This window comes from Micromonospora saelicesensis (assembly GCF_900091575.1).
Lineage (GTDB): Bacteria > Actinomycetota > Actinomycetes > Mycobacteriales > Micromonosporaceae > Micromonospora > Micromonospora saelicesensis.
Genome location: NZ_FMCR01000003.1, coordinates 398,629 through 453,389 on the forward strand (window position 1 = coordinate 398,629; position 54,761 = coordinate 453,389).

60 protein-coding genes, 1 tRNA gene and 3 pseudogenes (2 of these 64 only partly in view) are annotated in these 54,761 nt (G+C 69.1%); 32 read left to right on the top strand and 32 right to left on the bottom strand.

The annotated features are described in order from the left end of the window. On the bottom strand, positions 1-2,175 hold the 5' portion of the coding sequence (locus tag GA0070561_RS14870) for a HelD family protein (protein ID WP_091400843.1). Its footprint begins 126 nt before the window's first position; only the first 2,175 of its 2,301 coding nucleotides appear in the window; it begins with the start codon at positions 2,173-2,175; its stop codon lies off the left edge, out of view. A gap of 146 nt (positions 2,176-2,321) precedes the next feature. Between GA0070561_RS14870 and GA0070561_RS14875 the strand changes: the two genes are divergently transcribed. Next, positions 2,322-2,948, top strand: a complete 627-nt coding sequence (locus tag GA0070561_RS14875; RefSeq protein WP_091400846.1) for an SGNH/GDSL hydrolase family protein — start codon at positions 2,322-2,324, stop codon at positions 2,946-2,948. A gap of 68 nt (positions 2,949-3,016) precedes the next feature. Here GA0070561_RS14875 and GA0070561_RS14880 read toward each other — a convergent pair whose 3' ends face one another. Then, on the bottom strand, positions 3,017-4,144 hold the full coding sequence (locus tag GA0070561_RS14880; RefSeq protein WP_091400848.1) for a LolA family protein: 1,128 nt from the start codon (positions 4,142-4,144) through the stop codon (positions 3,017-3,019). 95 nt (positions 4,145-4,239) lie between these two features. On the opposite strand from GA0070561_RS14880, the gene GA0070561_RS14885 reads away from it, so the two are divergent. Together GA0070561_RS14885 and GA0070561_RS14890 are read left to right on the top strand one after the other, a co-directional pair. Next, on the top strand, positions 4,240-4,896 hold the full coding sequence (locus GA0070561_RS14885) for a response regulator transcription factor (protein ID WP_091400850.1): 657 nt from the start codon (positions 4,240-4,242) through the stop codon (positions 4,894-4,896). A gap of 71 nt (positions 4,897-4,967) precedes the next feature. Further along, a complete protein-coding gene (locus GA0070561_RS14890; RefSeq protein ID WP_091402118.1) occupies positions 4,968-6,329 on the top strand; it encodes a sensor histidine kinase in 1,362 nt (453 codons plus the stop codon). Between the two features lie 28 nt (positions 6,330-6,357). On the opposite strand, the gene GA0070561_RS14895 is transcribed toward GA0070561_RS14890, so the two are convergent. Together GA0070561_RS14895 and GA0070561_RS14900 are read right to left on the bottom strand one after the other, a co-directional pair. Continuing rightward, a complete protein-coding gene (locus GA0070561_RS14895) occupies positions 6,358-8,085 on the bottom strand; it encodes a tetratricopeptide repeat protein (protein ID WP_091400852.1) in 1,728 nt (575 codons plus the stop codon). Positions 8,086-8,142: 57 nt separating this feature from the next. Then, positions 8,143-8,604, bottom strand: coding sequence for a MarR family winged helix-turn-helix transcriptional regulator (locus tag GA0070561_RS14900; RefSeq protein ID WP_091402120.1), 462 nt, complete (start codon positions 8,602-8,604; stop codon positions 8,143-8,145). A gap of 49 nt (positions 8,605-8,653) precedes the next feature. Between GA0070561_RS14900 and GA0070561_RS14905 the strand changes: the two genes are divergently transcribed. Together GA0070561_RS14905 and GA0070561_RS14910 are read left to right on the top strand one after the other, a co-directional pair. Then, entirely contained in the window at positions 8,654-9,175 is a 522-nt protein-coding gene (locus tag GA0070561_RS14905; RefSeq protein WP_091400855.1) for a VOC family protein, read from the top strand. A gap of 24 nt (positions 9,176-9,199) precedes the next feature. Next, positions 9,200-10,084: a hypothetical protein gene (locus GA0070561_RS14910; protein WP_091400857.1), complete on the top strand. Its 885-nt coding sequence runs from the start codon at positions 9,200-9,202 to the stop codon at positions 10,082-10,084. A 69-nt stretch (positions 10,085-10,153) separates the two neighbouring features. On the opposite strand, the gene GA0070561_RS14915 is transcribed toward GA0070561_RS14910, so the two are convergent. Continuing rightward, the gene (locus tag GA0070561_RS14915; RefSeq protein WP_030333600.1) at positions 10,154-10,333 is read right to left on the bottom strand and encodes a DUF4236 domain-containing protein; all 180 of its coding nucleotides are present in this window, start codon (positions 10,331-10,333) and stop codon (positions 10,154-10,156) included. A gap of 247 nt (positions 10,334-10,580) precedes the next feature. Here GA0070561_RS14915 and GA0070561_RS34720 point away from each other — a divergent pair, with 247 nt between their 5' ends. From GA0070561_RS34720 to GA0070561_RS14945, 7 genes are all read left to right on the top strand, one after another. Continuing rightward, complete coding sequence (locus tag GA0070561_RS34720) at positions 10,581-10,658, top strand: putative leader peptide (protein WP_349881247.1); 78 nt, start codon at positions 10,581-10,583, stop codon at positions 10,656-10,658. Positions 10,659-10,789: 131 nt separating this feature from the next. Then, positions 10,790-11,821, top strand: a complete 1,032-nt coding sequence (locus tag GA0070561_RS14920) for an ABC transporter substrate-binding protein (RefSeq protein WP_091400859.1) — start codon at positions 10,790-10,792, stop codon at positions 11,819-11,821. Further along, entirely contained in the window at positions 11,818-12,663 is an 846-nt protein-coding gene (locus tag GA0070561_RS14925; RefSeq protein WP_091400862.1) for an ABC transporter ATP-binding protein, read from the top strand. Before GA0070561_RS14920 ends, GA0070561_RS14925 begins: the two co-directional genes overlap by 4 nt. Next, positions 12,656-13,525 carry an ABC transporter permease gene (locus tag GA0070561_RS14930; protein WP_091400864.1) on the top strand — a complete coding sequence of 290 codons (870 nt, stop codon included), beginning with the start codon at positions 12,656-12,658 and terminating at the stop codon, positions 13,523-13,525. The genes GA0070561_RS14925 and GA0070561_RS14930 overlap by 8 nt, the downstream gene beginning before the upstream one ends. 11 nt (positions 13,526-13,536) lie before the next feature. Further along, positions 13,537-14,871: an LLM class flavin-dependent oxidoreductase gene (locus GA0070561_RS14935; protein WP_091400867.1), complete on the top strand. Its 1,335-nt coding sequence runs from the start codon at positions 13,537-13,539 to the stop codon at positions 14,869-14,871. After that, on the top strand, positions 14,868-15,428 hold the full coding sequence (locus tag GA0070561_RS14940; protein WP_091400869.1) for a flavin reductase family protein: 561 nt from the start codon (positions 14,868-14,870) through the stop codon (positions 15,426-15,428). Before GA0070561_RS14935 ends, GA0070561_RS14940 begins: the two co-directional genes overlap by 4 nt. Beyond that, positions 15,425-16,036, top strand: coding sequence for a malonic semialdehyde reductase (locus GA0070561_RS14945; protein WP_091400871.1), 612 nt, complete (start codon positions 15,425-15,427; stop codon positions 16,034-16,036). The genes GA0070561_RS14940 and GA0070561_RS14945 overlap by 4 nt, the downstream gene beginning before the upstream one ends. A gap of 12 nt (positions 16,037-16,048) precedes the next feature. On the opposite strand, the gene GA0070561_RS14950 is transcribed toward GA0070561_RS14945, so the two are convergent. Further along, entirely contained in the window at positions 16,049-16,504 is a 456-nt protein-coding gene (locus tag GA0070561_RS14950) for an RrF2 family transcriptional regulator (RefSeq protein WP_030333674.1), read from the bottom strand. A gap of 7 nt (positions 16,505-16,511) precedes the next feature. Further along, positions 16,512-17,504: a helix-turn-helix transcriptional regulator gene (locus tag GA0070561_RS14955; protein ID WP_091400873.1), complete on the bottom strand. Its 993-nt coding sequence runs from the start codon at positions 17,502-17,504 to the stop codon at positions 16,512-16,514. Between the two features lie 202 nt (positions 17,505-17,706). On the opposite strand from GA0070561_RS14955, the gene GA0070561_RS14960 reads away from it, so the two are divergent. Continuing rightward, positions 17,707-18,483: a glucose 1-dehydrogenase gene (locus GA0070561_RS14960; RefSeq protein WP_091402122.1), complete on the top strand. Its 777-nt coding sequence runs from the start codon at positions 17,707-17,709 to the stop codon at positions 18,481-18,483. A gap of 114 nt (positions 18,484-18,597) precedes the next feature. On the opposite strand, the gene GA0070561_RS14965 is transcribed toward GA0070561_RS14960, so the two are convergent. Further along, on the bottom strand, positions 18,598-19,029 hold the full coding sequence (locus GA0070561_RS14965) for an SsgA family sporulation/cell division regulator (RefSeq protein WP_007457244.1): 432 nt from the start codon (positions 19,027-19,029) through the stop codon (positions 18,598-18,600). 294 nt (positions 19,030-19,323) lie between these two features. On the opposite strand from GA0070561_RS14965, the gene GA0070561_RS33945 reads away from it, so the two are divergent. The 4 genes and pseudogenes from GA0070561_RS33945 to GA0070561_RS34730 form a co-directional block, all read left to right on the top strand. Beyond that, on the top strand, positions 19,324-19,974 hold the full coding sequence (locus tag GA0070561_RS33945) for a PGPGW domain-containing protein (protein ID WP_373861560.1): 651 nt from the start codon (positions 19,324-19,326) through the stop codon (positions 19,972-19,974). A gap of 50 nt (positions 19,975-20,024) precedes the next feature. After that, positions 20,025-20,096, top strand: a tRNA-Val gene (locus tag GA0070561_RS14975). Then, positions 20,081-20,497, top strand: coding sequence for an integrase core domain-containing protein (locus tag GA0070561_RS34725; RefSeq protein ID WP_091402127.1), 417 nt, complete (start codon positions 20,081-20,083; stop codon positions 20,495-20,497). Before GA0070561_RS14975 ends, GA0070561_RS34725 begins: the two co-directional genes overlap by 16 nt. A gap of 59 nt (positions 20,498-20,556) precedes the next feature. Beyond that, positions 20,557-20,634, top strand: a pseudogene (locus tag GA0070561_RS34730) (type II toxin-antitoxin system RelE/ParE family toxin); the annotation flags it as partial. A 25-nt stretch (positions 20,635-20,659) separates the two neighbouring features. On the opposite strand, the gene GA0070561_RS33075 reads toward GA0070561_RS34730, so the two are convergent. The 6 genes from GA0070561_RS33075 to GA0070561_RS15015 all read right to left on the bottom strand — a co-directional run bounded on the left by GA0070561_RS33075 (position 20,660) and on the right by GA0070561_RS15015 (position 23,824). Continuing rightward, positions 20,660-20,917 (bottom strand): hypothetical protein, encoded by a 258-nt coding sequence (locus tag GA0070561_RS33075; protein WP_112625574.1) that lies wholly within the window; start codon positions 20,915-20,917, stop codon positions 20,660-20,662. Between the two features lie 22 nt (positions 20,918-20,939). Further along, a complete protein-coding gene (locus GA0070561_RS14990) occupies positions 20,940-21,566 on the bottom strand; it encodes an EndoU domain-containing protein (protein ID WP_091400875.1) in 627 nt (208 codons plus the stop codon). A 10-nt stretch (positions 21,567-21,576) separates the two neighbouring features. Further along, a complete protein-coding gene (locus GA0070561_RS14995; RefSeq protein ID WP_030488528.1) occupies positions 21,577-22,302 on the bottom strand; it encodes a WXG100 family type VII secretion target in 726 nt (241 codons plus the stop codon). A 19-nt stretch (positions 22,303-22,321) separates the two neighbouring features. Beyond that, on the bottom strand, positions 22,322-22,636 hold the full coding sequence (locus tag GA0070561_RS15000) for a type VII secretion target (protein WP_091400878.1): 315 nt from the start codon (positions 22,634-22,636) through the stop codon (positions 22,322-22,324). Next, on the bottom strand, positions 22,636-23,028 hold the full coding sequence (locus GA0070561_RS15005; protein WP_091400881.1) for a YbaB/EbfC family nucleoid-associated protein: 393 nt from the start codon (positions 23,026-23,028) through the stop codon (positions 22,636-22,638). The genes GA0070561_RS15000 and GA0070561_RS15005 overlap by 1 nt, the downstream gene beginning before the upstream one ends. A gap of 448 nt (positions 23,029-23,476) precedes the next feature. Next, positions 23,477-23,824, bottom strand: a complete 348-nt coding sequence (locus tag GA0070561_RS15015) for a pentapeptide repeat-containing protein (protein WP_091400883.1) — start codon at positions 23,822-23,824, stop codon at positions 23,477-23,479. A 323-nt stretch (positions 23,825-24,147) separates the two neighbouring features. Here GA0070561_RS15015 and GA0070561_RS15020 point away from each other — a divergent pair, with 323 nt between their 5' ends. The 3 genes from GA0070561_RS15020 to GA0070561_RS15025 are packed head-to-tail and all read left to right on the top strand — an operon-like array spanning position 24,148 to position 25,740. Beyond that, on the top strand, positions 24,148-24,840 hold the full coding sequence (locus tag GA0070561_RS15020) for an HAD family hydrolase (protein WP_244166237.1): 693 nt from the start codon (positions 24,148-24,150) through the stop codon (positions 24,838-24,840). Between the two features lie 7 nt (positions 24,841-24,847). Next, positions 24,848-25,090, top strand: coding sequence for a hypothetical protein (locus GA0070561_RS33080; protein WP_141710376.1), 243 nt, complete (start codon positions 24,848-24,850; stop codon positions 25,088-25,090). A 38-nt stretch (positions 25,091-25,128) separates the two neighbouring features. Next, positions 25,129-25,740 carry a hypothetical protein gene (locus tag GA0070561_RS15025; protein ID WP_141710377.1) on the top strand — a complete coding sequence of 204 codons (612 nt, stop codon included), beginning with the start codon at positions 25,129-25,131 and terminating at the stop codon, positions 25,738-25,740. 26 nt (positions 25,741-25,766) lie between these two features. Here the strand turns inward: GA0070561_RS15025 and GA0070561_RS15030 are convergent. Both GA0070561_RS15030 and GA0070561_RS15035 read right to left on the bottom strand, forming a co-directional pair. After that, positions 25,767-25,998: pseudogene (locus tag GA0070561_RS15030) on the bottom strand (tyrosine-type recombinase/integrase); the annotation flags it as partial. A gap of 562 nt (positions 25,999-26,560) precedes the next feature. Continuing rightward, positions 26,561-26,869, bottom strand: a complete 309-nt coding sequence (locus GA0070561_RS15035; protein WP_091400890.1) for a hypothetical protein — start codon at positions 26,867-26,869, stop codon at positions 26,561-26,563. Positions 26,870-28,025: 1,156 nt separating this feature from the next. On the opposite strand from GA0070561_RS15035, the gene GA0070561_RS15045 reads away from it, so the two are divergent. Next, positions 28,026-28,565: a DinB family protein gene (locus GA0070561_RS15045; RefSeq protein WP_091400894.1), complete on the top strand. Its 540-nt coding sequence runs from the start codon at positions 28,026-28,028 to the stop codon at positions 28,563-28,565. A gap of 183 nt (positions 28,566-28,748) precedes the next feature. Here GA0070561_RS15045 and GA0070561_RS15050 read toward each other — a convergent pair whose 3' ends face one another. Further along, positions 28,749-29,435 carry a Type 1 glutamine amidotransferase-like domain-containing protein gene (locus tag GA0070561_RS15050; RefSeq protein ID WP_091400896.1) on the bottom strand — a complete coding sequence of 229 codons (687 nt, stop codon included), beginning with the start codon at positions 29,433-29,435 and terminating at the stop codon, positions 28,749-28,751. A 400-nt stretch (positions 29,436-29,835) separates the two neighbouring features. On the opposite strand from GA0070561_RS15050, the gene GA0070561_RS15055 reads away from it, so the two are divergent. Continuing rightward, positions 29,836-30,324, top strand: a complete 489-nt coding sequence (locus GA0070561_RS15055; protein ID WP_091400898.1) for a hypothetical protein — start codon at positions 29,836-29,838, stop codon at positions 30,322-30,324. An 887-nt stretch (positions 30,325-31,211) separates the two neighbouring features. After that, positions 31,212-33,236, top strand: coding sequence for an NACHT domain-containing protein (locus tag GA0070561_RS15060; RefSeq protein WP_091400900.1), 2,025 nt, complete (start codon positions 31,212-31,214; stop codon positions 33,234-33,236). Between the two features lie 163 nt (positions 33,237-33,399). Here GA0070561_RS15060 and GA0070561_RS15065 read toward each other — a convergent pair whose 3' ends face one another. The 6 genes and pseudogenes from GA0070561_RS15065 to GA0070561_RS15095 all read right to left on the bottom strand — a co-directional run bounded on the left by GA0070561_RS15065 (position 33,400) and on the right by GA0070561_RS15095 (position 38,204). Then, positions 33,400-33,849 (bottom strand): hypothetical protein, encoded by a 450-nt coding sequence (locus GA0070561_RS15065; RefSeq protein WP_091400902.1) that lies wholly within the window; start codon positions 33,847-33,849, stop codon positions 33,400-33,402. Positions 33,850-34,217: 368 nt separating this feature from the next. Beyond that, a complete protein-coding gene (locus GA0070561_RS15075; protein ID WP_208603769.1) occupies positions 34,218-34,655 on the bottom strand; it encodes a hypothetical protein in 438 nt (145 codons plus the stop codon). Positions 34,656-34,871: 216 nt separating this feature from the next. Beyond that, complete coding sequence (locus GA0070561_RS15080) at positions 34,872-35,366, bottom strand: SMI1/KNR4 family protein (RefSeq protein ID WP_091400906.1); 495 nt, start codon at positions 35,364-35,366, stop codon at positions 34,872-34,874. Positions 35,367-35,601: 235 nt separating this feature from the next. Continuing rightward, positions 35,602-35,820, bottom strand: a pseudogene (locus tag GA0070561_RS15085) (helix-turn-helix domain-containing protein); the annotation flags it as partial. Between the two features lie 192 nt (positions 35,821-36,012). After that, positions 36,013-36,900, bottom strand: a complete 888-nt coding sequence (locus tag GA0070561_RS15090; RefSeq protein WP_091400909.1) for a hypothetical protein — start codon at positions 36,898-36,900, stop codon at positions 36,013-36,015. A 680-nt stretch (positions 36,901-37,580) separates the two neighbouring features. After that, entirely contained in the window at positions 37,581-38,204 is a 624-nt protein-coding gene (locus GA0070561_RS15095; RefSeq protein ID WP_208603770.1) for a hypothetical protein, read from the bottom strand. A 115-nt stretch (positions 38,205-38,319) separates the two neighbouring features. Between GA0070561_RS15095 and GA0070561_RS15100 the strand changes: the two genes are divergently transcribed. Beyond that, positions 38,320-38,727, top strand: a complete 408-nt coding sequence (locus GA0070561_RS15100; RefSeq protein WP_091400911.1) for a nitroreductase family deazaflavin-dependent oxidoreductase — start codon at positions 38,320-38,322, stop codon at positions 38,725-38,727. 89 nt (positions 38,728-38,816) lie between these two features. Here the strand turns inward: GA0070561_RS15100 and GA0070561_RS15105 are convergent, their stop codons facing one another. Beyond that, entirely contained in the window at positions 38,817-39,644 is an 828-nt protein-coding gene (locus GA0070561_RS15105) for an SAM-dependent methyltransferase (protein ID WP_091400914.1), read from the bottom strand. Between the two features lie 201 nt (positions 39,645-39,845). Beyond that, positions 39,846-41,606: a DUF1996 domain-containing protein gene (locus tag GA0070561_RS15110; protein WP_091400916.1), complete on the bottom strand. Its 1,761-nt coding sequence runs from the start codon at positions 41,604-41,606 to the stop codon at positions 39,846-39,848. 194 nt (positions 41,607-41,800) lie between these two features. Here GA0070561_RS15110 and GA0070561_RS15115 point away from each other — a divergent pair, with 194 nt between their 5' ends. The 5 genes from GA0070561_RS15115 to GA0070561_RS15140 all read left to right on the top strand — a co-directional run bounded on the left by GA0070561_RS15115 (position 41,801) and on the right by GA0070561_RS15140 (position 47,079). Beyond that, on the top strand, positions 41,801-43,018 hold the full coding sequence (locus GA0070561_RS15115) for a cellulose binding domain-containing protein (RefSeq protein ID WP_091400919.1): 1,218 nt from the start codon (positions 41,801-41,803) through the stop codon (positions 43,016-43,018). A 57-nt stretch (positions 43,019-43,075) separates the two neighbouring features. Continuing rightward, entirely contained in the window at positions 43,076-44,170 is a 1,095-nt protein-coding gene (locus GA0070561_RS15120; RefSeq protein WP_167362431.1) for a glycoside hydrolase family 53 protein, read from the top strand. A 71-nt stretch (positions 44,171-44,241) separates the two neighbouring features. Then, entirely contained in the window at positions 44,242-44,637 is a 396-nt protein-coding gene (locus GA0070561_RS33600) for a type I phosphoribosyltransferase (protein WP_091400924.1), read from the top strand. A 524-nt stretch (positions 44,638-45,161) separates the two neighbouring features. Continuing rightward, complete coding sequence (locus tag GA0070561_RS15135; RefSeq protein ID WP_208603771.1) at positions 45,162-46,163, top strand: aldo/keto reductase; 1,002 nt, start codon at positions 45,162-45,164, stop codon at positions 46,161-46,163. A gap of 73 nt (positions 46,164-46,236) precedes the next feature. Continuing rightward, positions 46,237-47,079 (top strand): helix-turn-helix transcriptional regulator, encoded by an 843-nt coding sequence (locus GA0070561_RS15140; protein ID WP_208603772.1) that lies wholly within the window; start codon positions 46,237-46,239, stop codon positions 47,077-47,079. 18 nt (positions 47,080-47,097) lie between these two features. Here GA0070561_RS15140 and GA0070561_RS15145 read toward each other — a convergent pair whose 3' ends face one another. Next, a complete protein-coding gene (locus tag GA0070561_RS15145) occupies positions 47,098-48,042 on the bottom strand; it encodes a helix-turn-helix transcriptional regulator (protein WP_091400929.1) in 945 nt (314 codons plus the stop codon). A 214-nt stretch (positions 48,043-48,256) separates the two neighbouring features. Between GA0070561_RS15145 and GA0070561_RS15150 the strand changes: the two genes are divergently transcribed. Together GA0070561_RS15150 and GA0070561_RS15155 are read left to right on the top strand one after the other, a co-directional pair. Further along, complete coding sequence (locus tag GA0070561_RS15150; protein ID WP_091400932.1) at positions 48,257-49,456, top strand: MFS transporter; 1,200 nt, start codon at positions 48,257-48,259, stop codon at positions 49,454-49,456. A gap of 48 nt (positions 49,457-49,504) precedes the next feature. Continuing rightward, positions 49,505-49,693: a DUF6221 family protein gene (locus tag GA0070561_RS15155; protein ID WP_258401575.1), complete on the top strand. Its 189-nt coding sequence runs from the start codon at positions 49,505-49,507 to the stop codon at positions 49,691-49,693. Here GA0070561_RS15155 and GA0070561_RS15160 read toward each other — a convergent pair. From GA0070561_RS15160 to GA0070561_RS15175, 4 genes are all read right to left on the bottom strand, one after another. Further along, positions 49,683-50,978 (bottom strand): GAF domain-containing protein, encoded by a 1,296-nt coding sequence (locus tag GA0070561_RS15160; protein ID WP_091400937.1) that lies wholly within the window; start codon positions 50,976-50,978, stop codon positions 49,683-49,685. The two genes, GA0070561_RS15155 and GA0070561_RS15160, sit on opposite strands and share 11 nt — an antisense overlap. 192 nt (positions 50,979-51,170) lie before the next feature. Further along, on the bottom strand, positions 51,171-51,533 hold the full coding sequence (locus tag GA0070561_RS15165; protein WP_091400939.1) for a hypothetical protein: 363 nt from the start codon (positions 51,531-51,533) through the stop codon (positions 51,171-51,173). A 162-nt stretch (positions 51,534-51,695) separates the two neighbouring features. Then, positions 51,696-52,199, bottom strand: a complete 504-nt coding sequence (locus tag GA0070561_RS15170; RefSeq protein ID WP_091400941.1) for an O-acetyl-ADP-ribose deacetylase — start codon at positions 52,197-52,199, stop codon at positions 51,696-51,698. Between the two features lie 125 nt (positions 52,200-52,324). Next, positions 52,325-53,188 carry an LLM class F420-dependent oxidoreductase gene (locus tag GA0070561_RS15175; protein WP_091400943.1) on the bottom strand — a complete coding sequence of 288 codons (864 nt, stop codon included), beginning with the start codon at positions 53,186-53,188 and terminating at the stop codon, positions 52,325-52,327. Positions 53,189-53,322: 134 nt separating this feature from the next. On the opposite strand from GA0070561_RS15175, the gene GA0070561_RS15180 reads away from it, so the two are divergent. Next, positions 53,323-53,874, top strand: coding sequence for a hypothetical protein (locus GA0070561_RS15180; protein ID WP_091400946.1), 552 nt, complete (start codon positions 53,323-53,325; stop codon positions 53,872-53,874). 1 nt (position 53,875) lies between these two features. Here the strand turns inward: GA0070561_RS15180 and GA0070561_RS15185 are convergent, their stop codons facing one another. Both GA0070561_RS15185 and GA0070561_RS15190 read right to left on the bottom strand, forming a co-directional pair. Beyond that, positions 53,876-54,412: a DUF6000 family protein gene (locus tag GA0070561_RS15185; RefSeq protein ID WP_091400949.1), complete on the bottom strand. Its 537-nt coding sequence runs from the start codon at positions 54,410-54,412 to the stop codon at positions 53,876-53,878. Between the two features lie 70 nt (positions 54,413-54,482). Next, on the bottom strand, positions 54,483-54,761 hold the end of the coding sequence (locus GA0070561_RS15190; protein WP_091400951.1) for a response regulator transcription factor. Its footprint extends 369 nt past the window's final position; the window shows 279 of its 648 coding nt (coding positions 370-648); the start codon falls outside the window, past its right edge; its stop codon occupies positions 54,483-54,485.

The following is a 54,761-nucleotide window of genomic DNA, read 5'->3' on the forward strand; positions in this document are numbered from 1 at the left end:
GTCGAACTCCAACCCCTTGGCCTGCGCGACTGTCAACACCACCACCCGGCTCTCCAGCTCCGGATGCTCGCCGACGGCGGCCTCCGGCAGGGCGGCGGTCACCGCCGCACCCAACTCGCCCACCCGGCCGGCCGGCACGAGCACACCGAGCCGCCCCTCGGTCAGCCCGGCCGCCTCCCGGGTGGCCTCGGCGACCAACTCCGCAGCCAATCGACCGTCGGGCACCGTCCGGTCCCACGGCGGTACGCCGCTCTCCCGCACCGAGCGCGGCGGCCGCAGTGCCGGGTCGATCTCGGCCAGTACGTCGGCGGCGACCGCCATGATCTCGGCGGGAGTGCGGTAGCTGACCGTCAGCTCGGTGAGCCGCCACCGCTGCTCGACGTACGGGGCGAGGGCGTCCGCCCAGGACGGCGTGCCGCTCAGGGCGCCGGTCTGTGCCACATCCCCGACGATCGTCATCGACCGGCTCGGGCAGCGGCGCATCAGCAGTCGCCAGGCCATCGGCGAGAGCTCCTGCGCCTCGTCCACGATCACGTGGCCGAACGCCCAGGTGCGGTCGACGGCGGCCCGCTGCGCGGTGGTCAGCCGGTCGGCCTCCTCCTGCCGCTCCAACAGCCGATCCGCGTCGATCAGGTCGGTCACGCCGAGGATCTCACCGCCCTCGGCCTCGTCCTCGACGTCGATCGAGCGGGAACCCCGGGCGATCTCCAGCACGCCCTCGGCGTACTCCCGTTCCATCATCCGGATGCGGTCCCGCCGGGCGGCGGCGGCGCGTTCGTCCTCACCGAGCAGTTCGGCGGCCTCGTCCAGCAGCGGGACGTCCGCCGGGGTCCAGCCACCGGGCTCGCGCCGCAGCAGCGCCCGCTCGTCCTCGCTGAGCATCGGCGCGGCGGCGGCGATCCGGTCCGGGTCGGCGTACAGGTCGGCGAGCAGCCGCTGTGGGGTGAGCACCGGCCACAGCCGGTCCAGGGCGGCCTGGATCTCCGTCTCCTCGCGCAGCTCGCGGCGGATCTCGGCCCGGTCCGCCTCGTCGAGGAGGTTGTCCCCGCCGAGCGGGTCGGCGCCGATCCGTTCGGCCACCTGGTCGGCGAGCGCGTGCACGATCTCCACGTCGAACAGCGCGCGGGACAGGTTGTGCGGTCGGTCGGCGCGGCGGACCCGGTCCCGGGCCGCGCGGACGATCTCCGGTTCGAGGGTCAGCGTCTCCCGCTCGACCTCGATCTCCAGCGGCTCGTCCGGCACCCACTGCCGGTCCCGTACGGCCAGCGCCAACACCTCGGCCAGCACCGCCCGGCCCTTGAGCGCCGCGGTCTCGGCCGGCTCGGTCCGTTGGGCGCTCACCCCGGGAAAGAGATCACCCTGGGTACGCAGCAGCACGCCGGTCTCGGCCAGCGTCGGCAGCACCTGGGAGATGTAGCGCAGGAAGGTCGCGTTCGGGCCGACCAGCAGCACACCACGGCTGGAGAGTTCCCGGCGGTGCGTGTAGAGCAGGTACGCCGCCCGGTGCAGCGCGACAGCGGTCTTGCCGGTGCCGGGGCCGCCCTGGACCACCATCACGCCCGGGAGTTCCGCGCGGATGACCTCGTCCTGCTCGGCCTGAATGGTCTCGACGATGTCGCGCATCCGGCCGGTACGGCCCGCGTTGAGCGCGGCGAGCAGCGACGCCTCACCGGTCAGGTCCTCGTGGGCACCGGGGGAGGCGATGTCGATGTCGAGCACCTCGTCGTTGAGCCCGGTCACCTTGCGCTGCCGGGTGCGCAGGTGCCGGCGACGGCGTACGCCCTGCGGGTTCGCGGCGGTGGCGAGGTAGAACGGGCGGGCGGCTGGTGCCCGCCAGTCCATCAGCAGCGGGTCGTAGTCACCACTGGTGTCGAAGATGCCGATCCGGCCGATGTAGCGGCGGGAGTCGTCGTCGCCGTCGAGACGGCCGAAGCAGAGCCCGTTCTCCACGGCGGAGAACTGTTCGACCTGATCGGCGTACATCGCTACCGAGCTGTCGCGCTGCGAGCGGTCCTGGAGGGTGCCGCCGGTGTTGTGCAGCTCGGCGGTGAGCCGGTGGGCGGCCTGCTCACGCAGTTGGTCCAGCCGGTTGTAGAGCATCGAGACGTACTCCTGCTCGCGACCGATCTCGTCGTCGAGCGGCAATTCGCCGGAACCGCCGGAGTGCCTTGACAAGCCGTCTCCCTAAAGATTAGAATCCTTTGCAGGAACGGCTTTTAGCCGTTCTTTTTTGTGCCTTCGAACTGTTGAAGATAGCGCGTTCCGCCGGTTCTCACCAAGCCGGGCGGTCCGGCGCGCCGGTGATCACGAGGTGGCGGCGGATGATCCTGCGGACCGGGCAACGGGTGGTCTTCATCGGGGACAGCATCACCGATTGTGGTCGACGCGACGTCGCCGCGCCCTACGGCAGCGGATATGTGAGTCTCGTGCGCGCCCTGGTCGACGCCCGGCACCCCGAGTTGGAGCTGGAGTGGGTCAACCGGGGTGTGGGCGGCGACACGGTGCGCGACCTGGCCGCCCGCTGGGACGACGACGCCATCGCCGAGCGCCCCGACTGGCTCGCGGTGCTGATCGGCATCAACGACATCTGGCGGCACTACGGTGACCGGCCGGATGAGGCCGTCGGCATCGAGGAGTACGAGCGCACCCTGCGTGACCTGCTCCGTCGGGCGGTCGACGCCACCGGCTGCCGACTGATCCTCGGCGATCCGTTCTTCATCGAGGCTGACCGGAGCGTCCCGCAACGCGCCGACACCGACCGGTACGCGGCGGTCGTGGCGGGGCTGGCCACCGAGTTCGACGCGGTGCACGTGCCCAACCAGGCGGCGTTCGACCGGGTGCTGGCGGTGAGTCCGGCGACGCGTTGGGCCGGTGACCGCGTCCACCCGTACCTGCCCGGCCACGCGGTCCTCGCCGACGCGTACCTCAGCGCCCTCGGCGTCTCCTGACCTCGGCCTGACCCACAGCGAAGCGCCGGGCCGACCGTCAGGTCGACCCGGCGCGAACACTGCGGAGATCAGCCGCGCGCGGCCTGGTAGAGCCGCTCCGGCGTCACCGCTCCGGCCAGCACCCGGCCGTCGTCGGTGAGCAGGACACTGAACAGCTTGCTGGTGAGGAGCCGACCGCTGCCCCAGTCACCACTGACTGCGGGCAGCCCGCCGAGCAGCTTCGACATGTCCATGTCCGGCCCGGCGCCGGCCGGGGGAGCGGCCGGCTTCGTGGCGGGCTTCCGGCCGACATCGGCCCCGTCGAGGCGGCCTACCAGCACCGTCGTCCAGCCGTCGCCCACCGCGCGGACCTGCGGGTCACCCGTCGGCTTGACGTGACCCGGCTTGCCGGTCGGGCGTTCGGCCTTCTCCTCGTCGACCGTCACGCCGGGCGGCGGGTTGAAGCGGAACTGGTCAGCGTCGGGGCGGCGGTAGTCGACCTGGGTGAAGGCCACCTCGAACGCCGGCCGGTCGCTGCCCTTCGCGAGCACCTCGAAGCGCAGCGGCACGTGCTGCTCGGCGTCGATGGCGATCCGCAGCTGGTGCACCAGGGAGTCCTTGTCGCGCGGCTGGAGCACCAACTCGTACGCGTCCCGGCCGGCGACGGTGGCCGACCGGCCCACGCTGACCTCGGTGCTCGGGTCGATCGCGTCCAACGCCAGGTCGGCGGCCTGCTGCGGGGTGGCTGGCAGGCTCGCCGCCGGTTCGGGGGCGGGCTTCCCGGCTCCGGCGTCGCCGCCCAGCGTGCGGTGGGTGGCGGTGTTGCTGCGGCTCTGCCACGTCCACAGGTCCCGGCCGTTGCGGATGATGTCCTGCTCGCCCAGCGTGTCCATCAGCGCGACCCGCTGCTGGTCCGGCCCGGAATACCAGACCCGCAGGGTGTGTGTGCCGGTCAGCAGGGTGGTCAGCTCGTTGCCGGGAACCAGCCCGACGAGGGGCGGCAGGCCCAGGTCGGCGCGTTGCACGACGGTCCCGGACAACCCCTCCAACCGGGATGTCTGCAGGTCGACCAGGAGCTGAGCGGCGGTTCGGGGCGGCAGGCTCGGCTCGGCCTCGGCGGCGAACGTGCCGATCGCCGCGCCACCGCCGATGACGGCGACGGCCGCGGTGGCCGGAACCAGCCAGCGAAGGACGGGACGGCTTCTCAGAACGGACATGGTGGCACCTCCTGCGGCCATCCTGCCTCGTCGGTGCTGTGAACGCGCTGAGGACACCAAACCGCGCCGATTGACCCGGGTGGCACCCTTGAGCTGTGCGGGTGCTGGTGGTGGAGGACGAGGCCCGGTTGGCGGCTGCCCTGCAACGCGGTCTCCAGGCGGAGGGGTTCGCGGTGGACGTGGCGGCAACCGGCCCGGCGGGCCTGGACGCGGCCCGGCACGGCGGGTACGACGCGATGATCCTCGACGTGATGCTGCCCGGCCTTTCCGGGTACGAGTTGGTCCGACGGCTGCGCGCGGAGCAGCACTGGTTGCCGGTGCTGATGCTCTCCGCCAAGGACGGCGAGTACGACCAGGCCGACGGCCTCGACTGCGGCGCAGACGACTACCTGACCAAACCCTTCTCGTACGTGGTGCTGCTGGCCCGGCTTCGGGCCCTGCTGCGTCGGGGCGCGCCGGTGCGCCCGACCGTGCTGGCGGTCGGTGACCTGCGACTGGACCCGGCCCGCCGGCGGGTGACCCGGGCGGACGCCGAGGTGGCGCTGACCGCGCGGGAGTTCGCACTGCTGGACTACCTGATGCGCCGGCCAGGCCAGGTGATCTCCAAGGTCGAGTTGTTGGACCACGTCTGGGACGCGAGCCTGGAGACCGCGCCGAACGCCGTCGAGGTGTACGTCGGCTACCTGCGCCGCAAGCTCGGCCGGGACCGGCTGGAGACGGTCCGGGGCGCCGGCTACCGGCTGGCAACGTGACGGCCGGCGGCCCGGCATCCACCCGGGCCAGGCTCGGCTGGATGCCGGTCCTCGGGCTGCGCGGGCGGCTCATGGCGATCGGTGTGGTCGGTCTCACCATCGGGCTGGCCTTGGGCGGGGTGGTGCTGCTCGGCGCGCTCAGCTTCGTGCTCCAGCGCACCGTCGACACCGAGGCGTTCCGCACCGCCGACGCAGTCGCCCTGCTCGCCGCCGAGGACGCGCTGCCCGACCCGCTGCCGGTGGCCGGGGGCCAGGTCCGCGTGCAGGTCATCGACGGGCAGGGACGAATCCTGGCGGCCTCGATCGACGCCGACCGCCTGGTGCCGATGGTCCGCCCCGAGCGACTGAACCGCGACGGTCGGCAGCGGCTGGAGGTGCCGGCCGAGCGGGTCGGGCTCGTCGGCCCGGTCCGGGTGGTCGCCGTACCCGCCGGCACTGCGGCCGACCCGCTCACCGTGCTGGTCGCCCGCTCGATGGCCGACGTGCGGCACAGCACCCATGTGGTCCGGACCATCCTGCTGGTGGCGTTCCCCCTGCTGGTGGCCGTGCTGGCCGCGGTGGCGTGGCGGGTGGTGGGGGCGACCCTGCGGCCGGTCGAGGCGTTACGTCGAGGTGCCGAGGAGATCACTGGGAGGGCCGGCGCCGGCCGGCTGCCGGTGCCGGCGTCGGCCGACGAGATCCACCGTCTGGCGGTCACCCTCAACGGCATGCTGGGCCGGCTGGAGTCCGCCCGTGTGCGGCAGCGGGCCTTCGTCTCCGACGCCGCACACGAGCTGCGCAGCCCGTTGACCAACATCCGGACCGAGCTGGAAGTTGCCCAGCGCCTCGCCGATCGGACGGACTGGACGGCGGTGACCGCCAACCTGCTCGCGGACACCGACCGGTTGAGCCGCCTGGTCGACGATCTCCTGCTGCTGGCCCGCCTGGACGAGGCTCCGCCGGCCCGGGGGACCGGCCCGGTGGAGCTGGGCGCGTTGCTGACCGAGGTCGCCGCCCGCTATCCGTCACCGCCGGTGCGGGTGACGCCGCCGGTCGGCCCGCTCTGGACGGTCGGCACCGTCGAGGAGTTGCGTCGCGTGCTGGCCAACCTGGTCGACAACGCGGTACGCCATGCGCAGGGTGATGTCGTGCTCGCGGCCGAAGCGACGTCGACGACGACCGGTCCTGGCGTCGGGGCGTACCACCTGGTGACGGTGACCGACGACGGCCCGGGGATCGCGACGGCGGACCGGGAGCGGGTCTTCGACCGGTTCACCCGGCTGGATGACGGACGGGCCCGCGACGACGGAGGCGCCGGTCTGGGGCTGGCCATCGTCCGGGAGTTGGTAAGACGCGCGGGCGGCAGCATCACCCTGACCGACGCGCCGGAGCAGCGAGGACTACGGGTGTGTCTGCTGCTGCCAGCGTTGCCGGCCGAGGACGGCCAACGGTAGACGGCCCGTGACGGCGACCTTTTGCGGGTCAGCGGCGGCTGGTGCAGACCTGCTTGGAACGGGCCACGGTGTCGGTGGACCAGGCGACGGCGACGGTGAAGCAGAAGTCGTTGGTGCGGTTGAGCGCGTAGATGACGAAGCTGGTGGTGCCGGCGGGCAGCGTCGCGAAGATGTTGTGGGTCTGGCCGGTGCGGCCGCCAGCGATGACCACCGGGCCCTCGCCGCCGGCCGGATAGGTCCAGTTCAGCGCGATGCTGTCCCGGTTGTCGCGCAGGGTCACCGCGCTGGGTGGGGTGCCGGGCGGCGCCGCGGCGGCAGCCGACGTGGGTGCCGTGCCGCCCGGGGCGGGCGCGGTGCTGGCCGACGCGCCGGCGGTGGGGGAGGCGCTGGCCGGCGGCGGGTTCGGTTCGTCGTCGCCGTCGACCCGGGCCACCCCGGCGATCACCGCTGCGGCGCCGAGGAGCACCACGACCACGCCGGCCACCAGCACCGGTACCAGCCGGTTGCGCTGCGCCGGCGGTGCGCGGTGCACGGGCACCGGCAGCAGCCGCGACGGCGTGTACGGCTCGACCGCGGTGTGCGGGTCCGCCCGCGCGTACGGCGCGTAAGGGTCGTACGGGTCCGGCCGCGCGGCCGGGTCGGACGGCGCGTACGGGTCCGACCGCGCCTGCGGGTCGCGCGACGTGTGCGGGTCGGACGGTGGGTACGGGTCGGACGGCGCGTACGGGTCGGACGTTGCGTACCGGTCGGTGGGGGCGGCTGGGCGGTGCAGCCGGTACACCCCCGGCTGCTCCTCCGTGCCGCCGGCCAGCCCGACCACCGACGGGGGCACCGGAGGGTCGGTGGGGTGGGGCGACGGCTCGTCGGCCGCTTCGGTCGACCATCTGCTGCCCGTCGACCCGACCGCCTCGTCGGAGGGCAGCCGGGGGTTCGGCACCGCCCCGGCGTGGTGGGTCGCGGCTGCCTGCGGGTGGTAGCCGGATTCGGCCGGCCCGTCGCCGTGCGGTGGGACGCGGGCGGCCGGCACGACCGGCGTGTCCCGAGCCGTGGGCGGGTTGTCGGCGCAGGCGTGGTCGGGACTGGCCGCCGCCCGGGCCAGGGCCGCCACCTGGGTGGCCAGCGGGTCGTCGGCGGGCAGGTGCTGGCGGCACAGCTCACGGGCGAGAGCCAGGTTGTCGTGTGCCTCGGCGAACTGCCCGCAGTCGCGCTGCATCGCCCCGAGCCGCGCCAGCATCTTGATGCCGCTGGGGTGCCCGTCGCCGTACACCTCGCGGTGCAGCTCCCAGGCGTCCTGGAGGCGGTCGCGGGCCACCGTGCACTGGCCGCGCGCGTACTCGACGGTGGCCAGGTCGGCGTGCGCGGCGAGCACCCGCAGGGACTCCGGGCCGTCCTGCGCGGTCAGCTCGATGATGACTTCCTGGTAGAGCCGTGCCGCCCGGGAGTGGCTGCCGACCCGGTGCAGCACCGCGGCCAGAGTCGCCGCCGCGGCCACCGTGCGCGGGTCGGCGCGGCCGTGCAGGCGGGTGGTCGCCGCGTACGCGAAGGCGGCCCATCCGCGTGCCGAGTGCGGCTCGCCGAGGGCGATCAGCACCCGCGCCTGGAGGCTGGCCGCCTCGGCCAGCTCGGGGGTGGCGTTGGCCGGGCGGGGGTCGGCGTCGGTGAGCGCGTCGGACAGCAGTTGCTGTGCGCCGGCCAGATCGCCGGAGGACACGAGGTGGTGCGCCTGATCAGTCAGTTCACCGAAGCCGGAAGACACGCCCCATCGTGCTCATCCGACGACGGTAAGTACAAGACCCGCGCCGGTGTCGATTGGTCAGGATCCGGTCAGGTGGTCGGCCAGGGTCTCGCTGATCCGGCGTAGCTGGTCGACCTGGGCAGGGCTCAACGCGTCGAACAGGTGTCGGCGTACCCCCTCGACGTGGCCGGGTGCGGCGGCCGCGAGGGTGGCGAAACCCTCGTCGGTGAGCAGCGCGATCTGCCCGCGCCGGTCGGTGGGGCAGTCCTCGCGGCGCACCCAGCCGGCGGCCTCCAGCCGGGCCACGGCGTGCGAGAGCCGGCTGCGCGACGACCCCGCAGCCTGCGCCAACTGGCTCATGCGCAGTTGACGACCGGGGGCCTCGGAGAGCTGGACCAGGATCTCGTAGTACGCGTGCGGCATGCCCGCCTCACGTTGCAGCTCACGGTCGAGAGTGTCCATCAGCACCCGGGAGGCGGTGAGGTACGCGCGCCACGTGCGCTGCTCGTCGGGGTCCAACCAGCGGGTCATGACCGCCATCATACTCCCGATGGTTGAAGGTTCAACTAAACCGCGCTAGTCTCGGGTCATGGGTATCCACCGGCTCAACCACGCGGTCCTCTACGTCAGTGACCTCGCCCGCAGCGTCGCGTTCTACCGTGACGTGCTGGGCTTCCGCCCGGTGGCGATGACCCCGGACGGCTTCCGGGGTGCCACCTTCCTCCAGGCCCCCGACTCCACCAACGACCACGACCTCGGCCTCTTCGAGATCGGCGCGGGCGCCGGTCGGTCGACCGCCGGCCGGTCCACCGTCGGCCTCTACCACCTCGCCTGGGAGGTGGACACGCTCGACGAGTTGGCCGCCACCGCCGAGCGGCTCGCCGCGGCCGGCGCACTGGCCGGCACCTCCGACCACGGCACGACCAAGAGCCTCTACGGCAAGGACCCGGACGGTCTGGAGTTCGAGGTGGTCTGGCTGATCCCGGCCGACCTGCTCGACGACACGGCGCTGGCCGCCCGCAAGCAGATCGGTCGGCTCGACCTGGACGCCGAGCGGCAGCGTTACGGCGGCCAGACCCGGGGCGGGGTGGGGATCTCCGTCCCGGCCTGACCGCCCGTACGGTAGAACGGACCGATGCCGACCGACCGGACCACTGATTTCCTCCGCGAGCTGCTGGTCCGCCAGTTGACGACCTGGCTGCCCGCGGCCCTGCACCGCTCCCGGCGGGCCACCATAGCCCTCGCGGGCGCCGACGCGGGCAGCGCGGAGGCCGCGCTGCACCTGGTCGCCACGCACGGCGACCAGGTGCGCGGCCGGCAGGTGACGGTGCTGGTGCTGGCCGACGCCGCCGCCGACCTGCCGGCCCGACTCGGCCCGATCGAGGCGGAGTTGCCCGCCGAGGTCACCGTGCACCTGCTGCCCGGCGACGCCTACCGGCTGCCGGTCGCGGTGAAGGCCGCCGGGGCGGCCGGCGCGCCGCTGTTCTCCTTCGTGGACCTGCCAGGCGCGATGACGCCGAAGCTGCTCACCGCCGCGACCAACGGCCGGACCGGAGAGCTGCTGCTGCACACCGGCGACAGCGCCCGAGACCTGCTCGTCTCCGCCGGCTTCCCACTGGTCGCCGAGGTGGCACCGGTGCTGTCCGGCGGCGAGGCTGCCGGGGTGATCGCGTTCGGCAGCCGCTCCGACCGGAGTCTGGAGGCCGTCCGTGACGCGCTCTGGGAACTCGGCGCGGACCTCGACGTGCGCTATCGCGACCCGCTCGACCCGACCGGCACGACTGTCGACGTGGTCGGCGATCCCGACCTCGAACCGCTGGCCCACGAGTTGCTGGCGGAGGTGCGGGCGGGTGGGCCACGGTCGGTCACCGAGCTGCGTCGGCACACCCTCACCGCGACCGTCTATCGGGCCGCCGACGCCAACCAGGCGCTCGTCGACCTGATCGACGCCGGTGCCCTGCGACGCGATCGCGAGTCCGGGCGGCTGGCCGGCGACGAGATCATCACCCTGGCGCGCTGAGCACCCCCCGGGCAGACGCCGAGCGGGGTGCCGGTGAATCACCGGCACCCCGCTCGACTCCCGGGATGCTTACGACCGGGACTTGTCCTGCTTCCAGCTCAGCGGACCCGGCAGGTCGACCCGGTGCGCGCGAGCCTTGGAGTTCCAGGACCAGCGACCGATCTTGATGCTCCACGAGGAGAAGCCGTTCTCGGTGAAGTTCAGGATGATCGGACCGTACTTCTTGCGCTTGCGAAACATGAGGCCCATCGGAGGTCTCCCCTCGTCACCGTTCCCTGCCGTGTCGAGATCGAACATGCCCGAACCGACAACTTTTGAAACCCTCTCGCTGTCCGCCCTGGACGGTCGCCCACCGGACGTCCAATCTCTATCCACCAGATAGGTGTTGCGGCACGGTAAACGCTGCTCGTGGCGCTTCGTAACATCGGCAGCGATAGAAGTCTCATCTTCTGGAAGGTCGTTGACCGCTCGTTCCGATCCCCGGCAGCATGGGGTCATGTCGCAGCGGGATGAGCTTCTCCTCACCGCTCGTGTGCACGTCGACCTGGTTCGGCACGCGAGCGCGCTCTGTTGAGCTGACCGGTCCATCCGGCTCGGCTCCAGCGCCGCACTCCCATCGCCCGCCCGCTCAACGCGGAGCAGCGTGCCCGCACGCCCTCATCCGGGCGTCCCCGCTCCCATCGTGGACAGATCAGGAGACTCCTCATGTCCCCACCCCGTCGTGCCATTCTGCGTACCCTCGCCGCCGTTGCGGCGCTGGTCGTGCTCACCGCCACCGCCGGCTGCGGCGGTGACGCGGCAGCCGACGACGCCCAGGCTGACGAGTTGCGCTACCAGGGCTCGGTCGGTCAGGTCACCCTTCCCGAACTCGCCGCCGACCTCGGCTACCTCGGCGACGTCAAGCTCAAGTGGATCGGCAACGTCACCGGTGGTCCGCAGGACATCCAGGCCACGGCCACCGGGCAGAGCGACTTCGGCGGCGCGTTCAATGGCGCCATCGTCAAGCTCGCCACCGCCAACGCCCCGATCACCGCGGTGGTCAGCTACTACGGCTCGGACGCGCAGACCTTCCAGGGCTACTACGTGCTCGACGACAGCCCGGTCCGCAGTCCCCGTGACCTGATCGGCAGGAAGGTCGGCATGAACACCCTCGGCGCGCACGCCGAGGCCGTGCTCAAGACCTGGCTCGCCCGCGGCGGTCTCACCTCCGCCGAGATCAAGCAGGTCGAGCTGGTCGCCCTGCCACCGGTCAACACCGAGCAGTCGCTGCGGCAGCGGCAGATCGACGTCGCGGTGCTCGGCGGGGTGATCCGGGACAAGGCGGTCGCCAGTGGCGGCATCCGCACCATCTTCACCGACTACGAGTTGCTCGGCGCCTTCAGCGGGGGCACCTACGTCTTCCGCGACGACTTCATCAAGCGCAACCCGGAGACCGTCAAGGCTTTCGTCACCGGGGTCGGCAAGGCCATCGAGTGGGCCCGCACCCAACCCCGGGAGACGGTGGTCGCCCGGATGCGGGACATCATCGGCAAACGTGGCCGCAACGAGGACCCGTCGCTTGTCGCGTACTGGAAGAGCAGTGGCGTCGCCGGCCGTGGCGGCGTGATCGGCGAGCAGGAGTTCGGCACCTGGATCGACTGGCTCGCCGCCGAGGGCGAGCTCAAGGGCGACCGTCCGAAGCCCGGCGGCATCTACACCAACCGGTTCAACCCCTTCGTGGACGGGGGGAGCGCGTGAGCACTGACAAGATCCTCTTTGATCGGGTGAGCAAGACCTTCCCGGTCCACGCCAGCCGGCGTGGCGGCGCCGGCGCGGTGACCGCGCTGGACGAGGTCACCCTCGGGGTACGCCCCGGCGAGTTCCTGGTCGTCGTCGGCCCCAGCGGCTGCGGTAAGTCCACGCTGCTCGACCTGCTCGGCGGGCTCACCGAGCCGACCTCAGGGCGGGTGCTCGTCGACGGTCGGCAGGTCACCGGCCCCGGGCTGGACCGGGGCATCGTCTTCCAGCAGTACGCGCTGCTGCCCTGGCGCACCGCCGCCGGCAACGTCGCGTTCGGCCTGGAGGCCAAGGGGGTGCCCCGCGCCGAACGCGCCACCCTGATCGAGCACCACCTCGACCTGGTCGGCCTGCGCGGGTTCGCCGACCGCTACCCGCACGAGCTGTCGGGCGGGATGAAGCAGCGGGTGGCCATCGCCCGCAGCCTCGCGTACGACCCGGACGTGCTGCTGATGGACGAACCGTTCGCCGCCCTGGACGCGCAGACCCGCGACTCGTTGCAGGACGAGCTGGTACGGATCTGGGCGCGCACCGGCAAGACGATCGTGTTCATCACCCACGGCATCGACGAGGCCGTCTACCTGGGTCAGCGGGTGGCGGTGCTGACGTCCCGGCCCGGGCGGCTCAAACAGGTCATCGACATCGACCTCGGCGACCGGGACGCGGTCGAGGACGTCCGCTCCACCGACGCGTTCCGCCACCACCGCCACCAGATCTGGACCCTGCTGCGGGACGAGGTGCGGGCCGCCCAGGCGGCCGAGGGCACCGGCGTCCGCCACACCGAGGAGGCCCGCGTTGGTTGACATCGCCGAACGTCCCACCCGACTCGTCGGCCCACCCACCGTGCCCCGCGCTGCGGCCGACGACCGTGCCGTTCCCGGTCGCGCCGGTCGGCTGCTCGGCATCGGCGCGAAGGTGCTGCACCGCACCGTCGCCATCGCCGCGCTGGCCGCGATCTGGGAGGGCGCACCCCGGCTCGGGCTGGTGGACCGGGTCTTCCTGCCGCCGCTGTCGGAGGTGCTGGTGGCCTGGTGGGAGTTGCTGCGCAGCGGGCAGCTCGCCGAGCACGTGGGCGCGAGCCTCACCCGGTCGCTGGCCGGGCTCGGTCTGGCGGTGCTCACCGCCATCCCGCTCGGGTTGCTGATCGGCTGGTACCGGCCGCTCGCCGAGCTGCTCAGCCCGCTGCTGGAGGTGTTCCGCAACACCGCCGCGCTGGCCCTGCTGCCGGTGTTCGTGCTCATCCTCGGCCTGGGGGAGACTTCCAAGATCGCCCTGGTGCTGTACGCGTGCTCCTGGCCGATCCTGCTGAACACCATCGCCGGGGTGAAGGGCGTCGACCCGCTGCTGATCCGGTCGGCCCGCTCGATGGGGCTCAACCACCTGCGGCTGTTCCAGAAGGTGATCCTGCCGGCCGCGGTGCCGACCATCTTCACCGGCGTCCGGCTGGCCGGGGCGTACTCGATCCTGGTGCTGGTCGCGGCCGAGATGGTCGGCGCGAAGGCCGGGCTCGGCTACCTCATCAACTACGCGCAGTACAACTTCGCGATCGCCGACATGTACTCCGGGATCATCACGATCTCCGCCATCGGCCTCGTCGTCAACCAACTCCTCGTCGCCCTCGAACGTCGCTTCTCCACCTGGCGCGTCGACGTCTCTGCCGGATAGGACGGACACCAATGACCCGCACCCTGCACCTCAACGCGTTCCTGATGGGCGTCGGCCACCACGAGGCCGCCTGGCGGCACCCTCGCACCGACCCGCGTCGGGTCACCGACGTACGGCACTTCCAGGAGCTGGCCCGGATCGCCGAACGCGGCACCCTCGACTCGCTCTTCCTCGCCGACGGTCTCTCGGTCGGGCCGAACCCCCGGCACAACATCCAGGCCGTCTTCGAACCGCTGACCCTGCTCGCGTCGCTCGCCGCGCTGACCGAACACATCGGTCTCATCGCGACGGTCTCCACCACCTACAACGAGCCGTTCCACACCGCCCGCAAGTTCGCCTCGCTGGACCACCTCAGCGGCGGCCGGGTCGGCTGGAACATCGTCACCTCAGCGCAGGAGCGGGAGGCGGTCAACTTCAACCGGGACAGCCACCCCGCCCACGCCGACCGGTACCGGCGGGCCGCCGAGTTCGTCGACGTGGCAATCAAGCTCTGGGACAGCTGGGAGGACGACGCGCTGGTCTTCGACACGACGGCCGGGGTGTTCGCCGACACCGACCGGGTGCACGAGGTGGCGCACCGCGGGCCGGAGTTCCAGGTCCGGGGCCCGCTGAACATCCCCCGGGGCCCGCAGGGCCGACCGCTGCTGGTGCAGGCCGGCTCGTCGCCGGACGGGATAGCCTTCGCCGCCCGCTACGCCGAGGCGGTCTTCACCGCGCAGCAGACCCTCGCCGACGGGCAGAGCTTCTACGCCGAGCTGCGCCGGCAGGTCACCGCCGCCGGCCGCGACCCGGAGCTGGTGAAGGTCCTGCCCGGCATCGCGCCGGTGCTCGGCGGCACCGAGGCCGAGGCGCGGGCGCTCGCCGCGGAGCTGGAGGAGCTGATCGTCCCCGACTACGCAGTGGCCCAGCTCTCCGGGATGCTCGGCATCGACCTGACCGGCCTGCCGCTGGACGGGCCGCTGCCGGAGCTGCCGGCCGCCGGCACCGTGCAGGCCCACCAGAGCCGCTACCAGCTCGTCACCGAGCTGGCCCGCCGGGAACAGCTCACCATCCGCCAGCTGATCGGCCGATTCGGCGGCGGGCGGGGTCACCGGGTCGTGGCCGGTACGCCGGAGCAGGTCGCCGACCAGATCGAGCTGTGGTTCAACCACGGTGCCGCCGACGGGTTCAACATCATGCCGCCGCACCTGCCCGGCGGGCTCGCCGACTTCGTCGACCACGTGGTGCCGGTGCTGCGCTCCCGTGGGCTGTTCCGCACCGAGTACACCGGTCGGACGCTGCGCGAGCACTACGGCCTGCCCCGACCGGCCAGCGCGTACGCCGCGTCGGCCCTGGTGCCGGCATGACCACCGTGGAGCGCCCCTCGGCGGACATCACCGAGCTGCGACCGGTGAACCCGGACCTGTTCCGCGCTCTGCTGCGGCGGCAGGCCAGCACCGTCACAGTGGTCACCGCTGTCGCCCGCGCCACCGACCCCGCCTGCCTCGGTGGGATCGGCGCGCCCATCCGGGCGGGCTTCACGGCGACCTCGTTCACGTCGGTGTCGCTGGACCCACCGCTGGTCTCGTTCTGCCTCGGGGTGGCGTCGTCGAGTTGGCCGGTGCTCGCCCGCGCCGAGCACGTTGCCGTGCACCTGCTCGGCGCCGGGCAGCGGGAGGCCGCCACGGTCTTCGCGACCAGTGGCATCGACAGGTTCGCCGCGTACCCGGACTGGACATCGGGACCGTTCGGGGTGCCGCTGCTCGACGGGGTGCTGGCCCGGCTGCTCTGCCGGGTGGTGCACCGGGTCCCGGCCGGCGACCACACGCTGGTGATCGCCGAGCCGCTGGCGCTCGGCGACGGCGGCGACGGCGCACCGCTGGTGCACCACCGGGGCGGCTACACCACCGCCGTTTCCCCGTGACGGCACCGACCACGGCCGACCTGCTCGCGTTGGACCGGGCCGCCCAGGACCTGCTGTTCCGGGCGGCCCGCACGGCCAACACGTTCACCGACGAGCCGGTCACCGACGCCCAGGTCGCGGCGATCCACGACCTGATCCGGTACGGGCCGACCGCGTACAACGGCCAGCCGTTGCGGGTGCTGCTGCTCCGCTCGCCGGCGGCGCGCGCCCGACTGCTGCCGTACGTCTCGTCGAGCAACCGGGCGAAGACGGCCAGCGCGCCGCTGACCGCGGTCCTAGCCGCCGACGTGGACTTCCACCAGCGGCTGCCCGAGCTGTATCCGCACCGTCCGCAGGCGCGGGACTGGCTGGCGGACCGGGCGGCGCGGGTCGAGCAGGCCCGGTTCAGCGCGACCCTCCAGATCGGCTACCTGCTGGTGGGTGTACGCGCCGCCGGGCTGGCCGCCGGCCCGATGGCCGGGTTCGACGCGGCCGGGGTGACCCGCGAGTTCTTTCCCGACGGCCGGCACGAGGCGCTGCTGCTGCTCAACCTGGGCCACCCCGGCCGGGACGCCTGGGAGCGGCGGCTGCCCCGGCTCAGCACCGAGGAGGTGGTGTGGACGCTGTGAGCCGACCCAAGGTCAGCGCGGTTCCCACGCGTCGGGCAGCGCGGTGAGCTTGCGGACGTGCGCGGGCAGTCGACCGCTGACGATCTCGGCGAGGCTCACCTCGTCGACGACCCGCCGCACGGCGGCGCGCACCGCCACCCACAGGCCGGGCAGGTTCTCCGCCGAGCCTTCGTACCGGGTCTCCTCGGGGCGCAGCCCGCGTACCCCGGCCAGCGGGCCCTCGACGGCGCGCAGCACCGCGCCGACGGTCACCTCGCGTGGTGGCCGGGCCAGCGTGTAGCCGCCCTCGGCGCCGCGCTGCGCGCGGACGATGCCGGCCCGGCGCAGATCCGCCAGGACCGCCTCCAGGAACTTGCGGGGCATGTCCTGCTCCGCGGCGATGGCCTGGGTGGACAGCAGCGAGGGGTACGCGGTGGCGAGGCTCAACGCCGCCCGTACCGCGTAGTCGCCGCGCGCGGAGATCTGCACCCTGCCATCATGCCCGCCCGGTGCCGCCCGGCCCTCCGGCGGGCGGCCCGGACCTCGTGGCGTGCCCGCCGTTGGTGGGTTCGCCCGGGGTGCCGCTGCGGAACCAGCCGCCGTTGACGCCCGTCGACTCGGCCGGCGGTCGAGGTCGGACCACCCGGCCGGCCACCGGCTGATCCCGGGCGGCCCGGAACGCGCCGGGGCTGACCCCGACCTCGCGGGTGAAGAAGCGGCCGAAGTTGGTGGGTTCGGAGAAGCCGAGCCGCCGACCGATCTGGGCGATCGGCTGATCCGTCGCGGCCAGTAACCGGCTGGCCTGCAACGCGACCCGCTCGTCGATGACCTGTTTGGCGCTGCGACCGGTGACGGCCAGGCAGGCCCGGGTCAGGGTCCGCACCGAGCAGCCGAGCTCGGCCGCGTAGTCCTCAACCCGCCGGGTGTGCGGGTAGCCGTGCTCCACCTCGCGGCGGAACCGGTGGAACGTCTCGTCCTCGGGTCGGGACGGCGACCGGTCGTCGTGGGCCACGGCCAGCCGCAGCAGCAGCACGGCCAGTTGATGCCGGAGCAGCGCGCGGGCGGTGGGGCCGTCGGGGTGCCGCCGACAGTCCACCGCCAACTGGCTCACCTCGCTGATCACCGCGTCCTCGTCCTCACCGGCCAACTGCCGCCAGGTCGCGGTCGTGGTCAGGTCGACGTCGAAGTCGCGCAGCGCCTCGGGATCCCAGGCGACCACTGTGGCGTCGAACTGGGGGCCGGCGCAGCGCAGCACCTGGCCGGGGCGGACCCGAAGCAGCGTGCCGGGCCGGCACGGCAGCAGATGAAAGTCGAGTTCCGCGTCGCCGTGCCCACGCGTGGTGAGAATCAACAGCTCCCGCTCGACGATCACCGGCCGACGCCAGCCCGGGGCACCGGCAAGATCGGCCAGCGCGAACGTGGCTATCTCGTCGGTGACGGGAGACGCCGTTCCGATCGATGGCGCGGGGGAGGAATCGGTGGAGACCATCGCCTGCGACGGTAGCCCGAACCGCAGGTCACCGCATCCCGATCGACGTTCGTAGCGGAATCCGCGGCAAGCCGCGGGCTTGTCCCGCTCCCGGCGGCCGGGCTACGTTACCCGGCGGTAGTGCCGTCGGTCCGCGGTCCGCCCGGCATCCGCCGGCCACTCGACCGGCCGACGGCCCCCGCCGACTCGCGATGGGATGGGCATGACGCAGCTGTTTTCGGTCGAAGGTAAGACGGTCCTGGTCACCGGCGGCTCGCGGGGGATCGGGCTGATGATCGCCCAGGGCTTCGTCCGGGCCGGCGCACACGTGATCATCTCGTCGCGCAAGGCGGACGTCTGCGAGGCGGTCGCCACCACCCTGTCCGCCGAGGGCCGCTGCGAGGCCATCCCCGCCGACCTCGGCGACGACGCCGGCGCCGAGACGCTGGCCGCCGCCGTGCGCGAGCGCTTCGGCCGCCTCGACGTGCTGGTCAACAACGCCGGCGCGACCTGGGGCGCACCACTGGAGGACTACCCCGAGGCCGCGTTCGACAAGCTCTGGGCGGTCAACGTCAAGGCCGTCTTCCGGCTCACCACCGCGCTGCTGCCGGCGCTGCGCGCCGCCGCCAGCGCCGACGACCCGGCCCGCGTGATCAACATCGGGTCGATCGACGGCATCCGGGTGCCGATGATGGAGGTGTACGCGTACTCGGCCACCAAGGCGGCCGTGCACATGCTCACCCGCAGCCTCGCCCACCAACTCGCCGGTGAGCAGATCACCGTCAACGCGATCGCGCCCGGCCCGTTCGAGAGCAAGATGATGGCGTTCGCGCTCGACGACCCGGCGAGCCGGGCCGCCATCGAGCAGCAGGTGCCGCTGGGCCGCATCGGGCGCCCCGAGGACATGGCCGGCACGGCCATCTACCTCTCGTCGCGCGCCGGCGCGTACCTCACCGGGGCGGTCATTCCCGTCGACGGCGGCATCACGACGCACGGCTGAGCACCGGCCGACCCGGGGCGCACTGTCCGCGTACACCTCGGGTGTGTGCCGGGGCCGCGCGGACTCGGCAGATCCGCGCGGCCCCGGTGTGGCCGGTGTTGCCCGTTCGGGCGGTCAGCGACCGGCGAGCAGCCGGTTCACCGCCGTGTCGACGTCCAGGTGCTCGGCCTCACGGCCGCGCGGGACGACGACGTAGGTCCGTCGAAGGAAACGCACCAGGACGCTGCGCGGCACCTCGAAGAGGGCGTTGCCGTCCGGTGACGAGAGGGCCAGCGCGACGAAGTCGCCGCGCGGTGTGGCCCAGGGCCAGACCCGCACATCCCCGATGCCGGCCGGCTCGTCCAGGCCGGTGACCAGAAGTTCGCGAGCGAACGACCAACTCACCGCCTCGCCCCCTGCCGATTCGGCATGGAACAGGACATGGACCGCATACGGGTCAGCAGGGTCGTAACGCAGACTGGCACGCACCGGCAAGGCGGTGGCGTCAGGTGCGACGAGCCTTAGCGACGTCTCGACCTCTACGGTCGTCGGTCGGATGACACTCATGGACGTTCTCCCCCCGGCACCGCTGCGGAACGCGCGTGTCCCGCTTTTCCCATACTCAGGTGCTACTCCTGGCTACGCTCCGCCATACGCTGACTTCACCCAGTGGTGGGAAGGGGGACGGAAAGGCCGCGTGAATGTGAGCATTCATGTAGGATTTCCGGTTCTGCCCAGTGCGTGATCCCGCCCGGTATCGGGTGGCTCAGTCGTCGACTTACTCCGGTAACGTCCAGTCGGCCGTTGCAGTGACGGGCCCGAGCGACACTGGGGGGTGAAATGGTGACGAAGCAATCCTCAGTGGATCCGGCGGCGGCGCCCGGCCCGCCGAAAGTCGCGGTCCGAGCAGCCGAAAAGCGGGGGTACGGAGTGCCGATGGAGCAGCCCGAACCGGCCGGTCGGCCGGCGTCCGACGCCGGTCGTCCCGGTGGTGATGGCGCCGGTCGTGGTGGCGGCGCCGCCGTTGGTCGTGGCGGCGGCACCGGTGTTGGTGGCGGTGGCGACGCCGACGCTGGCCGTGGTGGCGGAGTCGCCGTGCAGGAGCGACCGCGCCGGCCCCGCTGGCGTGAGCGGATCTCGCTGACCCTCGACCTCATCCGCGCCAACCCCACCGGCCGGATCGCACTCAAGATCTTCATCGCGATCGCCGGGGCGCTGGTGGTGACGATCGGCATCGCCCTCATCCCGCTTCCCGGGCCCGGCTGGCTTCTGGTGATCGCCGGCCTGGGCATCTGGGCCGTCGAATACCACTGGGCGCGCCGGCTGCTCGGCTTCACCCGCCGCCACGTCCACGGATGGACACGCTGGGTAACGAGACAGTCGCTGCTGGTGCGAATCGTGCTCGGCTCCGTCGGCCTGATCTTCGTGGCCACGGTGGTCTGGCTGTCCCTCAAGTACAGCCTTGGCATCGACGTGGTGGCCGAGGCGATGCACTACCTCGCGACGCACTGACCCCGGATTTCCGGTCCGGTTCCACGATCGGGTAGAGTCAGTGGCGCTGAGGGCGATTAGCTCAGTGGGAGAGCGCTTCGTTCACACCGAAGAGGTCGCTGGTTCGATACCAGCATCGCCCACTCTCAGTTCCACAGGTCAGAGGCCGCTTCCCGAGTTCGGGAGGTGGCCTTTCTGCTGTCGTACAGAAGCGCACTTCAAGACACTGAAGTACCGGCCCGGCTTCCCCGACCGCTTCGACAACATCGAACAGGCCCGAACCTTCTGCCGCGACTTCTTCACCTGGTACAACACCCAGCATCGGCACTCCGGTATCGCCCGGCACACTCCGTACAACGTCCACCAAGGACACGCCGGCACCGTCCACGCGGTCCGCGCCGAGGTCCTGACCGTCGCCTACCAGCGCCACCCCGAACGATTCGTCCGTAAACACCCCGAACCAGCAGTCCTGCCCGCAGCGGCATGGATCAACCCACCCGCTCAGGAGCAGGACGACCAGCAGATTCACTCAAAGAATCCCTGATCAACCCGCCTCAAAAATCTTGACACCTTCCGCAGTCGAATCCCGAGATCTACCGTTCGGTGAATGTCGCCATCGACATGCTCGCCGAGATCGGGCCAGGTCTGGGACGCCCGCTGGTCGACACGGTGCAGGGCTCGAGGGGCCCGATCTACGCTTCGGCCGTCAGTCCGAGGTCCGGATCTGCTCCAGGTACGTCAGAGGTTCCCGGCGGAACTCCATGAGTTCCCGCAGCGCATCCTTCTCCGCCGTGGTGATCACAACGTCCTCCTCTGACAGGGCGCCGACGAGCGTCGGGATCGCCAGGTCCCAGGCCCCGGCGCCTCCGGCGGTCAGGACGATCGGCCGGTAATTCGGGCTGATCTTGGGTGCGAGCTGGTCGGTGATCCGGCGGCTGAGCCGGTAGAAATCGATGACTTCCATGGGTCTCCCGTGGGTTCGGTGGCTAGGCCGGCGGGTTGGTGGTGACGCCCTCGCCGCTGACGGGGAAGCCGCCGGAGATGCTGCCGTCCTTGTCCAGGGTAACGACGCAGGTGACGCCGTCGCGGGTGCCGCTGACGATCCAGCCGTCGCCGTGGGGACGCGCCTGAGGGCGGCTGTCGGGGTTGGCGGCGATGCTCTTGAACCAGCCCTCGACCTGCTCCTTGGTGGTGCCGGGCGGGAAGAGAGTCTTGCCGGGCTCGGTGGACGAGGGCTTGTGGTTGCCACTGCCCATGCCGTCGCCGTCCCAGATCTTGTCCATCGCCCCGTCGCCCATCTCACCGAAGCGGCGCATGTCGTACCTGGCGTCGGCGAAGTCGGGGTCGTCCCAGGGGTTGGTCCTCTTGGGCGCCTCGGGCTCGGATGTGTCGGCGCCCTTCGGGCGGCCCTCCTCGGCGCGCTTGATGCCGTGCTGCTGGGCTGGTCCCACGCGCTTGGGCATCATGCCGGGGCTGAACTTGGGACGCTTGGGGCCATCGCCGTCACCGCCGTGCGGTGGGGTGGGGCCTGAGGGGTGCTTGTGGAGGCCCGCCACAGCGAACAGGACCACCAGGACGGCGGTGGTCCGCAGAGCCGCCATGAGTTGTCGCATCGAGGGCCGCCTAGACGTCGAGGAGTGCGCGGAGGGCGGAGAGGCTGGCGATCAGGCCCATCAGCCAGCCGAAGATGCGGCCGGTCCAGCGGACGACGGCGACCGCGAGCTGGGAGGCGACAAGCGGTGTGGCGAAGCCGAGAGAGAAGACCACCTCGGCCAGCCACACCACGACCTTGGCGATGCAGTCGGCGATGAAGGCGCGCACGACCTCCCGCACTATCTGCACCACGGTTCCCGCGCCACGGGTCGCGGCACCCATGCCGGCGGCCGTGCCCGCGAAGATCCCGGCGACGTCGATGTTGATGGTGAGGATGTCGCGGTAGGCGTCGGCGGCGGCGCCCTGCCATCCGTCGAGGTCGCCGACCAGCCGCGCCTTGAGGTCCTCGGCGATGGAGAACAGCTCACTGGCCATGTTGTCCCAGGTCATGGCGTGCGTCTCGATGGTCTCGGGATCACCGGCGAGCCAGTCGAGGGCCTGCTTCAGTGGCTCGACCTGCTCGATGGCCCACTCGATGCCCATCGACAGGAGCGTGCTGAACGGGTCGATGGCGATGGCCGCCCCGTCGAGAGCGGCGCCCAAGCCCGCGATTGAGCCGTCGATCCAGCTGCCGGAGTCGATGGCGTCCTTGATGCCCATGTAGTCGTCGGCAAGCGGCAGGCCGGTCCAGCCGTCGCGGTGCGCGGCGCTGGTCGAAGGGATGTCGGAGGTCGTGGCGACCAGTGGGTTGCTCATGAGAGGACGCCGGGCCGGCTCAGGTCGCGGAGTGGAAGGAGTTGAAGCCGTCGGTGGTCGACTCCTCGGTCCGCTCGTAGGCGTCGGCGGTTTTCTTGATTCCTGCGGCGAGCAGCGCGATGTTCTCGGCGAGCATCCCCACGCCCTTGTCCTGGTCCCGGTGGCGTCCCTCCAGGATGGGCGGTAAGAACTGGCAGAGCTGCCCGTACGCCTCGTCGGCCTGGAAGATGGTGCCGCTCGCGGCCTTGACGGCGGCGAAGCGGTCGTGAATGGCCAACATGGCCGTGGCGTGCGCGCGCAGGGCCTCGACGTCGACCTCGAATCCCCCGTGCATCAGTAACGCCCCTCTTCGTCCTCGGTGTCGGCGGTCCGGAATCCGGCCAGCAGGGCCCGGCCGGTCGCCGAGTCGGCGCCGACCGTCTCCCGCACGACCTCGGCGGCGGCCTCGGCGAGCTTCACCCGCGCGTTGCGATAGGCGCCCATGATCGCCTGCTGCGTCTGCTCCAGGCCCATGCGCTGCACCCGCGCGGAGAGCCGGACGTCGGCCATCGCCCCCGTGGAGTCGACGGTGACCTCGACGATCCCGTGGGCGTCGGTGGCCGTGACCCGCAGCGCGCGCAAGCCGGCAGCGGCGGCCTGCGTGTCGGCGGCCCGGCGCAAGGCATTGGCCTGCCATGCCTCCAGGCGTTCCCGCGCATCCTCGGCGTCCAACAGCGGATTACCCATCGCGCCTCCGTTTCGGTTGCCGAGAAGGGGCTTTGGAGGCGTCAGTGTAGCCGCGGCCCGCCACACCAAGATTGCCGAGCGAATGCGGCGTGACTACTGGAACGTCGACCTGGGGACGGCGTTCGAGTTGAGCGACGTTCCGGAATCAGGGATCGACGTCGGGCAGAGCAGTGACGACGTGGCAGAACTACAGGCACTGCTGCGCCGCCCATCGGACCAGGTGCCGGTGCTCTGGCACGACCTGCAACACCTCGCCGGTGTTCTGCGGCTGCTGGCCTCCCTCGACAGGCTGCCCCCACCCTTGTGGGTGTGCGCATCCGGGCCATCATGGACGGCAGTGCAGCCGTGCTGGGCCGCTCAGCATCTCCGAAGTCGAGTCCAGCGATCCGGCAGGAAGGCCGGGCTTGCGTGGTCGACGAGCGCCAAAGTAGCGCCGGGTGCCGACACGTCAACCGGACGTAACCCCGGGGTCTGAGAGGCCGTGCGGCCAACCAATGACACGCTTGGCGGTGACGCCTCGAAGGTCGGCCCCGTGCCACCGGGCCCCGGTAACGTCCGTGCGTCCGTACTCCGGATCGTGCGTCACGACGTAGCTGAACCGCGCGTAGGACAGATCCGTGTCACGCAGGTCGGCATCCCGCAGATCGCAGCCAGCGAAGCTGACACCGCGGAGGGAGGCGCCCCGGAGGTCGACCCCACGGAAGTCACACAACTTGAATGAGTACCGATCAAGTGTGCGATGCCGAAGATCGCGACCCGCGAACGACTTCTTCGTCGCGCCGGGCAGGATGCTCATCCGCGAACCGTAGCGTGGTCGTCCGTTGCCGAACCACCAGCTTTCCACTCACTCACCTGCGAGGCATTTCGGCAGGGCAGGACAGCCGCCCGCTGGCTGTCCGACTCCGCTTGATGCGTTACGTCGTGGCTTCATTTGAAGGGTGACAGTGGGGTGAGGTCGCTGACTACGTGGCGTGAAGGCGAACGTAGCTTTCGCTTCCCACTGCCCGCCTGACGTCTGTCGCCACCCCGCGTTGCCTCACAGTCGGTCAGCGGCAGACGGGATGGCAAGCAAGGTGAAGCGGTGACAGATCTCAGTAGGATGCGCACGTGTCTCGGCCAGTGATCTTCGACCTCTTCCATACCCTGGTTCACGGTGCCGATGACGAGCGTGACCGGGTCGTTGGAGAGATGGCGCTCGTGGTCGGGGTGGCTCCGGCCGCGCTGGTCGCTGCGTACCACGCCACCTGGCGTGACCGGCTGGTCCGGTGGGACGTGGAGGAGACCGTCCGCATTCTCGCCGGACGCCTTGGCGGCACGCCAACCGACGAACAGGTGATACGGGCCGGTGGACATCGGCGAGCCCTCGCACGCCGGGTGCTGGGCGCTGTCTCGGCCGCCACTCTGGACGTGCTTGACGCCCTGCGCGACGACGGGCATCCGCTGGCCCTCATCAGCAACGCCACGTCGGAGACCGCCGAGGCATGGCCGCAGAGCCCGCTTGCCCGCCGCTTCGACGTCGCAGTCTTCTCCTGCGAAGTCGGGCTGGCCAAGCCCAACCCGGCGATCTACCGCATTGCCGCTGAACGGTTGGGCGTCGCGCCGGCAGAGTGCGTCTTCGTCGGTGACGGCGCAGACGGCGAGCTGGCCGGCGCGGCAGGCGTCGGTATGACCGTGTTTCGTACCACTGAGCACAACGACACCGACCCGAGCTGGGGCGGACGTGCGTTCGCTACCCTTGGCGACCTGCCCGTCCTGCTGCGTGAGTCAGCCGGTCTAAGTTCCGCTTCAACGTCTGACGGTCCGGTTGGGTGACAACTGGGTGACGACGGACGCGACCGAGGCCGGACACCCATGGACGCTGATGAACCGTTCGGGCAATTCAGCGCTGTTACTCGCGCAGCTCATCGCCGAGAGTTCACACCGAAGAGGTCGCTGGTTCGATACCAGCATCGCCCACTCTCAGTTCCGCAAGTCAGAGGCCGCTTCCCGAGTTACGGAGGTGGCCTTTCTGCTGTCGTACACCAGTGATGTACAGGAATGGCCAGCGGCGGGCGACGACTAGGCGAGGAGATGTCCGCCTGTGCTGTTACCTTGCCGGCCGTGAATGATCAGCTGACGTGGATCGACCGGATCATCGACGTGACCGGGTGGCGCCATGAGCCTGAGGGCGGCGCCGGCTGGGAACAGGTGGAGGCCGAGCTCGGCGTCACGCTGCCTAGCGACTTCAAGGATTTGTGCCGGCGGTTCGTGCCAGGCCTGTTCATGGGTGTCGTTGACCTATTGCGACCGAACGACGATCACGATTCGACTTCGCTACTCGCGTGGTGGAACTCCAGCCGGCGTTGGATGAGCGAGGATGACGATCCCGCCGCGCGCCTGTACGCCCCGAACGGCCTGTACGGGCCCGAGAAGGGATCCGGGCTGATCGAATGGGGTCACGACTCGTCCGGGGGTCAGTACTTCTGGCTGGCGGACCGCTCGGTGGAGTCTGATCAGTGGCCCGTGATCGCTCGGCACGACCCACCGCACCCGTGGCACCGGTTCGACATGTCCGCGACGGAGTTCGTCTACCGCATGCTCGCGGACCCGGAGCTGGAGCCGTTTTCGATGGTCACTCCGACGTGGCGGCCGTTCTATCTGCCGTACTGGCAGCCATTTCCCAGTACACCTGAGGAGTGGGAGGCTCTCGGCGACCCGAACCGCGAGAACTGAACCAGTACCTGTCTCTGCCCGGGTGGTCAGATGCCGAGCGAGCCGCCGAGGCGCTTGAGGGGTTCGGACGTCGCCTTTGATGAGACCTGCGTGTAGATCTCCATCGTCACGGAGAAGCGGGCGTGCCGGAGGACCTGCATGGCGGCTCTCCTATGGACGTCGAGGTCCGCCAAGAGGGGTGGCACAAGTTCGCCGCGCGTCGTGGACGGTGATCGGCCGGACACCGGCCTTCTCGCACCGGGTCTGCCAGGAGCGCTGGCATGAGCAGGTCGGTCGCTTCGCAATATCCGGCAGGGGCGGCGTGTCCCGCTTCAGTCCTTTGGCTTCCACCAGGCTGCGAGCAGCCCTACGACGGCGAGAAGAAAGAGGCAACTGCATCCTGCGCAGGCGGCCAGGCCTACAGGAGCGAAGGTTCCGTATTCCACCACTCGAACATAGGTGAGCCAACCTGTGTCCCGACGAGGAGGCGGTGGGGCACACCGGGGGCACAAGACTCCGTCAGGCTGCATGTGAGCACGCATCAAACACCGTTGCCGCTGGTGGGCGCGCCGGGCTCTCAGTTCGCTCGAACGCTGGGTGGATCTGACCCAGGACGACGAAGCGGATGCGAGTCCGGTCGCGGCTGGCCCCGTCCGGGACGAAGCCTCCGGCCCGCCGCGACGGACGCCAGTGGACGCGCATGTAGTGCCAGGGACCATCGCGGGTGGCTCAGGCCGAACGCCCAGACTGGTCAAAGTGCTGTGTTGGTTGCCTGGGGCCAAGGGGTCGGGGTTGGCATCCACAGGAGCATCGGTACGGGCAGTTCGTACGGCGGTGTCGCCTACTTCACCGTCTGCATCGGCTGACCGGTCAAGACGCTGTAACCGACGTTAACCAAGATCATGACGCCGGCCATTGCGATAGCTACGCCAATCAGCCGGTCCAGCAGGATGAAGCGCGCCAGACGCTCCTCGTGCGGGGCGTTTGGTAGCCAGCGCCACGGCGGAACTCGCCGTAGCACGCTCGCGGCGGACATCGACCGCCGCATGTGCCACTCCGTGACGCCGCGAAAGTTGGTGGCCAGGGCGACACCCACCAGGCTCACAGCCGGGCCCATGACGATTGCCACCACGACACGCCACATCTCCATCTGACCCTCCGGTGTGGTTACCGGATCTTAGTTGGTCACCCCGGCAGTTGGGTGACCAAGTGAGTGACGACCGGCGCGCACATCGCCGGACGACCGTGGACGCTAGCGGAGCCTCCCAACAGCTCGGTAGCCACATGAACTTGCTCCAGCCGACCCGGAATTCCCTTCGGGACAAAGGAGTCAGGCTCTGCCAGCCCTCCGGTGGTGTTTCCGTGCGTAGATGAGGGCAGCCAGGCCAAGAATTGCCAGAGCGCCGGCGACCCATGGTGCGATCTGAAACCTCTGCTCGAACGCGAGGGCTTCCGCGGTCTCCTGCTGGATAACCTCGGGCGTCGGGTCCTGATCAGGCGAGGTGATTCCGTTCCAGAACGTAAGGCAGGGAAGCAGACACGAGGCCAACATCAGGAGGACCCCGACGACCGTCAGCAAGCGCACGAGACACCGCGACAGGCTCCTACAGCCCGCCGGAAGGAAGTTGCCGGTGGGCCGCAGGCGAGATCCGGAACATGCGCGGCATGATCAAGCGTTTCGCTGTGAAGCTGGCGGACGTATGCCCTGGAGGAACGACGGCAGCCTGAGCCAGCGCTATACCCTTCCTAAACCGTGTGTCGGTCCAACTGGCCCGCATGCACCCGGAACAGGCACTGTCCGTCCTCGGCTTCGACCCCGTGCGTTGCGGTTGAGACGACGAGCGCACCGCCATCTCGGCCGACAATGCTGCACAGCATGTGGACAGGCGCAGGCAGGCGAGCCTCAAGCGCGAGCTGTCAGCCGTGAAGACCGGGACCTTGTCGACGAAGTACCACGACGTGTTGTTGACGTCGACGAGGCGTACCCGCACCCAGCCCGGAAAGTCGTGGCTGATCCACGAAACTGTTTCGCAGCGGAGGTGGGCTTCTTCGGGAGTCACGGATCGATCGTGCGGGGTTGCCTGTGGCGGTGGCAACAGTGCCGGACGCCTGCCGTCGCCGACTCCGACAGCAACGATCCCGGTCCGCCGGCTACCGACTTTGAACCTCCGCCTGAAGACGCAGATGCGGCAACATTCTCTTGTGGCCGATGAGCGGGCGGTGACCGATTTCCGCCTGATGGCCCTCCGAGTTGGGGCACCGCAACTCGCTTGACTGGTGCGGTCGGCCCGCGATTGGGTGGCGCCGTGAGCAAACTGTGGACCGCCCCCGGCGGCGACCCCAGGACCTTCGGTCAGCCTGTCGGCGAAAAGGCGACCTACCGGGAGTACCTCGGCAACTATCGTCTGACCATAGAGATGAAGTGCGACGGACTGGACGCCGAGCAGCTCGGCCGACGCTCGGTACCGCCCAGCACCCTGACCTTGCTCGGCCTGGTCCGCCATTTGGCTCAGATGGAGAACCACTGGTTCCAGTGTGTGCTGCAAGGGCGGACCGACGCACTGGGCCTTTACAAGCACGAGGACGACCCGGATTGGGACTTCGGGGGCGCGGTCCCCGACCCAGCGGTGGTGAAGGACGCCTTTGCAACCTGGAAGGCCGAGATCGCCAAGGCCGACGAATGGCTCGACGCCCTCGAGGAGGCCGACCTGGGCCGCGAGGTGCCGGTCGACGGTGGCAGCCACGCCATCCGCGACGTGCTTGTCCACGTAATCGAGGAGTATGCGCGGCACGCTGGCCACGCCGACCTCCTGCGTGAGTGCATCGACGGGCGAACCGGCCTCTGATCCACCGGGGCGGTGGGTCAGCATAAGGACCGGCGTCAGGATGCAACCTCGCCGTGAGGAACGGCGGTGAAGCAGAACCGGGGCGGCCCGTAGCCAGTGAGTGACGAACTGGGTGACGATCACGACGGACACCCGTGAGTTGTGGACCCGCCCTGTCGAGGGCTGGCTCGGTTGACGTCCCGGTCAGGGGTTGATCAGTCTCCAGTCTCCTTCGGAGATGACCTCAACGGTGCCATCGACCACCTTGATGGCGGTGTTGTCGTCGATGGCGTAAGTCGGGACCGGGATTCCGGACGCCCACTTCTGGATGTTGGACAGCTCGGTGTCCTCCATGTCCGGATGATTGAGGTGGGGGTACAGCGTGAAATCCACCAGCCCCAGCGCCCGGTCGGCGCCCTGCGCCATGTCGCTGCCGTCCGGGACGAACTGAAGGTCGAATTCGGCGTCGCAGTTGTACGGGGTGACCGCGATGCTCCCGGCGCTGACCCCCACATAAACCGTGTCACTCAGCGACGGCAGGAGGTCGGCCAGGCCCGACTGGCGCAGCCAGTAGGTCAGGTACAGCACATCGCCGCCCCAGACCAGGAGGGCATCGGCCTCCCGGACCGCGGGGACCCAGTTCTCTTCTCGAATGGTCGGCAGCGCGGTGAGCTCCAACAACCCCAGGGACTTCCAACCGAGCTGGGACAGCGGGATCGAAGCCTGGCCGTGGACCGCCTTCCACGCCCTCTCGCCTCCGCCGGAGAAGGGGTAGACACCGGTGGGCACGAACAGGGCGGTGGACTCGGCGATCGGCTTGCCCAGCAGGTCGACGAGCGCGTCGGAGATGCTCGGGTTGCAGATGCCCGACGACGTAAGAAGAAACTTCATCAAATCAGCTCTCCTAAAGCCACCGCATGGCGGCGATCATGTTGCCAATGAGAACCAGCGCCCCGGCTCGCTGACCTGAGCGACACATCGATGGAGCATTCGCTGGCGGCCGTGCAACCGTCAACTGCCTCCGCCCGCGCGACGACACAGGTCCGATGCCACGCCCTCCCTGCCTTTGTTCGCCAGTTCGGGTCCCACCTTCCCGGTTGTCTCGCCAGCCCACCAGCATCCGTCCGTGCGTCAAGGTCCGCTTGACGTAGCCCCGGGCGGTGGCCCGCTCGCTGGAGGGCGGGTCGGCGGCAGACGGGACGGCAACAGCGCGCGGTCTGTGGGCGTGCGCCGATGCGGGCCCGACTCAACAAGGGCTGCAGGATCACCACCGGTCAGCCAGCATGACGGGGTGCCTGACCTTGTGTGGGACGACGTCAAGAACTTCTTCGACCCGAACCTGATGGGTGCGTTGCCGGACGTGCGTGTCGAAGATGCTTCGGTAGAGGACTGGCAGGCGGTGTTCGACCTGGTCCAGACGCAAGGCTGGAAGTGGGAGTACTCAGTGGGTGAGGCGGTCGTACCGCTTCCTTCAGCAACCGATGTGCTGGCGCGATCTGTTGACGATGAGCTGCCGATCCTGCGGGTGTGGCCGGCTCCTGGTGTCCAGATCAACTTCTGGCCATACTCCGCGCTCGAGATCGACTTCGACATCGACCTGCGGGAGCTGCAAGGTCAGCAGCGGCTGAACATGCTGTGCGGGTTCTTTGCAGCGATCGGTCGCAGGCTTGGCAAGCCGGTCTTGATGGCTTCCGAGGGTGACTACCAGCATCCGGTGCTCGGCTTTGATGTCGAAGCCGACCGTGTCGTGCTGCTGGCCGATCCACGGTTGGCCGGCTAGGCACGGTGCTGTCCGTTGGTGGGGGACCAACTGGGTGACGATCGGTGCGGGCAACCGAGGACGCCTACTGACGCCGCCGTGTCGAAGACTGCCGCCTGCGCCCCCTCTTGATCAGGGCAACGAACACGCCGGCACACACAAGCGAACAGGCTCCCATGACTACCGCCGCGAACGGATCACTTTTCGGGGCTGACCAAATTCCCACCGATGTAATCCCGAACAAGATGGCAAGAAAGGGTAGCATCACGCGTGCCGCAGCACGGTGATGACGCCGATTGTGCGCGGCGTCGATCCGCCGTTGCTCGGCAGTGAGGTCCTTTTCCCGAGGGGTGTTGAAGGGCCAGTTGGCAACCCAGGCTATTGCAACCAGCCCTCCAACAACAAACAGCACGGTAACGACGGCTTTGAAGAGCATGCTCGACCTCCAGAAGCCGTCAGTCCATGACAGAGCCGAAGGCGTTGGTAAAGGGCATCATGGTCGGCGGGGGCCTTGGGTAGGAATGTGCGGGATGATAGTGACTGGTAAGCCGATGATCTGTAAAGCGGGGCCGTCTGCGAGTGCGGTCAGGACTGGTCCGAGGATCCTTGGCGCCCACCCCACCCGGCGGGGCGGCTGTCGACAGCAACGACGCGGCACGAGGAAAGCCGCCGACTGCTGCCTGGTGCATCAGCCGGATGTCGCTCGACCTAGGTCCTGGTAGGACGCTCGGCAGGCCAAGACCAGCCGTCCGGCGGCGTCGGGGAGGACTTGGCGTTCACGCCGTGGCGCTTGTGCTCGCCGGGGTATTCCAGCTTCACCCTGCGATGCAGATTCGCCGTGCAGCCATCAGCTATCGTCGGAGAACGACCTGAGAAGGAATCGACATGCCTCCGTCTCCAGCGCTGCGATGACCCGGTCCGGACGACAGCAGATACTGCGTTGGACGGCCGCTGTGCTCACGGTGCTCGTCGGCGTAGTCCTCGTGGTCACCGTTATCCGGTTCATCCCGGCCTACCGGGCTGAACCGACGCTCTCCGGCCAGTCCGGCTACCTGGGCACGATCCTTGGCGCGGTGGCTCTGCTTGTCGTGATGGTGCAGTGCCTGCGCTGGCTGGCCCGTCGAGAGGAGCCACTCGGGCTGCTCGCGCGACTGCAACTGAAGGTCGCCAGCGACGTCGCCGCCCGGGCCGCGCAGATGCGCCGGACCGCAGAGGACATCGACCTGGCGTACGGGGCAGGCGGCGAACCCGGTACGACGCTGCACGCCCTCGCCGACGGGCTGCGGCACCGGCAGACACGGGTGGTCCTCGTCGCCCACCCCGGCCGCGGGAAGTCGTACAGCACGCTGCGGATCGCGCTGGAGTTGGTCGACGAGGATCCGCGGGTGCTTCCACTGGTCGTGCCGTTGAGCCGCTGGACCGGTCAGAACGACATCACGGCCTGGCTAGCCGCCTTCGTCGCGGTCGAACTCAACGTGTCCCGCCGATCCGCCCGGGAGCTGATCGAGTCGGGCGACGTACTTCCCCTCCTCGACGGACTCGACGAACTCTGCAGCACGGAGGAGGCCGTGGAGCCGGCCGAGTGGTTCCTCCAGCGGCTCGTCGAGTGGCGGCTGCGCGGCAAGCGACCGCCGTTCCTACTCACCTGTCGCCAGACCACCTGGCGGGCGATCCGGGCGGACCTGCGCGACCATCACACCTTGACCGCGTACACGGTTCGGCCGGTCGGCTACGCCGACGCTACGACCTACCTGTCGCGCTCCATCGGCGGCACCGATCGCTTCCCGGTGGCGGAAAGCCTGGCCGAGTCGTTGCGGGACGCCGGCCAGGTGAAGGCGCTGAAAAGCCCGTGGCAGCTCAGCATGGTGGCGGAGCTAGCCCGCAACCGGCGGGCGGTCGGCGGTTCAGCCGGGCAACTGGTCACCGGCGCGGAGACGGCTGATGTCAGGTCGCTGGTGGCGCGCTACGTGGAATCAGTCGTCCTGACAGGCCCAATGTGGCGCCGCCTCCGCAACGTCGCCGACCTGTACTGGCTGTCGCGGTACGCACGCTACCTGGAACACAATCGCGTGACCCAGGCCAGCTTCGCAGGACGGATCTTGCCGTCCCGCGACATCGTGCTGCACCGACTTTGGCCGATCGCAGGCCGCCGGGCACCACGCTTCGTGGACTTCGCCATGTGCGTACTGTTGTCCGCGCCCGGCTTCGTCTGGCTGACTCTGATCCTGTGGCCACGCGGGTGGCTCGGCCGCGGTGTCCTGCTTGTCGGCGCTCTGACCTGGGTGGCGATGCTGGCGCGGACGAGCACGAAGCCGTGGGTGCCCGCGGCCACCCCCGACTGGTCCCGCCTGGGCAATCCGCGGTTCTTCTTGCCGCAGGCAGCAACGGCCCTGCTTATCGGCGCCGCCGCCTGGGTGCTCCTTGGCCCGCTGGTCGGGCTGATCGGATTCGCCACCTCGTGGCTCGCGATCGGGCTGACCGTCGGGTTCGGACAGACCCTGGCTACCGATGCACGCCCGGAAATCGTCGGCCCGCTCGGCGTCCTGCGCCACGAGCGCACGGTATCCCGACTCTCCGCGGCGGTCGTCTGCCCGGCAGTGGTGTGGGGCTTCAGCTACACCTGGGGTTTGTGGCCCGGCGCCGTGCTGGGTATTGGTTATTGCGTAATTGTCGGCGAGACGGTCGCCTGCGCGCTCTGGCGGCGCTACCTGGCGATGATCGTCGCCTCGGCGTTCCGGATGCCTCCGGCACCGGCCCGCTGCCTGCAGCGAATGTGCGCGTTCGGCTTCCTGCGCCCAGCTGGCATCTCGTATCAGTTCCGCCACGACGACCTGCTGTCGCACTTCGCCCACCGGCACGACGCCCGTGAACACCTGCGTCGGGTGAGAGCCCGGACGGGCGCTCGTCAACAGGCTGGACCGCCAGTCGAGTGAGCCAGCGCAAATTTAAGATCAGCGCAGAAGCTCGAATCCCCCGGCAACATCCTGATCAGGTCATCTCGTGGGCACGGGATGCGGGAGTGGCATTCGACACCGATCTGTCACGCAGACACGTCCGGCTGGACGGTCTTGGATGTTGCGCTCAGGCTTCTGGTGTTCAGTCCCAGAAGTTGAACAGCAGTTCGCCGACGGTGGTCGGTTTCCAGTAGTTGACCTGGTCGTGTTCGTGCGGGCTGAGAGCGCTCAGGTCGACCTGTGACAGGGGGGTCTGTAGCTGCTCGGCGGTGAGGGGCTGGGCGTCGGTCAGGTTGGTGAGAGCGGCGGCGAGGTCGGTGTGGTTGACGAACGTGGTGGTGACATCGTCGTTGGTGTGGGGGCGGGCGAAGGCGATGATCGGCAGCGTGGTGTGTCGCAGCACCGCGATGTGGTGCTGGGCGTCGGTGATATCGACTGTGTGAAAGTTGGGCGTGACGTCGGCCGGAGTGACGCCGGTGACGGCGGCGTCGATGGCGCGGGCGGCGTGGTGACAGACGGCGGTGAAGGCTTCGAGGTCCGCTTGGACGTCGTGCGGCAGGTTGAAGCCGGTGGCTCCGGGCGGCAACTTCATGGTCGGCTCCGTTGTCGTCGCGGTCCGTGGGCTATCCGACGCGTCTTAGGCCGCGCTGGTTCGGGCTAGGGCATGCCGCCGGATCCACTCGTCACGCCAGCATTGAGAGCCTGACCCTCGTCACCACCACCGCCCTTACCGCGAAGACTGCCACGGCGACGCCGACGGCTCTCGCGGGCACTATGGCGGATCGCCATGCGCGCAGTAGCCAGTTCCATCTTTCTCTTGTCCGCTGTGGACGGCGCTCTGTGCCAACGCCGTGTTACCAAGACGACGACGACCATCACGAGGACGACCAGTAGAGGCAAAGCGAGCCACGCGAGGCGAATCCCGGCCATAGTTGGAGGGTAGAGGCATCAGTCCGGGGGTCAAGGTGTCTCGTCGACGGTCGGCAAAGCCTCGGCCAGATCGCCGACGAGCTTCTTGGGCCGCCGATGCCACCACCAGCCCATTCCAGGAGTGATCTGGTGGTAGCGGCCTACTGCGCGGCCGCCATCCTCAATCGTGGCGGCTCCGAAACGCTCGTCCAGCGGTTGCAGCATCTCGTGCCAGCATGACCGGACGGGGTGAGTGACCTGGGGCCATACCTTGGCTAACCAGTCTCTGCAGTAGAGATCATTTGTGTACTCATCAACGAGGTCGGAGTAGCCCCGCTCAACCTGGGCGACGAGCCACGCCCATTTGCCGATCATTTCCTCGATCGTGAACTCCTTGCGCCACCCTTGCTGATGGAGCGCCGCACTGGCGGTCCGGACGGACTCCAAGTCCTCGGTGCTCAAGTGGCTGTCATCAGGGCTCAAGTCCACATCGGGATGCTAGACAGGCCGTGGGTCCACCGGCGGCAGCCGGGGGCGCACATCGGGCACAAGGTGCCGTGAAGCGGCAACCAGTCATCAACGACGTGGGCCCAGGAGCAACCGTGACATGCGTGCCGACCAAGCTGCCGCAGGTCATCGGAGATGCCATTCATGTTCCGCTTCACCGTCTGACCGGCTCCGCTGGACCCGTCGGGGACTCGGCGCTCAGTCCTCGACGTCGTACTCGGACTCGTCGACCAGGCCCGTCACGAAGGTCTCGAAGTCGGGGGCGAGGACCGTGATCTGGTAGTTCCACTCCTGGTCGACGTGTACGACGGCGGGCTCGCCGGACGAGCGGTAGTCGAGGGCGATCATGTCGTGACCCGCCGACGGACAGTCGGCAATGTAGATGCCGATGTCGGGGTAGCCCCATTCCGCTACCCAGAACCCGCTGCCGAGTTCGCCACGAAGGCTGAACCGCGCAGCTCGACCAATCGACGCCAACGTGTACACGCCAACGTGGTCTTCGGCCCAGGAGGTTCGGCTGGGTGCGGGGTGGGCATCATGGGCGAACGAGCCGCCGTTGTGTCGACGGGCCAGGTCGACGTACGCGGTGGGCAGCTGGTAGCCAAGCTGCGCTTCCACCGCCCGCAGAACCGCGTCGGTTAGCGGGTCCTCCAGCGGACCGGAGCCGTCGAAGACAGTTGCGGGATCGAGCACGGGTCGACGGTAGTTGGCCGGTGTCGGTTCTGAAGCGCCGGTAGCCCCGCTGCCCTCGACAGCAACGCGGACGCGCAGGACGGAGCGCCCAGAAACCAGCCGTTGGCTGCGTTGAGCCTAAGCGATGTCTCGTAACTCGATGCAGGCGTTCCCGTGACCGGTTCCCCGGTCAGCCTCCCGCAGCGATGTTGTGGAGGTGGGCGATGCCGGCTGCGGTGGTGGCCAGGGTTCGGGCAGTGGGTATCAGGGTGCCGTCGACGATCGCGACCTGGTCTTTCGGTCGGCGACGCACCGGCGCCAACGCCAGCAGAGGGCCGATCGTGTCGATGACCCGGTGCGCCGCGGAGTGCGACACCCCGAACAGCGGGCCGAGTTGGCGCATGGTCAGGTTGGTGCGCCAGTACACGGCCACCAGCAACACCCGGTCCGGCAGATTCAGGGCCCAGGGCCGACCCGCATCTGTACCAGAAAGCATGGTGGAAGCGGGATCGTGATAGTCGGTCGTACGACGTGGAACCCACCGTCTTCGCCCGGCGGGGCACCGCAATATCTCATCCCGCCTCTGCGTGGGGGCATCACAACGGGCAACCATCGAGCGCAGGTGGCGTGGTGGTCGCAGGGCTGAGGAGGTTGTCGCCGTTCGCCGTCAATCGCACTCAGAGGCGACCGGCTCGGATTTTTTCAGCTCGGTGGCGCTGGCCAACGTGTACGCGGACACGCGGCTGCCACCGCTGCCGATGGACCGGAATGGCTCGGCGGGTGACCCGATCTCCTTCGTGAACGTGCGGCCCTCCGCAACGTACTTGATGCGCAGGCCCCATTCGTAGTAGGCGGCGTCGCACGCGGACGCGTCGATCCGGACTTCAGCCGGGTCGTCGCGCTCGACGTGGAACGAGGGCCCCAACGGCTCACGCCGCGTGTTCGGGAGCGGGTCTCCGGGCTCGTCGGTCGGCAAGCCCTGGTCGGTGAACGTTTTCCGATCAAGGTTCAGGTCGAACACACGTGAGTAGCTGTCACCGCCGCAGCCACCCAGCGAGTCGTACACCCACGCGGGCAGCATGGGCGTGGTCCGGAAGAACAGCGGTTTGATCTCCTCGATCTGAACCGTGGAGTCGTCGACCACCGTCATGGTGAGGTAGAGATGGCCGGTTCCGAACGAGGCTCCGCCTTTGTTGACCATCGTCGTCCGGAAGTCCTCGGTGGATGACGGAGGTACCAAGTCTGGGGTCAGGCCGCCTTTGAGCATGGCGGTCAGCGTGGAGCCGTCGCAGTTACGGATCGTGGGCCAGCCGGGGTTCACTGCCAGCGGATCGGCGGCCGGCGGAGGTAGCGGCGGAGCCACCTGGCAGTTGTTGCCCGTCCCGCCCTGGATGACGCAGTTGCCGGACTCGGCCTGCACGTTTCCGCTACCGGCCTGGACGTTTCCGCTACCGGAGCGGATGTCGGTACCGCCGTCCGGCTTGCTCGATGCGGTCTGCAGGACATAGATGATCACAGTGACGATCACGCCGATCAAACCGATGATCGCGCCCACGGCCTGCCACCAAGGGCGGCCGAGGAGTTTTGCGGAGTTCGACGTTGAAGGCTGCGTGCTCTGGCCAGGCGATTCCACAGTAGCCCTTCTTCGCTGAGGTGACCGATTAGCCCACGACAGATACCGGAAAGCCATCAACTTACCGACAGTTTTGACATTGAACGGCGGAGATGCGGCACGGAGAGGTGATGCCGCCAGGCCCGGACGGGCAAGCCGTGGTGTCGGGTGGCGCACGAGGCGAACACATCAGGAACCAAGTGGCTCGTGTCAAACGTCCGGAGCCGGCGGTGCCGTCATGTCGGCCACAGGAAGGTTGATGCGTCGCCGATCGGGTGCGTCGCCGCATCACCCACTCGACGGTAACAGGTGCTGTCAGTCGTTGTTGGAGCGTTGTGAGACCTCTGAAGTGTTCGCCGCAGCTCACAGACGTCGGTTTGAGGGTGCGGAACTCCAGGCCTCATAACGGCCTCGGGATTACCGGGGGTTCCGCCCGCTGCCGGGCCGAAGGATCTACGGCCGACGCGGAGCCGGGCGTCTCGGGTGCCACGCTGTTGATGCAGGTACGGCCAGTTGCGTTGTTGCTGACCGTTTCATGATGGCCATCTTAGGAACCCGAGATCGGCGTCGTGGCGGCGTTCCACGACCACGCCTACACCGACGAACGAGCGAGTCCGGCGCGGTCAGCCAGCACCTCGGTGCCGGTCGACGATGGCGTTGTCGGGATGAGCGCGAACGATGCGGAGCACCTCGGAGACCAGTGGGCGCAGCTCTGGTGGATTATCTTCGAGGCGAAGGTTCAGCAGGGTGATGATGCGGCTGCGGACTCCCGGGTGGTCGTTGGCCAGACATATGCGCAGCCCGGTTTCCTGGAAGGCATGCCTCAGGTCGGTGGACGGATCGTCCCCCGTTTCGCTGCCCGTGACGCGCAGGTACGTGCAGTACCAGGCGTCGGCCGCACCGATGATCTCGTAGTTGGTTCCCGTTCGGAGATATTTGAGGAGCCTGGTCTGGACGCGTCGGCGGCCGAAGGCGGCGAGCGCTGGTCTGATGTGTCGTTGAGTGTGACTTGGGTCCGGTTCGTAGACGGCCGCGAGCATCAGCGGTTCGAACATCTCCTCGGGTTGAGGCGGTACCGCCTCCCGCATGATCATCAGGGCCACGCTGCATTGCCAGTGCCGCCGGGCCCGCGGGTCTTTCCGCTCGTCGCCGGAAGGTGCTGGCGGCGCCGCGAGGTTGAGCAGGTTGAGTACGTCGACCAGAGCCCGTTCGTACCGGTCATAGCGCTCGAAGCGACCCTCGCCCACGGCCGAGACTCTACGTCGGCGAATGTGACGACTGCAGTCGGCGCAACCGAGCAGCGGGCGCCGGGGACTGTCAGAATCGTGTCGACGGAACCGGTGCGCGGACGCGGGGAGAAGCATGAGCGACTTCAACGACAAGATCATCGCGGAGTTTCGCGCCAACGGTGGGCAGGTCGGCGGTCAGTTCGCCGGCGCTCCGCTGCTGCTGTTGCACACGGTCGGTGCCAAGAGCGCCCAGCCTCGCGTGAGCCCGATGATGTATCAGAAGGTGGACGGCGGCTATGCCGTGTTCGCCTCCAAGGGCGGTGCGCCCACCAACCCCGACTGGTACTACAACCTGCTCGCCAACCCGAAGGCCCAAGCGGAGATCGGTACGGACAAGGTCGAGTTGGTCGCCAGAGTTGCCACCGGGGACGAACGGGAACGGATCTGGAGCGCGCAGAAGGCCGCGTATCCAGGCTTCGCCGACTACGAGCGCAAGACCACCCGCCAGATCCCCGTCGTCGTACTGGAACCTGCGCCGTAGGCAGCGACGGTACGACCCCAGTTCAGTTCTGACGCGTGGATCCGTCGGCGGGCGCGCGCCCGCCGACGGACCTCAACGGCAGACGGCGCCTACGGTTTGCGGGCGAGGAGCCCGACGAAGGTGTGATAGGTGTCGGTCTGCACCGCAGCCGGCGCGTCCGGCTCTGGACGCCACTCGGCCAGCGGCACCAGTCCCGGCTCCAGCACCGTCAGCCCGTCGGCGAACGAGAGGATCTCGTCGTCCGTACGCCAGCGGCCGGTGCCCAACGATTCGTTGAAGATCCGCTCGACTTCGCGGGCCTTGCGGGAGCCTTCCGGGTCTCGCTCGCCCGGGTCGCGGAAGTGCGAGATCGCCACGTAGCTGCCGGAGGGTAGGGCGTCGATCAACGCGGCCGCCACCGCCTTCGGGTCCTCGTCGTCGCCGAGGTGGTGCAGGATCGCGAAGAGCAGCAACCCGATCGGCCGGTCGAAGTCGAGGAACCGGCGTACGTCCGGGTGGTTGAGGATCACCTGCGGCTCGCGGATGTCCGCCTGGATCACCGTCGCGGTGCCCTCCGCGGCGAGCAGGGCCCGCCCGTGCGTCAGAACTATCGGGTCATTGTCCACGTAGACCACCTGAGCCTTCGGGTTCTGCTCGGTGGCGACCTCGTGCACGTTGCCCTGGGTGGGCAGCCCCGATCCGATGTCGAGGAACTGGTCGATGCCCGCCTCGCTGACGAGGAAGCGAATCACTCGACGCAGGAAGGCCCGGTTCGCCTGGCCGGCTGCCGGCCCGTCCGGTGTGATCCGCAGGGCGTGCTCGGCGACCTTTCGGTCGACCTCGAAGTTGTCCTTGCCGCCCAGGAAGAAGTCATAGACCCGGGCCACGCTGGGAATGTTGGGGTCGATACCGGGGGGTGCCGCCTTGTCGCGGGTCACAGGCGTCTCCATTCGATGGGGATTGGCGCAGGTCGAGGTCTGCGGCGGTGCCGGCGTTCCGGCGAGTGTAACGATCGCGAGGGTTGTATTTTGCCCCACTGGTATCGCTCCCAGTGAATCGTCCCCTCGGTATTGGCGTCACACCGGTCGCTGTCGGCAGTCGGCTGCGGCCCGTCCCGCCCGAGCGACCCGGCCCCGGCGTCAGGAGCAGTTCCTGCCCTTGTTGATGCAGGTGGCGATGCGTTGCATCGTCTGGGCGGAGTTGACGTTGACGAAGTCGTTGTGGTCGGAGAAGGGGTTGTGGTTCTCCTCGGGGAAGGAGTCGAGGGCGTACTGGCCTTTGACCTGCACGTCGCGGGCGATGTCGTAGGCCACGGTGATCCGCAGTTGCGGGATCGCCCGGAAGCCCTGCGGGCAGGCGCCGGTGGCCTTGTCGGCGAACGCGACGTGGTTGCGGTGGTTGTCGCTGTCGACGTTCCTGCCGTCCCAGCAGCCGGGGAAGTCGTGGACGCGCTGCACCTGGCTGCCGGCGGGGCAGATCGGGTACTTGTCGGAGAGCCGGTCGGTGAAGCCCGAGCAGGTCCAGGTGGCGCGGGCGTTGGCCGGGCCACGGCTGGTGGGCTTGGCGTCGCCGGTGAGGGCCCGGAGGAACTTCGGCATCGGCACCACAGTGCTGACTGGGTTGCCGCGGTACTCGATCAGCACCTGCGCCGGGCGGACGATGCCGCCGGTGTTGCCGGGCAGCTCAAGGTTGGGTCCCTGCGGGTCGGGGAGCGCGGCCGCGCTGGTGGGTGCATTGCTCGGTGCCGCCGGCGTGCTGGGGGCCTGGTCCAGCGTGCAGCCGGCGAGCGCTTCGAGACCCTGCGGGCGGGGGGCCTGCCGCCCGATCGCGGTGGCGATCCGGTCGAGGACGGCTACCCGCTTGGCGCGTAGCGGTCCGAGGATGGCGTTGTCGACGAAGGCCGGGCCGCCCTGGCCACGGCTGATGACCAGGCGTTCGTTGGCCTCGGAGACCTGCCGGTCGAGTTCGTCGAGGTTGCGGTTCACCTCGGCGAGCGCCCGGCCGGGTACGCCGGGCAACCTGTCCCGCACGGCCGGGCACTGGATGCGCGGATTCGCGGCCTGCGCCGCCTTGACGCTCGCCCGGTGGGCGCTGCCGGGCATTCGGGCGTGCATGTCGTCGTAGCTGACGTCACAGTCGACAAGCGAGACCAGGCCAGGCTGGTTACCGCCGGCGGTAGTGATCGTGGTGCTGATCTGCTTGATCATCGCGGCACGGCGGGCTCGCAGCGAGTCGATGACCTCCCGGTTGAAGGCGGCGTCGATGCGGCCCCGGCTGGCGGTCATCCGCTGGTTCGCGGCGGCCTGCTGGCGATCCAGCTCGGCCAGCAGGCGGTCGACGGTGCCGCGGGCCCCGGTGGGGACTGCCCGCAGCCGTTTGGCGACCGACGGGCAGACGACCATCGGCTGGGTCTGGGCGAGGGCCTGCTGGACCTGCTTGCCGCTGCGGACGGTCTTGTCGATGCGCACCACCGGCCAGAAGTAGGACGACTTGTCACCGTTGCGGCAGGTGGTGCCGGAGGCGTCCAGATCGGCGTCGGAGGAGTTCGCGGTGATGGCCAGGTTGCCGACGAAGTCGTGGACGTGTTCAGCGCCGTTGCGGATGCCGGGCTGGGCCACCGGGTTGTCCGGACTGAACTTGCCGTTGCCGTTCGTGCCGCAGTCGACGGTGAACCGGCCGGTCGACGCACCGGCGGCCGGCCTCGGGTTCCGTACGTTCGGAGGCACGTTCTCGATCGGCACGAACTGGTCGAGGCTGGTGGCGGCATCGGCGGTGCCCTTGCCGCCACCGGAGACGAAGGTGGCGGTGAGCGCGCCGGTGGCCGCCAGCACGAGCGCGGCCATGGCGAGCCGGGCCGGCCGGGTCTGGACCAGTGCGGTCCCGTTCTTTCTGCGGTTCATCGGAATCTCCTCAAAGCCGGAAACGGCTCCGGTGATGTGCTGTCTCCCCTCGGTACGGGCCGGCGCACGGTCAGCGGTCAACGGTCAACGCGCATGTCATGGTTCGGTAAGAAGTCGGGCATGAGCCGCGCCGATCACCGGCCGAGGCGTGAGACACGTTGGCGATCATCGATATATTGCTGCATCGTCGACGTATGACTGGCGTTCGCTCGTCCTCGCTGTTCCGTCGTCTGCGGCCGGGTCTGCTGGCCGCCGTCGTGCTGTCGACGGCGGTGCTCGGCACCGCTCTGAGCGCGGCACCGGCAGCCGACGCCGGCACCGCTGCGCCCGCCGCGTACCCGCGGGTCGCCCCGGCGCCCGGTGGGGCCACGGTGTCCGTCGCAGCTCCGGCCGGAACCGCCTCGCCAAAGCCGACTACGCCGTCCACTACGCCGTCCACTACGCCGTCCACTACGCCGAGCACCTCGCCCGTTCCGCCGAGCGCGCCCACGAACCTGACCGCCAGCGAGGTCCGGACCGCGTCGGTGACCCTCACCTGGACGGGCGCCACGTCCGGCTGCTGCGCCATCACCGGGTACGACATCACGTACTACCAGGAGTTCGGCGACATCGTGTTCAGCGCCAGCGTCGGGGCCGTCACCAGCACCACGATCACCGGCCACCTTGGGTCGGGCCAGCAGTACACGTTCCGATTGATCGCCCGGGACAGCCTCGGGCAACGCTCGAACTGGTCGAACGCGCTGACAGTGGTCACCCCGGTGACGGACACCGGCCCGGACACCACCCCGCCGAGCGCGCCGCAGAACCTGACCGTCGGCGAGGTGCCCGCCTCGACCGGCACGTTGTCCTGGTCGCCGTCGGCGGACGACGTCGGCGTGCTCGGGTACAACGTCTACCAGTTCGACGGCTGGTTCACCTCGGTCCTGGTCGCGACCGTGCCGGGTACGACGTACACGACGCCGCTACCTGCGTCGACACCGTTGCGGAACCTGTACTACGTGCGGGCCCGGGACGCGGTCGGCAACGTGTCGATCGCGTCGAACACTGTCACTCTGCCCACGACGACGACCACTCCGACACCCCCGCCGCCCTCGACCTGCCGGGTGACCTACCGCAACCAGTCCGAGTGGCAGGGCGGTTTCGTGGCCACTGCAACGGTCCACAACGCCGGGGCGGCACCCATCGACGGCTGGGCCGTCACCTTCACCTTTCCGGGAGACCAGCAGGTCACCTCGGGGTGGAACGCCACGATCGGCCAGACCGGGACCACCGTGACCGCTCGTAACGTCGACTGGAACCGCGTCCTCGCGCCAAACGGCTCCGCGACCTTCGGCGTCCAGGGGAGGTGGGGCGTCAGCGACGCGCCGCCGACCGGCTTCTCGCTGAACGGTGCCCCCTGCACGGTGGGCTGAAGGAGCCTCGTGAACACACATTCGGCCACACCCCACCACCGCCGCGCCAGGGCCCTGATCGGGATTGTCGCGGCCGGCATCCTCACCGTCGCCACCACGCTCGGCGGCGCGCCCGCGCCCGTCTCCGCCGCGAACACGCTCACCATGCGGGGGGCCGACGTCTCCTCGTTGCAGCGCAGCCTGGATCTCGGCGCCAGGTACTACGACACCGGCGGGGTCGCCCGCGACCCACTGGACATCTTGAAGTCCGTCGGCGTCAACTACGTCCGGCTACGCGTCTGGAACAACCCGATCAGCGGCTACAACAACAAGAGCGCGGTGTTGGGTCAGGCGAGGGCGGCCAGGGCGAAAGGCCTCAAGGTGCTCATCGACTTTCACTACTCCGACACCTGGGCCGACCCTGGCAAGCAGTACAAGCCGGCCGCCTGGGCCGGCCACAGCCTGAGCCAACTGCGTACCGACGTCTACACCTTCACCTACGACGTCTGCTCCAGCCTTCGGGGGCAGGGCACCCCGCCGGACAGTGTGCAGATCGGCAACGAGATCAACGTCGGAATGCTGTGGAACGAGGGCAAGGTCGTCAACAACGACTTCGCCCCGCTGGCCGGCCTGCTGAAGCAGGGCTACAACGCGACCAAGGCGTGCGGCAGCGGCATCCCGGTGATGATCCATACCGCAAACGTCGACAGCAACGCCAACGCCCGATGGTTCTACGACGGCATCCGTGCCCAGGGTGTGCAGTGGGACATCACCGCCCAGTCGTACTACTGCATGTGGCACGGCACCCTGGCGAACCTCTACAACAACATCGTCGACCTGCGCGGGCGCTACGGCAAACCGGTGGTGATCGTGGAGACCGCGTACCCCTTCACCCGGAACAACGCGGACAGCGAGCCGAACGCCATCGGCGACGCGACCTGCGACGGCATCAGCGCGACCTGGTCCGGGCAGGCCCAGGAGTTCGACTGGGTGCAGAACACGGCCCGCAACGCGGGCGCCATCGGCGTCTTCTACTGGGAACCCACCTGGTACGCCGTCCGCGGCAACGGCTGGGACCCGGCCAACATCAACGGCACCGGAAACCAGTGGGACAACATGGCCGTCTTCGACTGGTCCGGGCGCGTGAACCCGGGCGTACGGTGGACGCCCTGACCCCTTCTGTGTGCGCACAGCAGCCGAGTGCAGCCACGGCCAGCAAGCGGGTGACTGTTACTTTGCCGGCCGTGAATGATCAGCAGACGTGGATCGACCGAATCATCGAGGTGACCGGATGGTGCCACGATCCTGCGGGTGATGCCGGCTGGGAGCAGGTGGAGGCCGAGCTGGGGATCGTGCTGCCGTCGGACTTCAAAGAGCTGTGCCGGCTGTTCGTACCGGGGGCGTTCTACGCGTACCTGGACCTTCTCCGGCCGACCGACGACCACGCGCAGCCGTTGCATCGGACCTGGGCTTCTTGTCGCCAGTGGGCGGCCGGGCAAGAGTCCGCGCAGTTGTGGGCCCCCTACGACCTGTACGAGCCCGACAAGGGGCCGGGGCTGATCCAGTGGGGCAGCGATCAGACCGAAGGGGAGCTAGTGGTCACCAGAGACGGAGTCGCGGTAGGACCCTCTGCCGGGTGATCCCAGTTGGGCCAGATGCAGAACGTGCCCTGCGGACAGTTCCCCGGTTTCCAGGCCTCGTCTGATGCTTGCGAGGGTGCCGCCGAAGCGGCGGGGGCGGTGGCCAGCACGCCGGCGACGGACGCGGCGAGGGCGATGGATTTCAACAGCACGGTTCACCTATTTAGATAGATAACTGTGGATGGATGCCAAAAGGCTACCGGTGGAAATTTGCAGGGTCAAGAAATAGGGGCGACGGCTTGTGCAATCGTCCGATCACTCGGTCGACACCGGCTCAAGCCGAGGCGCTGTCGCGGGCCACGTTGATGACGATCTTGCCGACCTGGCCGTTGACCGCCGTGTAGCGGTGGGGCCTCGGTGATCAAACTACGACGATCATCGCGGGCCGATCAGCCTCGGGCCTGCGTCGGATCGTCGCCCTGTCGGGCCGGGGATAGGAAGAACGCCGATAACGGCGCCGATCTGTCGCAGGCTGGTGACGAGCGATCGGAAGGCGCTCGTGGCATCTAGGAAGAGAAATCAACATGATCTTGCAGAAGCACGCGATCGGTGGTCAAGGGCTGGTGGCCTCGGTCGAAGGACTCGGCACCATGGGCATGACCGCGATGTACGGCACCCCCGACGACGTCGAGTCGGCCGCCACCGTTCACCGCGCACTCGAACTGGGCGTGACCCTGTTCGACACCGCGGACATGTACGGCCCGCTCACCGGGGAGGAACTGCTCGGCCGGGCGCTGAGAGGGCGTCGCGACCAGGCCGTCATCGCAACCAAGTTCGGCGGTGTGACGTTCGACGATGCCGGCCGCATCATCGGTGGCGCCAACGGGCAACCCGACTACGTGCGCAAGTCCCTCGACGGATCGTTGCGCCGGCTCGGCACCGACTACATCGACCTGTACTTCCAGCACCGTGTCGACCCGAACGTACCGGTCGAGGAGACCTTCGGCGCGCTCGGCGAACTCGTCACCGAAGGCAAGATCCGGTACCTCGGGATCAGCGAGGCGTCGCCGGAGAGCATCCGCGCCGCGCACGCCACCGCGCCGCTGTCGGCGGTGCAGACCGAGTACTCGTTGTTCACCCGTAATGTGGAGACCAATGGTGTGCTCGACACGGTGCGTGACCTGGGCATCGGGTTCGTGGCGTACGCGCCGTTGGGCCGTGGTTTCCTGACCGGCTCAGTTCGTGGTCTGGAAGACCTGCCCGAGAACGACTGGCGTCGTACCTGGCCGCGGTTCGCCGAGGAGAACCTGCGGCAGAACCTGCTCCTGGTGGACCGGATCCGCGTCATCGCGGAACAGGCGGGTGTCACGCCCGGCCAGCTCGCGTTGGCCTGGGTATTGGCGCAAGGTGACCACGTCACCGCAATTCCCGGCACCAAGCGTCGGACCTATCTGGAGGAGAACGTCGCCGCCGCGCAGCTCAAGATTGATGCCGGCTTGCTCGACGAACTCAGCGCCGCCGCTCCGGTCGGTGCCGCCGTCGGGGAGCGCTACGCCGGACCGGCCATGGCCGCGATCCAGGAGTAGCTTCCGACATCGACGGGATCTTCACGGTGCCACCAGCAGTGCTGGTGGCACCGCGATCCGGGAAGGGCAGTCAGTGGCACGAAACGAACTCGGCGACTTCCTGCGGGCTCGCCGACAGGCACTTCGCCCGGCTGACGTCGGGCTCCCTCCACGCGGGCGGCGCCGCACCCCCGGCCTACGCCGTGAGGAAGTCGCGCTCCTGGCAAATGTTTCCGTCGACTACTACGAACGACTCGAGCAGTCGCGCAACACCAACCCCTCGCAGGCTCTACTCGGCAGCCTGGCCCGGGCGCTGCGACTCTCCGTCGACGAACGAGACTACCTCTACCGCCTAGCCGGACATCCCGTGCCGACGACCTCCACCGTCAGCGGGTACGTCGACCCCGCGATGATGTTCCTCCTCGACGCACTCACCACGGTGCCCGCACACGTCATTGACGACCGCACCACCATCCTCGCCCAGAACGCCCTCAGTCGCGCGTTGCTGGGCTCCTGGACCGACGGCGGTGACCGGCACTCGAACGTGACCTGGCGCTGGTTCACCCACCCCGAATCCCGTGCGCTCAATGTGCCGGAGGAGCACGAGGCGATCGGCCGCGGATACGTCGCCGACCTACGCGCAGCCGTCGCCCGCAGCGGCCACGACCCCGTGTCCGAACAACTGATCGCCGATCTCACCACCGTGAGCCCGGAATTCGCCCAGTACTGGTCCGACATGCAGGTCGCCGCGCTACAGACCACCCGCAAAATCCTCGTCCATCCGCAAGTCGGACGGCTGGACGTACAGTGCGACTTCGTTCTCAGCACCACCACTGGTCAGCGCCTGGTCATCTTCCGGCCTCAACCCGGCACGGCCACCGCCGACAACTTCGACTTTCTGCGGGCCCTCGGCGAACAATCCTTCGACCGCTCCTGAGTCGCTACGCCAATTCCGTCACTGTGCTGCCGCGGCCGGCTCCTGGGCGGCGTCTGCTCCCCAACTGGCCAGCAGCCGCAGCGCCTCTTCCGAGATCGACCCGGGCTCGGCGTGGTAGGTGCTCAGCAACTGCTCCGGATCACCCGGGAGCGCGAGTGTCTCGTAGCGAAGGGTCAGCTCACCCACGAGTGGGTGTGACAGGCGCATGACGCCGTGCGTCTTCTTCTTGACGTCGTGGGTGGCCCACAACCTGCGGAAGTCCTCGCTCTTCAAGGACAGTTCGCCGATCAGAGACGCCAGCGACGGGTCGTCCGTGTGCAGGCCGGCGCCCAGCCGTAGTTGCCCCACCACGTCGTACGCCTTGGCTTCCCAGTCAGGGAACAACTTTCGGGACGCCGGGTCGAGGAACGTGATCCTGGCCCAGTTCCGGTCCGATGAGGTACGGGCCGCCCAGTCACCGAAGAGGGCGGAGGCGGTCTGGTTCCAGGCCAACACATCAGTGCGAGGGCCCCACACGTACGCTGGCACGCCTTCCAGCGCGGCGAGCAGGTCTCGAATCTCGGGCCGCACCTGTTGGTGCGGCGGCCTGAGTCGGCGCTGATGCCGCTTGGGCTGGGCCAGGCGCACCAGATGGGCGTGCTCGGCTTCGGAGAGTTCGAGCACGCGGGAGATCGCGTCCAGCACCTCACGCGAGACATTGCGGGCGTTGCCCTGCTCGAATCGCGTGTAGTACGCCGCGGAGACCCCGGCGAGTTGCGCGAGTTCCTCTCGGCGCAGACCCGGGACGCGGCGCCGTCGGCTGTAGTCGGTCAGCCCAACATCGGCCGGTTTGCGGCGGGCCCTGCGGGTGCGCAGAAACTCGCTCAGCTCCGCGCGGGGGTCGAGCCCCTCCCGCGGGTCCGGTTCGGCATCCGGGTCCGAGGTGGCTGGGAAATCGGTCTGAGTGGCGTGGCGAGCTGCCATATCTCGATTGTCCCACGCAGTTTGCGCCTCAACCTGTCCCTGTCAGTGGTAGCCACACGAGACGTAGACCAAGCAGGTGGCTGGCTAGTGCCGCGCGCCTGAAGCACGCTCGATGTGTCCTGAGGAAACGGCTTGCAAGCCCATCCGCTCCACGCCGGCTTTCCGTCATCAATCCACCCGGCTGGGCTCCCTGCCCTATTTGTGAAAGAGCACCATGACCATCACCGCATTCACGGGCCCGAGTCCGACGACCGCGCGGCCGGGCCGCCTTCCGGGAAAAGCATTGTTCGGCCTTTTCCTGGCCGGGTTTATCAGCATCCTCACGGAATGCCTTCCGGCGGGCCTCCTGCCGGAAATGAGCCGCACGCTGAACACGGGCGTCTCGGTCACCGGTCAGACGGTCACGATCTACGCGCTCGCCACAGCGCTCGGCGCCATCCCCCTCGCGTGGGCGACGGCCAGCTGGCCGCGCAAACACGTCCTGCAACTTGCCCTGGTCGTGGTCGCCCTCACCAACGCGCTCACCGCGCTGTCCGAGAACTACACGCTGACGATGGTGCTGCGCTTCGTCGCCGGCCTGGGAACCGGACTCATCTGGCCTCTTCTCGGCGGCTACGCCGCCCGACTCGCGCCAGAGGGACGACAAGGCCGCGCCATCGCCATCGCCCTGGCCGGAACCCCGATCGGACTGGCCTTGGGCATCCCACTGGGGACCTGGCTCAGCAGCCTCGGGGGCTGGCAACTCGCCTTCTACGCCTCTGCTGCCGTGACCGTCATGACCATGGCCTGGGTCCTGGTGGCCGTTCCGAACCTGCCCGGGCAACCGGTAGACGCTCGTTTCAGGATCTCGCAGGTCCTGGTTGTGCCCGGACTGCGGCCCATTCTGTTCGCGTTGGCCACGTACATGATCGCTCACAACCTTCTCTACACGTACATCACCGACCTCCTGCTTCATCTGGGAATGGCCGACCAGACCGGCTGGGTGCTGTTCGCCTTCGGAGTCACCTCCGTGCTCAGCGTTCTCGTAGTCGGAACCCACATCGACCGACACCTGCGCAAGCTTGCCGTGAGCAGCACCCTGCTCTTCGGGGCCAGCGTGCTCGTCCTGGGCATGGTCGCGGACGCACCGGTGCTGGTCTACATTGCCGTCGCCGCATGGGGCTTCGCGTTCGGCAGTTCCCCGAGCCTGTTCGTGGGCGCCACGATCAACGCCGCCGGAGAAGCCGCCAACGTCGCTCAGTCGATCACCATCACGGTCTTCTCGGCTTCTATCGCCACCGGAGGTTTCATCGGCGGCCTCCTGCTCGCCGGACTGGGCACCGCCTCGATCACCTGGGCGGCACTCATCCTCCTGATCGTCGCGGCCGTAACTGTCATCGGCGGCAAGAAGCACGCGTTCCCCAGGAATGGCTGAAGCCGGGCGGCAGCGGCGGCGAGTAACCGTGTTCGAGCCCCAGCTGGCATCGCGATGCTCGACCTGGTCGACATGCTGGCACGGGAGTACGAGGCGATGGACCCCGGCGACGAGCGCTTCCCTGGTCTCGCGTACGCGCTCCGAGTGCTCGTGCAGTCGTACAACGAGCACCCCGACTACCGCAAGGAGTGGCGTCCCCAGCTTCCCAGCACGCGCCCGGGAGCGGTCAGCGGTTGAGGTAGGCGGCCAGGCCGCCGAGTTCCTCGCTGGCGATGAACACCGACCGCACGTTGAGGATGGCCTCCTCGACGTGAGCGGGGCAGCCCCACGCCGCGTCACCCCACGAATCGGCGATCTTGACCTCGGCTGGCGCGGTGCACCCGGCGGCGCCGCCGAGCTGGCAGTGCTCGGGGTGCGGCGTGGCGGCCTGTGCGGCCGCGGCGGCACGCATCTGGCTGGCGAGTTCCGCGGCGGCGGTGGCGCGCTGCTCGGCCTCGGCGCGCAGTTCCCGCTCCACGCGCAGCACCTTGGCCAGTTCGTCGTTGGCCGACTTGGCGCGTGCCTCGGCGGCAAGCTTCGCCTGCTCGATGTGGTGGCGTTCGATGGCCAGGGCTGCGGTGCCGGCGAAGAGCCGGGTGAGGGCGAGGTCGGTGTCCTGCGGGACGCGCGGGGTGCGGTGGTACATCGCGAAGGTGCCCAACAGGCCGCCGTCGCGGGCCAGGATCGGCGTGGACCAGCAGGCCGCCAATCCAGCCTGGTCGGCCAGGTCCCGGAAGTCGTCCCAGAACGGGTCGGTGGCGATGTCGGTGACGATGACTGGTTCCCGCCGGTGGGCGGCGGTGCCGCACGAGCCGACACCTTCGCCGGTCGCGATGCCGTCGATGGCCTGGTTGTAGAAGTCGGGCAGGCTCGGCGCGGCGCCGTGGCGCAGGTGCCGGGCGTCGGGATCGGCGAGCAGGACGGAGACGAGCACCTCCTGCGGTGCGAGGTTCTCGATACAGCGGGCCATCCCGTCGAGCACCTCGGCCAGGGGTGCCTGACGGGCGATCTGCTCCAGCAGGGCACGGTGTTCGGCCATCAGCCGTTGGGCATGCTTGACCTGTGTGGTCTCCACGCCGAGCACACGGATCCCGGTCACGGTGCCGTCGGCGTCCCGACGCGGCTCGTAGGTGAAGTCGAAGAACGACTCCCGCGCCTGCGGGCCACCGCCCAGCACGACCCGGACGTCACGGCCGGTGTGCGGCTCACCCGTGCGGAAGACCTGGTCCAGGAGCGCGATGAATCCCTGACCGGCCAGTTCGGGCATCAGCTCGGCGATCGCCACCCCGACCCGGGCCCGCTCTTCGCCGATGGTGGCGAAGAACGCCGGATTCGCCGTCTCCACCAGGTGCGATGGCCCCGCCAGAGACGCGAAGACGGCGATGGACTGCCCGAACAACGCCCGCAGGTCCTCCTCCGCTGCCTGCTCGGCATCCGCCGAACCCGCAACAGCAGTAGACCGTTGGCCTGGTACGGCGGTCATGGTGTGGGTTCGCCTCTCGTCTGCGGATACGGGCAACGACCGACGGTGCCACCCGTCGGTGCGGGTGGCCGCGGTGCGGCGGAGTTGGTTGGGGCCACCGCCGGTGCAGCGTACCCATGTGCCCGACATTCAGGTCTTACCCACCAACCACGCACTGCAACCTGTCGCCCGAACAGCGCGTCGCCCGGGGGTTCAGATCCGCTGTTCCCACCAGGGATCGCCGGGGTCGGCCCAGGGGTTGGCCAGGGTTCGACTGAGGAACAGATCATCGGCCGCACTGACGACCCGCCGCAGCTCCCGCGCCGTTTTTCCAGTCAGCGATCGCAGGGCGATGTCCAGCACCTCCCGATCCCGATAGTCCGAGGTGCAACCGCAGGGGCACCCGCCAAAATCGTCCAGCAGGTCACGGGCAGGGCCTCGCACCTTGTCGGTCCAGCCCCGAAGTGCGCGGCCGACATCACCGGGATGCAAGCGGTTGTTGTGGCGCTCCAGCCGAACGACGTCGGCGACGGCCTTGCTGGAAATGCCGTGAAAGTGTGCACGGGATTCGTGCACCTGTCGACGACTGGGTTTGGCGGCGCGTAGCGCCCCAGGTCGCCTACGCGGCACGGTCCCTTCGCTGTGCGGTCATGCCGGGAAGTATGCCAGAGGGGACGACGATGGTCCGTGGCCAGACAACGCCTCGACGGCACGCGCGGTTCCTGCGACGGCCGACAATCAACCCTGAAGCGCCGCAGTCAGCAGTTCGTACGTGGCGTCGTCGAAGGCGACCAGGCGAACACGCTCAACCCTTGTCGGCGTTGCTCTGATGGTCGAGATTGCGATCTTCGCTGCCTGGTCGGCCGGGAATCCGTACACGCCAGTGGCGATGGCGGGGAAGGCGACGCTGCGAGCGCCAATCTCATCGGCAACCTCAAGGCTGCGCCGATAGCACGACGCCAGGACGTCAGCCTCGCCGTGGCCGCCGCCTTCCCAGACCGGGCCAACGGTGTGGATGACGTGACGGATTGGTGGGTCCAGGTCAAAAGCTGGCGTGGCAACCGCATCGCCGGGATCACACGGAGCGAGCGCTGCCCCCGCCTGGGCCAGGCGAGGCCCCGCCGCACGGTGAATCGCCCCGTCGACACCGCCGCCGCCCAACAGCGACTCGTTCGCCGCGGTCACGACGGCGTCGACGTCCTCGCTGGTGATGTCGCCACGAACAACTTCGACCACAGGCATGGCTCGATGATGCCACCAGCCGGTCAGCCCCACCCGTCGTCCCGGCACACCGCCCCCGCTTGCCAGAAGAGTGGTCAGGTGGTGCCGGGCCGCGACGGGGGCCTACGGTGCTGCGGTTTCGGAGGTCAGATCAGGGCTGCGGCGAGGGCGCGGAACGCGTCGGCGGGGAACGCCGTGTCGTCGCCGCCGTTGAGCACCTGGATCGCCACTTCGTCGGCACCGGCCTGGTAGTGCTTCTCCAACCCGGCCACCACCTTCTCGACGCTGCCCCAGGGGATCAGGGCGTCGACGAGGCGGTCACTGCCGCCGTCGGCGAAGTCCTCGTCGGTCCAGCCGAATCGCCGCAGGTTGTTGGTGTAGTTCGGCAGTGCGAGGTACCCGCTCGTGTACTGGCGGGCGGTGGCGCGCGCGGTGGTGGGGTCCGCGTCGAGGACCACAGCGACCTCGGGGGCGAGCAGCCGGTCGGGTCCGATTGCCGCCCGGGCTTCGGCGGTGTGCTCGGCAGGGACGAAGTACGGGTGCGCACCGGTCGAGCGGTCGCGGGAGAGTTCGAGCATCCGCGGGCCCAGTGCGGCCAGGATGCGCCGCTCGGGCGGAAGCCCGGCCGCGTCGAGGCCGTCGAGGTACTGCACCATCCGTGAGTACGGCTTGCGATAGTCGGTGCCACCGCTTTCCACCACCACCGCGTGGCTGGCGCCGAGACCGAGCAGGAACCGGCCGGGATGCGCCTGCTCCGCGTCCTTGGCGAACGCCGCCGCCTCGGGCGGCGACGAGTGCCAGATGCTCAGGATGCCGGTCGCGACCCCGATGCGGGTGGTCCCGTCCAGGATCTCCCGGAAGCGGGGGGCGACGTTCTCGCCGAAACCACCGGAGAACCAGATTCGTGAGTAGCCGAGGTCCTCCAACTCGGTTGCGGCGTCGATGGCCGCGCCCTGGCTCTCGCTAGCAAGGAAGAACGGTTGCCATACGCTGACGAGTCGTTGTGCCATATCGCAACCCTACGACCGATCGGCCGCTGACCGCGTCAGCTTGCGCTCCCCAAGCCCGATGTGAACGGGTCGACAGGGCCGCCGGCAGAGTCGGTGGTGTCAAAACCCGAGCCAATCCACGATAGCCTCGCGGCATGGGTTCAACCTGGTCGATGACCCAGCGTCTCAGCCTGATGTGGATATCGACGGTGCTCCTGCTTGTGCTGTTTGCGCACGGACTGCGTTTCGAGTACCTGCCGATCGAGGCACTCACCGGCAGCGTCTGGGCGACCCTCCTCGGCACGGGGGCAATCCTGTCGAGCAGGTTGGCCAGGCGGGGGCACGGCAAGAGTGCCACTGTGCTGCTGTGCCTGGCGGCCCTGATTGCCTGCGATGTGGCGGTCGTCGTCGATAGTGCGTTGATCTACGACGGGGCCGGTTATTGGACGCTCAACGGTGGTGTCGGCCTGCCGTACTCATACGCGCCGTTGTGGTATCCGGCCTCGCTGCTGCCGTGGTTCGATGTCTTCGGCATCGACCAGGCGGTCATCACGGCGGGCGATGTCGAGTGGCAGGCGGAGCACGTCGCTCCTGTGGCCGTGGTGCTGACCATCGCGTCGGCCCTCTTCATCGCCGTCGCGGCGAGGGCGCTGTTCGGGGGTTGGCAGGCCAGCCCGCAGCGTCGGCTGGTGCGCACCGGTCCCTAACTCACGGTGCGAGATCGTCACCGCTGCTGGCCGCTTGCAGCCGACGTGCGATGTCGAGCAGAGCGGTGAAGGTGTCCTGGTCCGCGTCGGTCGGCAGGGGGAGCAGCGTCGCGACGTGGTGATGGCGACGGACGTGGTCCGCTGCGGCGGCGATGATCCCACTCGCTCCCCAACCCCTTGCCTGGTCCGCGGCGAAGTACCGCTCCAGGGCTTCGATGGCCTCGGGGCCGGCCAGAACAACTGCGGCTGTCGCGAGCGACGGTGCGTCGAGGGCACCCCGCGATGTGGCGAGGGCGTGCAGAACGGCGGTGGTCACCTCGGGTCCGGCAACCGTTACCGAATACCAGGCACCCATGACCTGTGGACGCCAGCCGTCCCGCAGGAGCGCCGTCACCTGGGCTGGGGTGACACCTCGGCTCGCTTCGGCGAGTGCCGTTGTCAACGGTTGCCCGTACCTGATGGCGTTGGTTCCCATCATGTCGAGGTAGAACGGCACGACGCAGCGCTCGATGACGTCGTCGATATCCCCTTGATCCACGTCCGCAACCTAGCCGGCGAGCCTGCCCGGCGACAAAGGCGCCCAGGTCGAGCCCGCCGGTTGGTTCCGGTCATGGTGCGAGGCCGGCCTGGATCGCCAGGATGGCGGCCCGTACGCGGTCGCGGCTGCCGGTCTTGGCCAGCACGTTGGTCACGTGGGTCTTCACGGTGCTCATGGACAGGTAGAGGCGTTCGGCGATCTCGTTGTTGTTGAGTCCGGCGCCGATCAGGGCGAGCACGTCGGTCTCCCGAGCGGTCAGCTGGTAGGCCGCCAACTCCACGCGGGAGGCCGGGCCGGTCGCCCGGACCCGGTCGAGTACGGCGCCGGTGACCTCGGCGGAGAGGACCGC

Coding starts and splice junctions, on each gene's coding strand:
- GA0070561_RS14965 (WP_007457244.1), bottom strand. CDS start 19,029: ATGAGTGTCATCCGACCGACGACCGTAGAGGTCGAGACGTCGCTAAGG.
- GA0070561_RS14915 (WP_030333600.1), bottom strand. CDS start 10,333: ATGGGCCTCATGTTTCGCAAGCGCAAGAAGTACGGTCCGATCATCCTG.
- GA0070561_RS15065 (WP_091400902.1), bottom strand. CDS start 33,849: ATGAAGTTGCCGCCCGGAGCCACCGGCTTCAACCTGCCGCACGACGTC.
- GA0070561_RS14910 (WP_091400857.1), top strand. CDS start 9,200: ATGCCGACCGACCGGACCACTGATTTCCTCCGCGAGCTGCTGGTCCGC.
- GA0070561_RS15145 (WP_091400929.1), bottom strand. CDS start 48,042: ATGGCAGCTCGCCACGCCACTCAGACCGATTTCCCAGCCACCTCGGAC.
- GA0070561_RS15015 (WP_091400883.1), bottom strand. CDS start 23,824: ATGAGCATCCTGCCCGGCGCGACGAAGAAGTCGTTCGCGGGTCGCGAT.
- GA0070561_RS14935 (WP_091400867.1), top strand. CDS start 13,537: ATGACCCGCACCCTGCACCTCAACGCGTTCCTGATGGGCGTCGGCCAC.
- GA0070561_RS15000 (WP_091400878.1), bottom strand. CDS start 22,636: ATGCACGGGGGATTCGAGGTCGACGTCGAGGCCCTGCGCGCGCACGCC.
- GA0070561_RS14940 (WP_091400869.1), top strand. CDS start 14,868: ATGACCACCGTGGAGCGCCCCTCGGCGGACATCACCGAGCTGCGACCG.
- GA0070561_RS14990 (WP_091400875.1), bottom strand. CDS start 21,566: ATGCGACAACTCATGGCGGCTCTGCGGACCACCGCCGTCCTGGTGGTC.
- GA0070561_RS15110 (WP_091400916.1), bottom strand. CDS start 41,606: ATGAACCGCAGAAAGAACGGGACCGCACTGGTCCAGACCCGGCCGGCC.
- GA0070561_RS15160 (WP_091400937.1), bottom strand. CDS start 50,978: ATGACCGCCGTACCAGGCCAACGGTCTACTGCTGTTGCGGGTTCGGCG.
- GA0070561_RS15100 (WP_091400911.1), top strand. CDS start 38,320: ATGAGCGACTTCAACGACAAGATCATCGCGGAGTTTCGCGCCAACGGT.
- GA0070561_RS15150 (WP_091400932.1), top strand. CDS start 48,257: ATGACCATCACCGCATTCACGGGCCCGAGTCCGACGACCGCGCGGCCG.
- GA0070561_RS14880 (WP_091400848.1), bottom strand. CDS start 4,144: ATGTCCGTTCTGAGAAGCCGTCCCGTCCTTCGCTGGCTGGTTCCGGCC.
- GA0070561_RS15175 (WP_091400943.1), bottom strand. CDS start 53,188: ATGGCACAACGACTCGTCAGCGTATGGCAACCGTTCTTCCTTGCTAGC.
- GA0070561_RS15115 (WP_091400919.1), top strand. CDS start 41,801: ATGACTGGCGTTCGCTCGTCCTCGCTGTTCCGTCGTCTGCGGCCGGGT.
- GA0070561_RS14905 (WP_091400855.1), top strand. CDS start 8,654: ATGGGTATCCACCGGCTCAACCACGCGGTCCTCTACGTCAGTGACCTC.
- GA0070561_RS14875 (WP_091400846.1), top strand. CDS start 2,322: ATGATCCTGCGGACCGGGCAACGGGTGGTCTTCATCGGGGACAGCATC.
- GA0070561_RS15050 (WP_091400896.1), bottom strand. CDS start 29,435: ATGAAGTTTCTTCTTACGTCGTCGGGCATCTGCAACCCGAGCATCTCC.
- GA0070561_RS14900 (WP_091402120.1), bottom strand. CDS start 8,604: ATGGCGGTCATGACCCGCTGGTTGGACCCCGACGAGCAGCGCACGTGG.
- GA0070561_RS14890 (WP_091402118.1), top strand. CDS start 4,968: ATGGCGATCGGTGTGGTCGGTCTCACCATCGGGCTGGCCTTGGGCGGG.
- GA0070561_RS34720 (WP_349881247.1), top strand. CDS start 10,581: ATGTCGCAGCGGGATGAGCTTCTCCTCACCGCTCGTGTGCACGTCGAC.
- GA0070561_RS33075 (WP_112625574.1), bottom strand. CDS start 20,917: ATGGAAGTCATCGATTTCTACCGGCTCAGCCGCCGGATCACCGACCAG.
- GA0070561_RS15005 (WP_091400881.1), bottom strand. CDS start 23,028: ATGGGTAATCCGCTGTTGGACGCCGAGGATGCGCGGGAACGCCTGGAG.
- GA0070561_RS15060 (WP_091400900.1), top strand. CDS start 31,212: ATGACCCGGTCCGGACGACAGCAGATACTGCGTTGGACGGCCGCTGTG.
- GA0070561_RS15135 (WP_208603771.1), top strand. CDS start 45,162: ATGATCTTGCAGAAGCACGCGATCGGTGGTCAAGGGCTGGTGGCCTCG.
- GA0070561_RS14960 (WP_091402122.1), top strand. CDS start 17,707: ATGACGCAGCTGTTTTCGGTCGAAGGTAAGACGGTCCTGGTCACCGGC.
- GA0070561_RS15035 (WP_091400890.1), bottom strand. CDS start 26,869: ATGGAGATGTGGCGTGTCGTGGTGGCAATCGTCATGGGCCCGGCTGTG.
- GA0070561_RS14995 (WP_030488528.1), bottom strand. CDS start 22,302: ATGAGCAACCCACTGGTCGCCACGACCTCCGACATCCCTTCGACCAGC.
- GA0070561_RS14920 (WP_091400859.1), top strand. CDS start 10,790: ATGTCCCCACCCCGTCGTGCCATTCTGCGTACCCTCGCCGCCGTTGCG.
- GA0070561_RS15170 (WP_091400941.1), bottom strand. CDS start 52,199: ATGCCTGTGGTCGAAGTTGTTCGTGGCGACATCACCAGCGAGGACGTC.
- GA0070561_RS15180 (WP_091400946.1), top strand. CDS start 53,323: ATGGGTTCAACCTGGTCGATGACCCAGCGTCTCAGCCTGATGTGGATA.
- GA0070561_RS14955 (WP_091400873.1), bottom strand. CDS start 17,504: ATGGTCTCCACCGATTCCTCCCCCGCGCCATCGATCGGAACGGCGTCT.